Annotated in this window: 53 protein-coding genes and 1 pseudogene (1 of these 54 running past the window's edge); 10 read left to right on the top strand and 44 right to left on the bottom strand. The window is 62.1% G+C overall.

Annotation, left to right across the window (positions count from 1 at the left end):
* On the bottom strand, positions 1-1,063 hold the 5' portion of the coding sequence (locus KVQ82_RS31335; RefSeq protein WP_222019501.1) for a type II secretion system F family protein. 197 nt of this gene lie to the left of the window's left edge; 1,063 of the gene's 1,260 nt are visible here — the first part of the coding sequence; it begins with the start codon at positions 1,061-1,063; its stop codon lies off the left edge, out of view.
* 360 nt (positions 1,064-1,423) lie between these two features.
* Here KVQ82_RS31335 and KVQ82_RS31330 point away from each other — a divergent pair, with 360 nt between their 5' ends.
* The 3 genes from KVQ82_RS31330 to pilB all read left to right on the top strand — a co-directional run bounded on the left by KVQ82_RS31330 (position 1,424) and on the right by pilB (position 4,196).
* Positions 1,424-1,855, top strand: a complete 432-nt coding sequence (locus KVQ82_RS31330) for a pilin (protein WP_222019500.1) — start codon at positions 1,424-1,426, stop codon at positions 1,853-1,855.
* A gap of 109 nt (positions 1,856-1,964) precedes the next feature.
* Complete coding sequence (locus KVQ82_RS31325; RefSeq protein ID WP_222019499.1) at positions 1,965-2,384, top strand: pilin; 420 nt, start codon at positions 1,965-1,967, stop codon at positions 2,382-2,384.
* Between the two features lie 87 nt (positions 2,385-2,471).
* On the top strand, positions 2,472-4,196 hold the full coding sequence (gene pilB / locus KVQ82_RS31320) for a type IV-A pilus assembly ATPase PilB (protein WP_222019498.1): 1,725 nt from the start codon (positions 2,472-2,474) through the stop codon (positions 4,194-4,196).
* 51 nt (positions 4,197-4,247) lie between these two features.
* On the opposite strand, the gene KVQ82_RS31315 is transcribed toward pilB, so the two are convergent.
* Together KVQ82_RS31315 and KVQ82_RS31310 are read right to left on the bottom strand one after the other, a co-directional pair.
* Entirely contained in the window at positions 4,248-5,633 is a 1,386-nt protein-coding gene (locus KVQ82_RS31315; RefSeq protein WP_121039246.1) for a sigma-54 dependent transcriptional regulator, read from the bottom strand.
* A 72-nt stretch (positions 5,634-5,705) separates the two neighbouring features.
* On the bottom strand, positions 5,706-7,319 hold the full coding sequence (locus tag KVQ82_RS31310) for a PAS domain-containing sensor histidine kinase (protein WP_121039243.1): 1,614 nt from the start codon (positions 7,317-7,319) through the stop codon (positions 5,706-5,708).
* A gap of 333 nt (positions 7,320-7,652) precedes the next feature.
* On the opposite strand from KVQ82_RS31310, the gene sucC reads away from it, so the two are divergent.
* The 3 genes from sucC to KVQ82_RS31295 all read left to right on the top strand — a co-directional run bounded on the left by sucC (position 7,653) and on the right by KVQ82_RS31295 (position 11,610).
* Positions 7,653-8,822: an ADP-forming succinate--CoA ligase subunit beta gene (gene sucC / locus KVQ82_RS31305; protein ID WP_121039240.1), complete on the top strand. Its 1,170-nt coding sequence runs from the start codon at positions 7,653-7,655 to the stop codon at positions 8,820-8,822.
* Between the two features lie 21 nt (positions 8,823-8,843).
* Complete coding sequence (gene sucD, locus KVQ82_RS31300; protein WP_121039237.1) at positions 8,844-9,719, top strand: succinate--CoA ligase subunit alpha; 876 nt, start codon at positions 8,844-8,846, stop codon at positions 9,717-9,719.
* Positions 9,720-9,975: 256 nt separating this feature from the next.
* On the top strand, positions 9,976-11,610 hold the full coding sequence (locus tag KVQ82_RS31295; RefSeq protein ID WP_222019497.1) for an NAD+ synthase: 1,635 nt from the start codon (positions 9,976-9,978) through the stop codon (positions 11,608-11,610).
* Positions 11,611-11,925: 315 nt separating this feature from the next.
* Here the strand turns inward: KVQ82_RS31295 and KVQ82_RS31290 are convergent, their stop codons facing one another.
* The 13 genes from KVQ82_RS31290 to KVQ82_RS31230 are packed head-to-tail and all read right to left on the bottom strand — an operon-like array spanning position 11,926 to position 24,272.
* Positions 11,926-12,171 carry a DUF2274 domain-containing protein gene (locus KVQ82_RS31290; protein WP_124084133.1) on the bottom strand — a complete coding sequence of 82 codons (246 nt, stop codon included), beginning with the start codon at positions 12,169-12,171 and terminating at the stop codon, positions 11,926-11,928.
* Positions 12,168-13,445 (bottom strand): TrbI/VirB10 family protein, encoded by a 1,278-nt coding sequence (locus tag KVQ82_RS31285; RefSeq protein WP_198833940.1) that lies wholly within the window; start codon positions 13,443-13,445, stop codon positions 12,168-12,170. The genes KVQ82_RS31290 and KVQ82_RS31285 overlap by 4 nt, the downstream gene beginning before the upstream one ends.
* A gap of 2 nt (positions 13,446-13,447) precedes the next feature.
* Positions 13,448-14,452: a P-type conjugative transfer protein TrbG gene (gene trbG, locus KVQ82_RS31280; protein ID WP_124084135.1), complete on the bottom strand. Its 1,005-nt coding sequence runs from the start codon at positions 14,450-14,452 to the stop codon at positions 13,448-13,450.
* Positions 14,449-15,153 (bottom strand): conjugal transfer protein TrbF, encoded by a 705-nt coding sequence (trbF, locus tag KVQ82_RS31275; RefSeq protein WP_088434115.1) that lies wholly within the window; start codon positions 15,151-15,153, stop codon positions 14,449-14,451. The genes trbG and trbF overlap by 4 nt, the downstream gene beginning before the upstream one ends.
* A 17-nt stretch (positions 15,154-15,170) precedes the next feature.
* Positions 15,171-16,559, bottom strand: a complete 1,389-nt coding sequence (gene trbL, locus KVQ82_RS31270) for a P-type conjugative transfer protein TrbL (protein ID WP_124084136.1) — start codon at positions 16,557-16,559, stop codon at positions 15,171-15,173.
* Entirely contained in the window at positions 16,556-16,870 is a 315-nt protein-coding gene (locus KVQ82_RS31265) for a hypothetical protein (protein ID WP_124084137.1), read from the bottom strand. Before KVQ82_RS31265 ends, trbL begins: the two co-directional genes overlap by 4 nt.
* A 12-nt stretch (positions 16,871-16,882) precedes the next feature.
* The gene (trbJ, locus tag KVQ82_RS31260) at positions 16,883-17,626 is read right to left on the bottom strand and encodes a P-type conjugative transfer protein TrbJ (protein WP_124084138.1); all 744 of its coding nucleotides are present in this window, start codon (positions 17,624-17,626) and stop codon (positions 16,883-16,885) included.
* On the bottom strand, positions 17,623-20,073 hold the full coding sequence (trbE, locus tag KVQ82_RS31255; RefSeq protein ID WP_198833939.1) for a conjugal transfer protein TrbE: 2,451 nt from the start codon (positions 20,071-20,073) through the stop codon (positions 17,623-17,625). The genes trbJ and trbE overlap by 4 nt, the downstream gene beginning before the upstream one ends.
* A 9-nt stretch (positions 20,074-20,082) precedes the next feature.
* Positions 20,083-20,352 carry a VirB3 family type IV secretion system protein gene (locus KVQ82_RS31250; RefSeq protein WP_124084140.1) on the bottom strand — a complete coding sequence of 90 codons (270 nt, stop codon included), beginning with the start codon at positions 20,350-20,352 and terminating at the stop codon, positions 20,083-20,085.
* Positions 20,349-20,741, bottom strand: coding sequence for a TrbC/VirB2 family protein (locus KVQ82_RS31245; protein WP_124084141.1), 393 nt, complete (start codon positions 20,739-20,741; stop codon positions 20,349-20,351). Before KVQ82_RS31245 ends, KVQ82_RS31250 begins: the two co-directional genes overlap by 4 nt.
* Positions 20,738-21,808, bottom strand: coding sequence for a P-type conjugative transfer ATPase TrbB (gene trbB / locus KVQ82_RS31240; RefSeq protein ID WP_198833938.1), 1,071 nt, complete (start codon positions 21,806-21,808; stop codon positions 20,738-20,740). Before trbB ends, KVQ82_RS31245 begins: the two co-directional genes overlap by 4 nt.
* On the bottom strand, positions 21,805-22,281 hold the full coding sequence (locus KVQ82_RS31235) for a ribbon-helix-helix protein, CopG family (RefSeq protein WP_124084143.1): 477 nt from the start codon (positions 22,279-22,281) through the stop codon (positions 21,805-21,807). The genes trbB and KVQ82_RS31235 overlap by 4 nt, the downstream gene beginning before the upstream one ends.
* Positions 22,278-24,272: a conjugal transfer protein TraG gene (locus tag KVQ82_RS31230; RefSeq protein ID WP_198833937.1), complete on the bottom strand. Its 1,995-nt coding sequence runs from the start codon at positions 24,270-24,272 to the stop codon at positions 22,278-22,280. The genes KVQ82_RS31235 and KVQ82_RS31230 overlap by 4 nt, the downstream gene beginning before the upstream one ends.
* An 89-nt stretch (positions 24,273-24,361) precedes the next feature.
* On the opposite strand from KVQ82_RS31230, the gene KVQ82_RS31225 reads away from it, so the two are divergent.
* Complete coding sequence (locus tag KVQ82_RS31225) at positions 24,362-24,541, top strand: hypothetical protein (RefSeq protein WP_198833936.1); 180 nt, start codon at positions 24,362-24,364, stop codon at positions 24,539-24,541.
* On the opposite strand, the gene KVQ82_RS31220 is transcribed toward KVQ82_RS31225, so the two are convergent.
* The 14 genes from KVQ82_RS31220 to KVQ82_RS31160 all read right to left on the bottom strand — a co-directional run bounded on the left by KVQ82_RS31220 (position 24,508) and on the right by KVQ82_RS31160 (position 36,145).
* Complete coding sequence (locus KVQ82_RS31220) at positions 24,508-24,774, bottom strand: EexN family lipoprotein (RefSeq protein ID WP_198833955.1); 267 nt, start codon at positions 24,772-24,774, stop codon at positions 24,508-24,510. The genes KVQ82_RS31225 and KVQ82_RS31220 overlap by 34 nt on opposite strands.
* Before the next feature lie 2 nt (positions 24,775-24,776).
* Positions 24,777-25,721 carry a LysR family transcriptional regulator gene (locus tag KVQ82_RS31215; RefSeq protein WP_124084146.1) on the bottom strand — a complete coding sequence of 315 codons (945 nt, stop codon included), beginning with the start codon at positions 25,719-25,721 and terminating at the stop codon, positions 24,777-24,779.
* Positions 25,722-25,903: 182 nt separating this feature from the next.
* Complete coding sequence (locus KVQ82_RS31210; RefSeq protein WP_124084147.1) at positions 25,904-26,752, bottom strand: universal stress protein; 849 nt, start codon at positions 26,750-26,752, stop codon at positions 25,904-25,906.
* A gap of 89 nt (positions 26,753-26,841) precedes the next feature.
* Positions 26,842-28,329 (bottom strand): SulP family inorganic anion transporter, encoded by a 1,488-nt coding sequence (locus KVQ82_RS31205; protein WP_124084148.1) that lies wholly within the window; start codon positions 28,327-28,329, stop codon positions 26,842-26,844.
* 315 nt (positions 28,330-28,644) lie between these two features.
* Positions 28,645-30,639: a relaxase/mobilization nuclease and DUF3363 domain-containing protein gene (locus tag KVQ82_RS31200; protein WP_198833935.1), complete on the bottom strand. Its 1,995-nt coding sequence runs from the start codon at positions 30,637-30,639 to the stop codon at positions 28,645-28,647.
* A gap of 8 nt (positions 30,640-30,647) precedes the next feature.
* Positions 30,648-31,091 carry a hypothetical protein gene (locus KVQ82_RS31800; RefSeq protein WP_260688139.1) on the bottom strand — a complete coding sequence of 148 codons (444 nt, stop codon included), beginning with the start codon at positions 31,089-31,091 and terminating at the stop codon, positions 30,648-30,650.
* Positions 31,088-31,687 (bottom strand): S26 family signal peptidase, encoded by a 600-nt coding sequence (locus KVQ82_RS31195; RefSeq protein ID WP_198833934.1) that lies wholly within the window; start codon positions 31,685-31,687, stop codon positions 31,088-31,090. The genes KVQ82_RS31800 and KVQ82_RS31195 overlap by 4 nt, the downstream gene beginning before the upstream one ends.
* Complete coding sequence (locus KVQ82_RS31190) at positions 31,684-32,229, bottom strand: DUF2840 domain-containing protein (RefSeq protein WP_198833933.1); 546 nt, start codon at positions 32,227-32,229, stop codon at positions 31,684-31,686. The genes KVQ82_RS31195 and KVQ82_RS31190 overlap by 4 nt, the downstream gene beginning before the upstream one ends.
* Positions 32,226-32,513 (bottom strand): chromosome partitioning protein ParB, encoded by a 288-nt coding sequence (locus KVQ82_RS31185; protein ID WP_198833932.1) that lies wholly within the window; start codon positions 32,511-32,513, stop codon positions 32,226-32,228. The genes KVQ82_RS31190 and KVQ82_RS31185 overlap by 4 nt, the downstream gene beginning before the upstream one ends.
* Positions 32,510-33,148 (bottom strand): ParA family partition ATPase, encoded by a 639-nt coding sequence (parA, locus tag KVQ82_RS31180; protein ID WP_198833954.1) that lies wholly within the window; start codon positions 33,146-33,148, stop codon positions 32,510-32,512. The genes KVQ82_RS31185 and parA overlap by 4 nt, the downstream gene beginning before the upstream one ends.
* 289 nt (positions 33,149-33,437) lie before the next feature.
* Positions 33,438-34,298, bottom strand: a complete 861-nt coding sequence (locus tag KVQ82_RS31175) for a replication initiator protein A (protein WP_222019496.1) — start codon at positions 34,296-34,298, stop codon at positions 33,438-33,440.
* Between the two features lie 14 nt (positions 34,299-34,312).
* Positions 34,313-34,594: a helix-turn-helix domain-containing protein gene (locus KVQ82_RS31170; RefSeq protein ID WP_014995090.1), complete on the bottom strand. Its 282-nt coding sequence runs from the start codon at positions 34,592-34,594 to the stop codon at positions 34,313-34,315.
* A gap of 75 nt (positions 34,595-34,669) precedes the next feature.
* Positions 34,670-35,476 carry a DUF2285 domain-containing protein gene (locus tag KVQ82_RS31165; protein ID WP_198833930.1) on the bottom strand — a complete coding sequence of 269 codons (807 nt, stop codon included), beginning with the start codon at positions 35,474-35,476 and terminating at the stop codon, positions 34,670-34,672.
* Between the two features lie 321 nt (positions 35,477-35,797).
* Positions 35,798-36,145, bottom strand: coding sequence for a DUF2958 domain-containing protein (locus KVQ82_RS31160; RefSeq protein WP_198833929.1), 348 nt, complete (start codon positions 36,143-36,145; stop codon positions 35,798-35,800).
* 265 nt (positions 36,146-36,410) lie between these two features.
* On the opposite strand from KVQ82_RS31160, the gene KVQ82_RS31155 reads away from it, so the two are divergent.
* Positions 36,411-36,701, top strand: coding sequence for a helix-turn-helix domain-containing protein (locus KVQ82_RS31155; protein WP_034018414.1), 291 nt, complete (start codon positions 36,411-36,413; stop codon positions 36,699-36,701).
* A 52-nt stretch (positions 36,702-36,753) separates the two neighbouring features.
* Positions 36,754-38,265, top strand: coding sequence for a hypothetical protein (locus KVQ82_RS31150; protein ID WP_198833928.1), 1,512 nt, complete (start codon positions 36,754-36,756; stop codon positions 38,263-38,265).
* Between the two features lie 39 nt (positions 38,266-38,304).
* Here the strand turns inward: KVQ82_RS31150 and KVQ82_RS31145 are convergent, their stop codons facing one another.
* From KVQ82_RS31145 to KVQ82_RS31130, 4 genes are all read right to left on the bottom strand, one after another.
* The gene (locus KVQ82_RS31145; protein WP_198833927.1) at positions 38,305-38,619 is read right to left on the bottom strand and encodes a DUF736 domain-containing protein; all 315 of its coding nucleotides are present in this window, start codon (positions 38,617-38,619) and stop codon (positions 38,305-38,307) included.
* A gap of 776 nt (positions 38,620-39,395) precedes the next feature.
* Entirely contained in the window at positions 39,396-39,605 is a 210-nt protein-coding gene (locus KVQ82_RS31140) for a hypothetical protein (RefSeq protein ID WP_198833926.1), read from the bottom strand.
* Positions 39,606-39,665: 60 nt separating this feature from the next.
* Positions 39,666-41,750 carry a ParB N-terminal domain-containing protein gene (locus KVQ82_RS31135; RefSeq protein WP_198833925.1) on the bottom strand — a complete coding sequence of 695 codons (2,085 nt, stop codon included), beginning with the start codon at positions 41,748-41,750 and terminating at the stop codon, positions 39,666-39,668.
* 81 nt (positions 41,751-41,831) lie between these two features.
* Positions 41,832-42,659 carry a DUF932 domain-containing protein gene (locus KVQ82_RS31130; RefSeq protein ID WP_198833924.1) on the bottom strand — a complete coding sequence of 276 codons (828 nt, stop codon included), beginning with the start codon at positions 42,657-42,659 and terminating at the stop codon, positions 41,832-41,834.
* Positions 42,660-43,381: 722 nt separating this feature from the next.
* On the opposite strand from KVQ82_RS31130, the gene KVQ82_RS31125 reads away from it, so the two are divergent.
* The gene (locus tag KVQ82_RS31125; protein ID WP_103458173.1) at positions 43,382-44,473 is read left to right on the top strand and encodes a DUF3800 domain-containing protein; all 1,092 of its coding nucleotides are present in this window, start codon (positions 43,382-43,384) and stop codon (positions 44,471-44,473) included.
* Positions 44,474-44,512: 39 nt separating this feature from the next.
* Here the strand turns inward: KVQ82_RS31125 and KVQ82_RS31120 are convergent, their stop codons facing one another.
* The 10 genes and pseudogenes from KVQ82_RS31120 to KVQ82_RS31080 form a co-directional block, all read right to left on the bottom strand.
* Positions 44,513-46,114 carry a hypothetical protein gene (locus KVQ82_RS31120; protein WP_198833923.1) on the bottom strand — a complete coding sequence of 534 codons (1,602 nt, stop codon included), beginning with the start codon at positions 46,112-46,114 and terminating at the stop codon, positions 44,513-44,515.
* Positions 46,115-46,267: 153 nt separating this feature from the next.
* A complete protein-coding gene (locus KVQ82_RS31115) occupies positions 46,268-49,243 on the bottom strand; it encodes a TrlF family AAA-like ATPase (protein WP_198833953.1) in 2,976 nt (991 codons plus the stop codon).
* A gap of 159 nt (positions 49,244-49,402) precedes the next feature.
* Positions 49,403-49,766: pseudogene (locus KVQ82_RS31795) on the bottom strand (transposase); the annotation flags it as partial.
* A gap of 250 nt (positions 49,767-50,016) precedes the next feature.
* A protein-coding gene (locus KVQ82_RS31110) for an IS3-like element ISStma9 family transposase (protein ID WP_087944428.1) occupies positions 50,017-51,158 on the bottom strand; the annotation gives its coding sequence in 2 pieces (ribosomal slippage) (positions 50,017-50,921 and positions 50,921-51,158; 1,143 coding nt in all).
* 64 nt (positions 51,159-51,222) lie between these two features.
* Complete coding sequence (locus KVQ82_RS31105; protein WP_222019495.1) at positions 51,223-52,341, bottom strand: hypothetical protein; 1,119 nt, start codon at positions 52,339-52,341, stop codon at positions 51,223-51,225.
* A gap of 273 nt (positions 52,342-52,614) precedes the next feature.
* Positions 52,615-54,411: a DUF2326 domain-containing protein gene (locus tag KVQ82_RS31100; RefSeq protein WP_198833920.1), complete on the bottom strand. Its 1,797-nt coding sequence runs from the start codon at positions 54,409-54,411 to the stop codon at positions 52,615-52,617.
* A complete protein-coding gene (locus tag KVQ82_RS31095; protein WP_103458169.1) occupies positions 54,398-54,646 on the bottom strand; it encodes an ABC-three component system middle component 8 in 249 nt (82 codons plus the stop codon). Before KVQ82_RS31095 ends, KVQ82_RS31100 begins: the two co-directional genes overlap by 14 nt.
* Positions 54,615-55,595, bottom strand: coding sequence for an ABC-three component system protein (locus KVQ82_RS31090; RefSeq protein WP_103458168.1), 981 nt, complete (start codon positions 55,593-55,595; stop codon positions 54,615-54,617). The genes KVQ82_RS31095 and KVQ82_RS31090 overlap by 32 nt, the downstream gene beginning before the upstream one ends.
* Positions 55,596-55,629: 34 nt before the next feature.
* Positions 55,630-55,950 carry a helix-turn-helix domain-containing protein gene (locus KVQ82_RS31085; RefSeq protein WP_103458167.1) on the bottom strand — a complete coding sequence of 107 codons (321 nt, stop codon included), beginning with the start codon at positions 55,948-55,950 and terminating at the stop codon, positions 55,630-55,632.
* A 3-nt stretch (positions 55,951-55,953) separates the two neighbouring features.
* The coding region (locus tag KVQ82_RS31080) for a type II toxin-antitoxin system RelE/ParE family toxin (protein WP_222019494.1) at positions 55,954-56,243 on the bottom strand (290 nt) is incomplete at its 5' end.

The following is a 56,243-nucleotide window of genomic DNA, read 5'->3' as shown; positions in this document are numbered from 1 at the left end:
TGGCGGTCATCTGCACCACCATGTGCGGGAAGATGTTGACCTGCTTCATGGCCATGTTGACCGGGTAGCCGACCGACACGTCGTCGCGCATGCGCAGCACCTTCTCCTCGTAGACCTTGTTGCCGGTGGCGCCGGCCACGATGCCGAGCGCCTCCACCAGTGGCACGCCGGCCTTGAAGGTCACGGCGGTGGTGCGGGCAAAGCGGGCGATCGCGCTGTTGTTCATGATCTGGCCGATCACCGGCACCTTCAGGATCAGGCGATCCATCGTGTGCTGCATTTTCGGCGAACGTCTGTAGGCGTACATGAAGCCGAACACCGCTCCAAGCACTGCCCCGAGCATTACCCACCAGTACGACACCATGAATCGCGACAGGTTCACGATCATCTGGGTGAACGCAGGTAGATCCGCTCCGAACCCGCGGAAGACCTCTTCGAACTGGGGCACGACGAAGATGAGCATGATGGCGCTGACGAGCATGGCAACCACCACCACCATCGCGGGATAGAACAAGGCCTTGCGGATCTTTCCCTTGAGGCCCTCTATGTTCTCCTTGTACGTGGCAATCGTGTCCAGCACGGTCTCCAGCACACCCGCACCTTCACCCGCACGGACAAGGTTCCTGTAGAGCTCGTCGAACTGGACCGGGTGGCGGCTGATGGCTTCGTAGAGGGACGAGCCGCCTTCGATATCGATACGGATGGAGTCCACGAGCTTGCGCATCCGTGGATTCTTGTGCCCACTGCCAATGATCTCCAGCGAGCTGACGATCGGTACGCCGGATTTCATCATGATCGCCATCTGGCGACTGAAGAACGCGATGTCCTTCGCCCCTACCGCGGAGCCGGCCGAACCGAACAACGGCTTCGGTTTGGGCTTGACCACACTGGGCATGATCCCCTGCCGCCGCAGCTCGGCTCGCAGAAGATTGGCGTTCTTGGCGGGCTGTTCGCCCTTCATCTTGACGCCCCGCTTGTCGGTCCCCTCCCAGACAAACGGCTTCATCTCCATGGTGCTACGCGCCACGGGCTCTTTCTTGATCGCGCTACGGCTGACAGACATACAGGGCTCCCCAGCCGCACCTTCCCCAGGCGGGCTATCTCGGCGCATGGTAGCCGGTTCCGGAGGGTGTTGGCAGTCCTGCTGGGCGTCGGCCTTGGGCAGCAAGCCCGGACCGGGGGTGTCAAAAGGTGACGCAACAGGTCACATTGCCGGATGCGTCGCAAATTGTTGTGCGGGGGGTTCCAATCCTGAAGATTGGTGCCATGATTGCGCCGGGGAATGCTGGGGAGCATTGCTGGCACTGTTGGCACGCAACCTGCTTCGATCCACCCGCACGGGCGCCCGCCTAGCTCACCCGGTCCGCCGGTCAGGCAACGGCCCAGTGCCCTACTTATTTATCTACCTCTAGGGGATGTACTCATGAAGAAGCAGCAGGGCTTTACCCTGATCGAACTGATGATCGTTGTGGCGATCATCGCCATTCTGGCTGCCATCGCGATCCCGCAGTACAACGATTACACCGCGCGTGCGCAGATGTCCGAAGCGTACACGCTTGCCAGTGGTCTGAAGACCCCGATTGCTGAGGCATTTGCGCAGGATGACAGTGCGGCTGTTTCTTGCGTTGTTCCGGCGAATTCGGTGACGTCCGGTAAGTACGTCGCTTCGGTCGCCGCCAATGCCGCAACTCCTTGTGTAATCACCGCAACCATGGCATCCGCTGGTGTCAACGCTAAGGCCAAGGGCAAAAAAGTGAATCTGTCGTTTGCACCGGCGACCGGCGCATGGACCTGCTCGACCGACGCCGATCCGGAAGTTCAGCCGAAGGCCTGCACCACGGTTGCCGCTAAGTAAGCGCGCCGAAAGTTTATGAAAGCCCCGGTGTAGCCGGGGCTTTTTTTTGACATGAAGCCGGGTTTGTCTTCCGCTTCATTACTCCACTCGCGCGTTGGGGAGCGCCGATATGAAGAAGCAAAGTGGCTTTACTCTGATCGAGTTGATGATTGTCATTGCGATCATTGCGATCCTCGCAGCAATTGCGATTCCGCAGTACAACGATTACACGGCTCGGGCGCAGCTGTCTGAGGCAGTGAGCCTGCTCGGCGGCCTGAAGCCAGCTATCGGTGAGCAGTTTGCCAACGATGCTTCGGCAACATCATGCAGTATTCCCGCGACAGCGCTGAGTAGCGGCAAATACGTGGACGCCATATCCGCGCCGGCCGCGAGCCCGTGTGTGATCACCGCCACAATGAACGCTACGGGCGTCAATGCCAAAGTGGCGTCTGCGACCGTCACAATTACGTACGCTGCGGCTACCGGGATCTGGGACTGCAAAACCAGCGCGCCCGAGGAAGTTGCACCCAAATCCTGCCCGCACGGCTGAGCCTGTGGAAAGGTGCTGTCTCAAGGAAGAAGTAGTTCTCCAAGGATGAGGCTTGGGATAGGCTGCTGAGCAGCGTAGGAGCAATTTATGAACGTAGCACTTGGCCCCAATCTGGTTGGCATTACCGGTCTGGCCCGTCGCCTGGTCCAGGATGGTGCGCTGGAGGAGGTCGTCGCGCGAGAAGCCATGGCCCAGGCGGCTGCCGCAAAGATGCCGCTTCCGCAGTGGTTTGCCCAGAAGAGGTTGGTCACCAGTGCCCAGTTGGCTGCGGCCAACGCGCTGGAGTTCGGCATGCCCCTACTGGATGTCTCGGTGTTCGACAACAACCAGAACGCCATGGGCCTGGTCAGCGAGGAACTGCTGCGCAAGCACCACGTGCTGCCGCTGTTCAAGCGCGGCGGCAAACTCTTCATCGGCACCAGCAACCCGACGCACTCGCTCGATGAGATCAAGTTCCACACCAATCTGGTGGTGGAGCCGATCCTGGTCGATGAGGACCAGATCCGTCGTACGTTGGAGCAGTGGCAGTCCAAGCAGGACACGCTGGGCTCGGCGCTTGGCGGCGACGACGAGATGGGCGACTTGGATGTCTCCGCAGGTGACGAAGAGGGTGGCTCCATCGACTCCGGCGTCGACGCCAAAGGCGACGACACTCCTGTCGTAAAGTTCGTCAACAAGGTCCTCGTGGATGCCATCCGCAAAGGTGCCTCGGACATCCATTTCGAACCCTACGAGGACGACTATCGCGTGCGCCTGCGCATCGATGGTCTGCTCAAGAACGTGGCCAAGGCCCCGGTCAAGCTCAACCAGCGTATCGCCGCGCGCCTGAAGGTGATGGCGCAGCTGGATATCGCCGAGAAGCGCGTGCCGCAGGATGGGCGCATCAAGCTCAATCTCTCCAAGACCCGCCAGATCGATTTCCGCGTCAGCACGCTGCCGACCCTGTTCGGCGAGAAGGTGGTGCTGCGTATCCTGGATGGCAGCGCCGCCAAGCTGGGCATCGACAAGCTCGGTTACGAGCCGGCCCAGCAGAACCTGTTCCTGGATGCGATCCACAAGCCGTACGGCATGGTGCTGGTTACCGGTCCAACCGGTTCGGGTAAGACGGTCTCGCTGTATACCGCGCTGGGCATCCTCAACGATGAAACGCGCAACATCTCCACCGCCGAAGACCCGGTGGAAATCCGCTTGCCCGGCGTCAACCAGGTGCAGCAGAACGTCAAGCGCGGCATGACCTTCGCCGCGGCGCTGCGCTCGTTCCTGCGCCAGGATCCGGACATCATCATGGTCGGCGAAATCCGCGACCTGGAAACGGCGGAGATCGCGATCAAGGCGGCGCAGACGGGCCACATGGTGCTCTCCACGCTGCATACCAACGATGCGCCGCAGACCATCGCGCGCCTGATGAACATGGGCATCGCGCCGTACAACATCACCAGCTCGGTGACGTTGGTGATCGCCCAGCGCCTCGCTCGCCGGCTGTGCAACAACTGCAAGCGTCCGGTGGAACTGCCGGCCAATGCGCTGCTGGCCGAGGGTTTCACCCAGGCGCAGCTGGATGCCGGGATCAAGCTGTTCGAGCCGGTCGGCTGCGATGAGTGCACCGAGGGCTACAAGGGCCGTACCGGTCTGTACCAGGTGATGCCGATGACCGATGAGATCTCGACCATCGTGCTGGCCGGTGGCAATGCGCTGCAGATCGCCGAGGCCGCGCAGCTGGCGGGGGTGAATGACCTGCGCCAATCGGCGCTGATCAAGGCCGCGGCCGGGGTGACCGGTCTGGCGGAGATCAATCGTGTGACCAAGGATTGAGCGGCGTCCGCAGATGAGAAAAGGCCCGCGCAAGCGGGCCTTTTTGTCTCTCTACTCCATGCCGAGCTTTTTCAGCTTGTACCGCAACGCCCGGAAGGTGATGCCCAGCTGTGCGGCGGTACGCGTCTTGTTCCAGCGGTTTTCTTCCAGCGCCTTCTGGATGGCGGTGCGCTCCATCTGTTCGATGTAGGAGGGCAGGGCGCCATTGCCGGCCGGCAGATCGACCACGGCTTCTTCCTGGGTGGGCGGCGCATTGCCGGCGCCGAAGCGTGGGGCGTGCTGGGGCAGGCGCAGGTCGCTGGCACCGATCCGGTCTTCTTCGGCCAGGGCGAGGGCGCGCTCGAGGATGTTCTCCAGTTCGCGCACGTTGCCGGGGAAGTGGTACTGGGCCAGGGCTTCCAGCGCCGAGGGCGCCAGCAGCGGGGTCGGGCGGCCGTGGGTGCGGGCCAGCCGGGCCAGGATCGAGGCGGCCAGCGCTGGCAGGTCGCTGCGGCGTTCGCGCAGGGGCGGCACGCGCAGTTCGATCACGTTGATGCGGTAATACAGATCGTGGCGGAAGCGGCCGTCTTCGACCAGTTCGCCCAGGTCCTTGTGCGTGGCCGAAAGGATGCGCACGTCCACCGGCACTTCGGTGGCGGCACCGACCGGGCGGATCGATTTCTCCTGGATCGCGCGCAGCAGCTTGACCTGCATCTGCAGGGGCAGCTCGGCCACTTCATCCAGGAACAGGGTGCCGCCATGCGCGGCCTGGAACAGGCCGGGCTTGTCCGCATGCGCGCCGCTGAAGCTGCCCTTCTTGTGCCCGAAGAATTCGCTTTCCATCAGTTCGGACGGGATCGCGCCGCAGTTGACCGGCACGAAGGCGCCGGGCGCGCGCGCGCTCTGCGCGTGGATGGTGCGTGCGACCAGTTCCTTGCCGACGCCGGATTCGCCGAGGATGTAGACCGGTGCCTGGCTCCGCGCGACCTTGCCGATGGTGGCACGCAGCACATCCATCGAGGGCGAATCGCCGAGCAGGCGTGCGGCCTGCTCCGGGGCGAGTGGTGCGGGCGCGGCGCGCTCGGTGTTGTTGAGTTCCAGCGCGTGCTTGACCAGGCCGCGCAGCACCGAGATGTCCACCGGCTTGCTGACGAAATCGAAGGCGCCGGCCTTCAGGGCTTCCACCGCCAGATCCATGCTGCCGAACGCGGTGATCATCGCCACCGGCGTGCGCGGGTAGTGCTGTGCGATCTCGGTGACCAGCTCGATGCCGTTGCCATCGGGCAGGCGCATATCGGTGATGCACAGGTCGTACGGATTGCTGGCCAGCAGCTCACGGGCTTCGGCGAGGTTGGCTGCGGTGCTGATGCGCAGGCCCATGCGGCCCAGGGTCAGTACCAGCAGTTCGCGGATGTCACGTTCGTCGTCGACGACGAGGGCGCTGCGGGTGTCATTCATAAGGAAGGAAGATAGCCGAGGGCGGTCGTTGGCGACAAATGTTTGACGGTGGCGTCCGGGTGTGCGCGCGGCTCATCCGGCCATCATCGTGTGGGGGCCGGCCAGTACGAGCCGGAAACAGGCACCGCCGGCGGGCACCGAGACGTATTCCAGCCGTGCCTGGTTGGCACGGCACAGTTCGCGGGCGATATACAGGCCCAGCCCGGTGCCGTGCTCGGAGGTGGTGAAGAACGGGCGGAACAGCTGGCTGGCAACCGTCTCGGGAATGCCCGGGCCGCGGTCCATCACATCGATGATGGCGGTGCGGTCCTGACGCGCCACGCGCAGCCGCACGCGCGCCGGCTCTTCGGCCACGCGGCCGTACTTGAGCGCGTTGTGCACCAGCACGGTAAGGATCTGGTGCAGGTGGCGCGGATCGACCAGGGCGTGCACCGAGGTCTCGCTGATGATCGGCTCCACGCTGTCGGTTTCCAGCGACAGGCCCTGTTTGTACTCCAGCACGAAGCGGCGCACGAACGAGGCCAGATCCACGTTCTCCGGATTGGCACGCTCGCGCCGCGCCAGCCCGAGCACGCTTTCGACGATGCCGTTGGTGCGCTGGCATTGCTGGTTGATGATCTGCAGCAGGCGGCGGTCGGTGTCGCCGATATCGGTGGATTCTTCCAGCAGCTGGGCGGCGTAGTTGATCGCCGCCAGCGGGTTGCGGATCTCATGGGCGAGGCTGGCCGAGAAGCGCCCCATCGCCGAGAGCGTCAAGGACTCGGCACGCCGCGAGACCACGGTGGAGTCATCCAGGAACACGAGGGTGAGGTCGCTGCCGGCCAGCAGGCGGGCAAAGCGTGGCTGCACCTCAGGCTGGTCCGGCGAGAGCTGCAGCGGCATTTCTTCGTTGGTCCAGCCGTTGCGCCAGCGCAGCAGCCGGCGGCTCAGCTCGGGTGAGGCACTGCCCAGTTCCAGCCGGCCGCTGCCACTGTTGCCATCGGCATCGCCGAGCAGGGTGGAGGCAGCTTCGTTGGCCAGGGTGATGCGGTTGGCGCCGTCCACCACGATCACGCCGGTGCGCATGCGGCGGATGATCAGCTCGTTGATCTGGAACAGGTTGGCCACTTCATCGCCGCGCTGGTTGGCCAGCTGCTGGTTCATGCGGGCACGGTTGCCGACCTGGTAGCTGATGAAGGCAATGGCCAGATAGCTGGTGACGAACATGGCCAGCTCGGCCAGGGTACGGGTCGGGTCGCCGCCTTCGAGCTGCTTCCAGATGTACTCGCCGGCGGTGGCGGCGCTGGCGGCAGCGGCCAGGCCCAGCCCCATGCTAAGCGGCAGCAGGGTCGCAGCGGCGGCGATGTTGAACAGCAGCGACATCGAGATGCCTGCGCTGGCCCCGGGCAGGGCATGGGCGAGCAGGGTGGCGGCGATGATGTCGGCGGCCACGCTCCACACCACGATGGTGCGCAGCCAGCGCTCGTTGCGCCCGAACAGCAGCACCAGCACGGCCACCACCAGGTAGCCGCTGGCCACGATGGTCGCCAGCCTGGGGTGGTCAGCGGTGCCGACCAGGCCGCTCAGCGGGCTGAACAGCAGCGCGCCGATGACGGTGGCCATCAGCAAGCGGTACAGCGCGAAGAAATACAGCTCGCGCCGCGGTATCGATTCGATGCGGTCGATCAATGAAGCACTGGGTGACACGCCGGAACTCCCCTTCTGGCATGGGGGCAGTGTAGGGGGTCCGGCCGGGTTTGGGGGCAGGCGGCCGGGGCCGGGCGTGTGAAGGCCGGGCGGTATGCAGGCGCCGGCCAGCTGCGCGGCCATGCCACAGGGGGGCCGGGTGGCGGTTCCCGGCAGCTGCCGCAACTGTCTGAAATTGCGCCGGAAACGGCTCCCTGTGCGTGTCTTGGGACTGACTTCTTTGCGCCCACGCGCCGGGTCGTCCACAATAGTGGGCCCGCCGCGGTCCTTACCGGCGCCCCCGTGAGGGAGCCTTGGAGATGCGTGCGGTCGTTCCTATTCCCACGGTGACGCATGAATTTCCACGAATACCAGTCAAAACAGCTGCTTGCCGAGTACGGCATTCCCGTTCCGGCCGGCAAGGTCGCGGCTACCCCGGACGAAGCGGTTGAAGCTGCCAACGCCCTGGGCCAGGGCCCCTGGATGGTCAAGGCGCAGATCCACGCTGGCGGCCGCGGCAAGGCTGGCGGCGTCAAGTTCTGCAAGACCACCGACGACGTGAAGGCCGCTGCGGCCAAGATGCTCGGCACCAAGATGGCCACCTACCAGACCGCAGGCGTTGAACTGCCGGTCAACCTGGTGCTGGTGACCACCGCCGGTGAGATCGTCAAGGAACTGTACCTGTCGGTGCTGGTTGACCGTGGCACCAAGACCATCACCTACATCGCTTCTTCGGAAGGCGGCGTGGAGATCGAGCAGGTCGCCGCTGAAACCCCCGAGCTGATCCACTCGCTCAACGTCGATTTCGTTGAAGGCGTGCAGGGTTACCACGGCCGTGATTTCGGCTTCAAGCTGGGCCTGACCGCCAAGCAGGCCGGCCAGTTCGCCAACATCATGGTGAACCTGTACCGCCTGTTCAACGAAAAGGACCTGGCCCTGGTTGAAATCAACCCGCTGGCCATCCTGGACGACGGCAACCTGTACGCGCTGGACGGCAAGTTCGACAGCGACGACAACGCCGCGTTCCGTCAGAAGGCTCTGGTTGCCATGCGCGACAAGACCCAGGAAGACGAAACCGAAGTGACCGCTTCGGAGCTGGACATCAACTACGTCACCATGGACGGCAACATCGGCTGCATGGTCAACGGCGCCGGCCTGGCCATGGCCACCATGGACGTCATCAAGCTCAACGGCGGCGAGCCGGCGAACTTCCTGGACGTGGGCGGCGGTGCGAACAAGCAGCGCGTCATCGAAGCGTTCAAGCTGATCCTGTCCTCGGACAAGGTTGAAGGCATCTTCGTCAACATCTTCGGCGGCATCGTCCGCTGCGACATGATTGCCGAAGGCATCATCGCCGCGGTCAAGGAAGTGGGCGTCAAGGTTCCGGTCGTGGTGCGCCTGGAAGGCACCAACGTGGAAGAAGGCAAGCAGCTGCTGCGTGACAGCGGCATGGCCATCATCCCGGCCGACAACATCAACGACGGTGCCAAGAAGGTCGTCGCTGCTGTCAAAGCCGCCGCCTGATCCGACACCGAAGGAAATCCAATGTCAGTTTTGATCAATAAGAACACCAAGGTGATCGTGCAGGGCTTCACCGGCCAGCAGGGCACCTTCCACGCCACTCAGATGATCGAGTACGGCACCCAGGTTGTTGGCGGCGTGACCCCCGGCAAGGGCGGCACCACCCACATCGATCTGCCGGTCTTCAACACCGTTGCCGACGCCGTGCAGAGCACCGGCGCCAACGCCTCGGTCATCTACGTGCCGCCGCCGTACGCGGCTGACGCGATCCTGGAAGCGGCTGCTGCCGGCATCCAGGTCATCGTGTGCATCACCGAAGGCATCCCGGTGCTGGACATGCTGCGCGTCAAGAACGTGCTGACCCGCTCGCATCCGGACACCGTGCTGGTCGGTCCGAACTGCCCCGGCGTGATCACCCCGGGCGAGTGCAAGATCGGCATCATGCCGGGCCACATCCACATGCCGGGCAAGATCGGCATCGTGTCGCGTTCGGGCACCCTGACCTATGAAGCGGTCAAGCAGACCACCGAAGTCGGCCTGGGCCAGTCCACCTGCATCGGCATCGGTGGTGACCCGATCAACGGCCTGAACTTCGTCGACTGCCTGAAGCTGTTCAACGAAGATCCGCAGACCCTGGGCATCATCATGGTCGGCGAAATCGGCGGCGACGCTGAAGAAGCCGGTGCCGAGTACATCAAGAACCACGTGAAGAAGCCGGTCGTCGGTTTCATCGCGGGCGCCTCGGCTCCGGCCGGCAAGCGCATGGGCCACGCCGGTGCGATCGCATCGGGCGGCAAGGGCACCGCCGAAGGCAAGTTCGCCGCCATGGAAGCTGCCGGTGTTGTCACCGTCCGCTCGCCGGGCGACCTGGGCGCTGCCATCGCCAAGCTGGTGAAATAAGCCGCCCGCCGCGCAAGCGGCGGACGTGCGGTAGAGCCGAGCCATGCTCGGCTGCTCCAAACAGAAAGGCCGCCTCCGGGCGGCCTTTCTGCGTTTCAGGCGATACCCGAAGCGGTAGGTCCCGGCCGCTGGAAGGCAAGCACGCCACGTAGTGCCGGCCGCTGGCCGGCTCCTCATCGTGCTGCCGCCGAATGCGTGGTTGCCGGCCAGCGGCCGGCACTACAATGCGTGTATTGCAACTACAGGCTGGACCCCCATGACGTCGCTCCGCATTGCCCTGGCGCAGTTTGATTTCCCGGTTGGCGCAGTGGCGCAGAACACCGACACCATCATCACGATGATCGCCGAGGCGCGCGATGAGTACGGTGCCGAGCTGGTGGTGTTCCCCGAGCTGGCGATCAGCGGCTATCCGCCGGAGGACCTGCTGTTGCGGCCGGGCTTCCTGTACGACTGCCAGCAGGCGCTGGAGCGCATCGCGGCGGCGACCACCGGCATCGCGGCGGTGGTCGGTTGGCCACAGGCCGCTGGTGCGGTGGTCTACAACGCGGCCAGCGTGCTGCGCGATGGCAAGGTCGAGCACACCTACCGCAAGCGCGAGCTGCCCAATTACGCGGTGTTCGATGAGCGCCGTTACTTCGATGTCGATCCGGACGGCGGCAGCTGCGTGTTCGAGCTGAAGGGCGTGCCGGTGGGCGTGCTGGTCTGTGAAGACCTGTGGTTCGCCGAACCGCTGGCCGATACCGTCCGTGCCGGCGCGCAGCTGGTGGTGGTGCCCAATGCCTCCCCCTACGAGCGTGGCAAGCATGCCCAGCGCGATGCGCTGCTGGCCGAGCGCACCCGCGAGAGCGGGGCGGCGATCGCCTACCTCAACGTGGTGGGCGGCCAGGACGCGCTGGTGTTCGATGGCGCGTCAGTCGTCGCTGACGGCGATGGCACCGTGCATCCGGCCGCTGCGGCCTTCACCGACCAGTGGCTGGTGGTGGATTACGACGCCGGCACCCGCCGCTTCCTGCCACGCGAGTGGATCGACGACGGCGACGAGAGCATGGATGCACTGGCCTGGCGCGCGGTGACCCGCGGGATCCAGGATTACTGCCGCAAGAACGGCTTCAAGAAGGTCTGGCTGGGCCTGTCCGGCGGCATCGATTCGGCCCTGGTGCTGGCGATGGCGGTGGACGCGCTGGGCGCGGCCAATGTCACCGCGGTGCGGCTGCCCTCGCGCTACACAGCGGACATGTCCAACGACCTGGCGGCCGAGCAGTGCCGCGCGCTGGGCGTGACGCTGGAAGCGGTCTCGATCGAGCCGGTGTTCGAGGGGCTGATGGCCGCGCTCGGCCCGATGTTCGAAGGGCAGGCGGCGGATGTGACGGAAGAGAACCTGCAGTCGCGCAGCCGCGGCGTGATCCTGATGGCGCTCTCCAACAAGTTTGGCGGGCTGCTGCTGACCACCGGCAACAAGAGCGAGTATGCGGTGGGCTACGCGACCATCTACGGCGACATGTGTGGCGGCTACGCCCCGCTCAAGGACCTGTACAAGACGGAGGTGTTCGGGCTCTCCAAGTGGCGCAATACCGTGGGCGGCGCCCCGGTGATCCCGCCGGCGGTGATTTCCCGCCCACCCTCGGCCGAGCTGCGCGCCAACCAGACCGACCAGGATTCGCTGCCGGCCTACGACGTGCTGGACGGCATCCTGTACCGCTATGTGGACCAGGAGCAGTCGCGCGAGGAGATCGTGGCCGCCGGCTACGCCGCCGAGGTGGTGGACCGTGTGCTGCGCCTGGTGCGCACCAGCGAGTGGAAGCGCCATCAGGCGGCCCCGGGGCCGAAGGTCTCGCGCCGGGCGTTCGGGCGTGAGCGGCGGTACCCGATCAGCAATGGGTACAAGGGGTAGGCGTCGAGCGATACCGTAATAAAAAATGGCCAGCGTCAAGTCTTTCGCGCAAACCACGCGAGGCTTGAAACCATATACGGGGCAATAAGTTAGCTCTGTTTCGTGCCGCTTGCAGGGGATGCGGCGTTGTGGGCTGGGAGCCACATGAGAGCCTAGAGAAAGCAAGCCGAGTCGCGTTGTAGCGATGGAGATTGCCAAGAACTGGCAGGCCTGTTCAGTCATTTTAGCCCATTCCCTCGCAGCCCATCCAGAACGAAGAACGCGCAGCGTTGGGCTGCGCGTTCGAGGGATGCTCAGTCTGGTTCCAGTGCATTTTCAGCTTGGCTTCGGCGGCAAGGCCTTGCTGGCGCTTCCTTTCTTGAACCCCCGATCACCGGCCATGAACGCCTCCAGCATATGCGGGATCAGCGTCACGGCATCGACCGCCTCGCCATACGCCTGCGCGTGCAGCGCGGCGTAGCGGTCGAGGTCGGCTTTCAAGCTGGCCGGGCAGGCAAAGGTTAGCTTCATGCTCTCGGTCTTGGGCAGCGGCCCCAGCCGCAGTTTCCTGGTCGTACTCATCGTGAAGTCCCCTTGTTGAAGAACAGTGGCTGGTAAGGCCGCAGTACCAGATCGCGGTTGACGATGATGCGCACCGGCAAGCCAGGGCGGCTGGTCAGCGTGGGTTGGATGTTGAGGTTGCGCCGGGTCACTTCTTGGCCGACCTGGTTCACGGTGTCCTGCAGGCTGTCGCGTCCAGCGATAATCACGCGATCACCGTCCTGGCGGTTCTCGGGTGCGGCCAGTTCGGCTCCCACACCCAGCAGCGTCGTCAGCACTGCACCGGCGAAGATCCGATCCCAATGCCAGTCCACATCGTCTTCCAGGCCGGCATAGCCTGCGGGGTCGGTGCCGACGAGGTTGTCGAGCGTGAGCGAAGACGTATCCGGCAGGATGATGCGGTTCCACACCACCTGCACGCGGCTCTGGCCGTAGCTGACCTGGCTGTTGTATTTGCCCAAGATGCGCGAACCCTGCGGGATCAGCAGGAACTTGCCAGTGGCCGTGTCGTAGATCGGTTCCGTCACCGTGGCGATCACGTCGCCTGGCAGGTCGGACTTGATGCCAGTGGCCAGCGCACTGGCGATCACCGTACCCGCCATCACCTGATACGGCGAGGTGGGCATTTGCAGATTGCCGGAATTGCGGGTTTCCGTAGACCCGCCTGTCAGGAACGCCTCTTTCTGGTCTTGCCGGTTCTGCACGGCCGTCGGATCAACAGGCTGGGCCGCCGTCGAGGCGGGGCCAGCAGCCAGCGGATCGAAAGCGGCATTGGCAGCGAAGCCAGGCGCGGCAGCGACCTGCGACTGCGCCACGGGCGCCGCCTGCGGGGAACCCGTGCGGAAGAACACCGATGAAGCTGCCGCTGCTTCTTCTTCCTTGCGTAGCGCATCGTTGGGGTCGTAGCCGGGCGCGGCATAGGTAGCGGCAACTGGCTGCTGCGAATTGACGATGGCTGGCCCCAGATCACCCGGCAGCGGTGGCCCCAGCTCCGGCACATCGGGCGGCAGCGCTGGCAACTTGGAATAGTCGGCAGGAAGTTGGTCGAGGCCTTCCGAGCGCGACACACGATCCACGTTGTACAGCTCCATGGATTCGCCTGCGCCGCGTTGTTGCGGTTGCAGCGACCAGATCAGTGCGCCCATCACGCCAACCGACAAGCCGCCGGCGAGGATGGCCAGCGTGCGCCGGTTCAGGCGCGTGACCGGACGCGGTTGGGCGCGCAGCGCCACCGCCTCGGGTGCCACTTTGTCCACCTGAGGCGTGGCAAGGTCGGGGGTATCGTCCTGGCTCATGCTCAGTTCCTCCCGGCAATGCCATCCGTGCGCTCGATGCGCACCACGTCGCCCTTGTCGGCCCCCAGGCGCAGTTCTGCTGCACCGAACAGGCGATCCACGATGTAGTACGGCGAGCGGAAGCGATAGTTCACCAGTTGCCCGTCGCCCTGCGCGCCGATGACGAACAGCGGCGGCAGCTCGCCCTGGGCGATGCCTGTCGGGAACTGGATATAAACCTTCTCGCCATCATCGAAGGCGCGCAGCGGCTTCCACGGCGGATTGCTGCCGCTGATTGCATAGCGAAAGCGGATGTTCTCCAGCGACAAGCCTGCATCGACCGGCGCGGCAGCGTTGGCGGCTTGGGCCTGGCGCTGCAAGGCCAGCATCCGATCCTTGGGATAGTCCCAGGACACCGACGCCATCCACGCCTTGTCGGTCGAAGTCAGTTCCAGCAGGTACGTCCTGCGGCTGGTGGTGATGACCAGATTGGTCTTCAAGCTGGAACGGATAGGCTTGACCAGCACATTGACGCGCAGATCAGCACCGCTGCCGCTGGAGGTGTCACCGACGATCCAGCGCACGGTATCGCCCGCAGCGACCGTCACCAGTTCCTCGCCGGGCTGGAGCGCGATCACCGTCACGCGGCCCACGGACGCATAGACCTGGTACAGCGCGCCATCGGTGAACGGCCAGACCTGGATCGCATTGACGTAGCCCTCTCGGGTCGGCGCAATGCGCGCCTCGGCATTGGCGCGGGAGACGCGCACCTTCTCGTCGGCAGGCTCCGGTGCCGCCGGGGCCACATCGACGTCCGGCAGCGGCTTCAACTGCGCTGGCAGCGCCAAGGGTTCGGGCACTGCCACCACTTCGATGGGCTTGGGCGGCTCGGGCAATGGCTGAGCCTGCACCGGCTCATCGAGCGAGATCATCGGCGGCGGTTTGCCCTGCGTGGCACAGCCCGCAAACAGGACAGTCGATGCCAGCAGGATCACCAGTAATGCGGTTTTACGGAAATGTGTATTCATGGTTTGGCTCCTTCAGAAGAATCCAGTTCACGGCTCCACGACAGGCCATTGACGTAGATACCCAGCGGGTTGCGGCGCAGGCGTTCTTCGGTGCGCGGGGTCTGCTGCACGATGGACACCACCGCCGTCCATCGCTCCAGCCCGGCCGCCGCGCCATTGACGTAGCGGCGTTCCGTCCAGCGCACGTTGAACGACGCATCGCTGGCGCGAACCACGCTGGTGATCTGCACCGTCACCGACTCCTTGCCGATGCGGGCGAACGGGTCGTTGGTGCGGGCGTAGTCGTTGAGCACGGCCGCGCCCCGATCGGTGGTGTAGTCGTAGGCATCGAGCCAGTTCTGGCGCACGACGATGGGGTCGATGGACAGCGAGCGCACCAGACCAATGAAGCGCGCGATATGGTGCGCCGTCTGCGCATCGGTGGGACGGTACGGCGTGGCCGCTTCGCCCACGGTGCGCACCTGGCCGGACTGATCGACCTCGATGACGTAGGGCGTGACGATGGACTGGGCCGATCGCCACACCAGGCCGCCGGCCATCAGCAGCGCGAGCACGAGGCAGCCGAAAGCCATCAGCCGCCAGTTCTTGGCCTGCACACGGGCCGAGCCGATGCGCTCGTCCCAAACCTGGGCTGCGGATTGATAGGGCGTGGCAGGCTGCGGCGTATCGGCATAGCGCACCTGCGGTCGTTTGAATCGCATGGAGTTCTCCTTGAAAGTCAGCTATCGGAATCCCGCAGGCTCGGGCCTTGGCCCGAACCGCCGCCGTCGCCACCGCGCAGCGTGTGCGCGGCAGTGGTGGTGGCCTGGGTGAGTTGTTGGCGGCGTTGCAGGCGCTTGGCCCAGCCGGGTTGTTCCTGCTTCTGCGCGTTGGCCGTGTTGCCAGTGGCACCGCCTGTGGCGGCTGGCCCGGCAGTGCCTCCGCCTGAGCCGTCATCTGCGCCAGAGCCTTGCCAGCCTGCTTTGAATGGCGCGGCTGCCTTGGCCGCCGCTGCCTTGATGCCAGCACCAGCGCGTTGGCGTGCCGCCTGTGCGCCGCCCTTGGCGACACTGCCCAGCCCTGCCATCGCGCCTTTGGTTCCGCCGCCCGCAGCGGCGGAACCAGCCTGGAATGCCGACTTCGCGCTACCCGCTGCCGAGGTCGCGGCCCGTGCGCCAGCCCCGGCGAGCTTGGCGGCAGCCGGTGCCATGCGCGCCCCGGCCATCACCGCACCGCCCACGCCGGTTGCCGCAGCACCTACGGCAACCGCTGCACCTGCGGCACCCACGGCGGCACCTGCCATCGCGCCGGCACCAAGCTGCGGTGCGCCGGATACCAGCCCGGTGGCAATACCAGGGCCGAAGATCCCCAACGCCAGCAGCGTCAATGAGGCCAGCATGATGACCACTGCATGGTCGATGGACGGCTCGGCTGGATGCACCTGGAACTCGGCGAACAGGCCCGATCCAATGCCGACGATGACGGCCAGCACCAGCACCTTGATGCCTGAGGACACTACGTTGCCCAGCACCTTTTCGGCGAGAAAGCTGGTCTTGTTCCACAGTGCGAAAGGCACCAGTACGAAGCCCGCGAGCGTGGTCAGCTTGAACTCGATCAGCGTGATGAAAAGCTGGATCGCCAGCACGAAGAAGCACAGGATCACCACCGCCCAAGCCAGGAACATGACCACGATAGGCGTCATGTTGACGAACACTTCGGGAAAGCCCGCCATGTCGTTTATCTGCTCAAGGATCGGCGCTGCTGCGTCGATGCCGGTCTTCGCCAGTCGCCCCGGTTGCAGGAAGTCGCCCATGCTCATCGTCGAGCCGCTGGCCGTCAGGCCCAGGCCTGCAAAGGAGCGGAAGACGATTCCGGCCAGCCAGTTAAAGTTGTTGATGATGTAGGCGAAGGCCCCAACGTAGAGCACCTTGCGCAGCAGCTTGGCAATCACGTCATCGCCCTGGCCGGTGGCGTGGCTCATCGCCCAGTACAAGCCAGCGATGGTCATGTCGATGACGATCAACGTGGCGGTGAGGAACGCGACTTCGCCCTGCAGCAGCCCAAAGCCCGAGTCGATGTACCGCGAGAAGGTGGCAAGAAAGCGGTCGATCACTGTCACGTCGTTCATGGCTCTCCCTCCTCGGAAGGCATGGCGTCCTGGTCACTGGCTGGCGTGTCGAAGCTCGGCGGGATCGGCGGCAGATCGGCCAGCGTGCAGAACTCGTCAGGCCCGGTTTCACCGGCGAAGAAGCGCCGCCGGAAGGCTTCAGCCGCTGCCAGGCAAGCGTCTTCGCCTGCCGTAGCCCTGTCGGCTGCACACTGCGCACGCAAAGCCTTGAGTCGCACGGGATCGGCGGCCAAGGCAGCGGCCAGGTCTTCGGTCGGCTGCTGGCTGCAAGCGATCAGCAGCATGGGCAGCAGCAAGTAAACGCATCGCATGGCCGTCTCCCGTCAGTTGCCGTAAAAATCCACGCGCTGCGGCGTGTATGGTGTGCCCTCACCCAGAAAGCGGCGCGTCACTTCACGGCCACGTTCGACAGCCGCTGCTTGGCGCGCCAGTTCCAGCGCGGCGGCGCGTTCCTGCGTGATCTGGAGTTGCTGTGCCTGGATGGACTGCTTGGCCTGCAAGGCCAGAAGCTGGTTGGTCGCCTGCATGGCTTGCAGCGCGCCGGTGGCGGACTGACTCTGGCTGACCAGATCGGACAGCGCGCTTTCGTCTTGCGCCAGGTTCTGCGACACCTGCGCCTGCATCCGCATCGCGGTGTGCAGGCCGTTCAGCGTGTTCTTCCAGCGCTCCTGCGCGTCGCGCAGCATCTGGTCGCCGCTGACGGTCGCGGCATACTGCTCCGGGTACAGCCGGGCGAAAGTGGCATCCATGCTCTGCACGTCATAGGCCAGGCCGCGTGCCTCGGCGATCAGGCGCTCGGTCGTGGCGAGCGTCGAGCGCAGGCGATTGACGATGTTGAAATCCAGATTCGCCAGATTGCGCGCCTGGTTCATCAGCATTTGTGCTTCGTTCTGAAGCTGGTTGATCTGGTTGTTGATCTGCTCCAGCGTGCGCACGGCGGTCAGCGTGTTCTGCACAAAGTTGGACGGATCGAATACCGTCAACGCGGATGCGGGCTGAACGGCCAGCAGCGATGCCGACAGCACGGCGGCGAGCGAGACAGACAGCAAAAGGGGTTGGCTCTTCATGGTGAAACCTCCAGGGGTTGAGAAGCGAGGAAGGACGCTGCCGCCGGTGCGGACGGCAACAGGTCGGCAGCCCAATCGAGGCTGCGATGACGCAACCAGGCACCGGCGAAGCCCGGTGTGCCTGCGTCCAACAGCACACGATCCATGTCGCGTTGGTCTTGCGGGGTGGAAGCCCCGGCAAAGGCCAGCGTGGCTGGCCCCAGGTCGAGGTCGAACAGGCGATTGCCCAGGCGCGATTGGTAGTAGTAGTCACGCTTGGGCTGCGCGGTCGCCACGATCTCGATCTGGCGACTGTTGAGGCCGAAGCCCTCGTAGATCGTGCGAATCTGCGGCTCGGTGGCCTGTGGGTTAGGGAGAAAAATCCGACTGGCGCAGCTTTCGATCACCGCCGGGGCAATGCTTGAATCCTTGATGTCGGCCAGCGACTGAGTGGCGAAGATGACGCTGACGTTCTTCTTCCGCAGCGTCTTGAGCCACTGGCGGATGCGGGCGGCGAACACCGGATCATCGAGGAACAACCAGGCTTCATCGAGGATCAGCAGCGTGGGCGCGCCGTCGAAGCGTTCATCGAAGCGGGCGAACAGGTAGCCCAGCACAGCCAGCACCGCCGCCTTGCTGTGCATCAGTTCTTCCATCTCAAAGCCCTGCACGCTACCGGAACCCAGCCGATCGGCATCTGCGTCCAGCAGCTTTCCGTGCGCTCCACCCAGCACATAAGGAGCGAGCGCCTGGCGCAGTGCGTTCGATTGCAGCAGCACCGACAGGCCCGTCAGCGTGCGCTGCTCCACCGGCGCGCCGGCGAGGCTGCCGAGTGCCGACCAGATCGCGGCCTTCTCGTCCGGGCCAATGGAGACACCTTCATGCAGCAGGCGGCCTTCCACCCATTCGGCGGCCCAGGTGCGATAGCCCTCGTGGTCGATGCGGGCGAGAGGCTGGAACGCAATCGCCCCGTCGTTGCCCAGGTCGTAATGCTCACCGCCCAGCCCTAGGATGGTGGCGCGCATGGAGCGGCCCATATCGAAGGCAAAGATGCGCGAGCCGGGATAGCGGCGGAACTGCATCGCCAGCGTGGCCAGCAGCACCGACTTGCCCATGCCGGTCGGCCCGGCGACCAGCGTGTGGCCCACGTCGCCGATGTGCGTCACCAGCCGGAACGGCGTCGCGCCATCGGTGCGGGTGACGATCAGTGGCGGGCCGTCAAGGTGCGCGTTCTTCTCCGGCCCGGCCCACACGGCGGATACCGGCATCATGTGCGCCAGGTTCAGCGTCGAGACGATGGGCTGACGCACATTCGCGTAGGCGTTACCGGGAATGGACGACAGCCAGGCATCCACCGCGTTCAAGGTTTCAGGGATGGTGACGAAGCCCCGGCCCTGAATGACGCGCTCCACCATGCGCAGCTTCTCGTCGGCCACGGCTGGGTCTATGTCGAGCACCGTCACGGTGGCTGTCAGGTAGCCGAAGGCGACTTGATCGCTGCCCAGTTCTTGCAAGGCGGCGTCTGCATCGGCGGCCTTGTTGTTGGCGTCGGTATCGACCAGCGGGCTTTCCTGCTGGAAGATGGTTTCGCGCAGCAGCGCGACGACGCTCTTCCGTTTGGCAAACCACTGGCGGCGCAGGCGGCCCAGCTCTCTTTCCGCCTCGGCTTTGTCTAGGCACAGAAAGCGCGTGCTCCAGCGATAGCCAAAGCCCAGGCGGTTGAGATCGTCCAGAATCCCCGGCCAGGTCGAGGTCGGAAAGCCCCGCACCGATACCACGCGCAGGTTCTGGTCGCCCAGCATGGGTGCCAGGCCGCCAACCAGTGCGGAGTCGGCCAACATTGCGTCGATATGGAACGGCACGTCGGGCACACCGACGCGATAGCGCCGCGTGGACACCGTGGTGTGCAGGTAAGTCAGTGTCTGGCTGTCATCCAGCCAGGCAATTTCCGGCATCACGCCGTCGAGCAGGTCGAACACGCGATCGGTTTCCGCCACGAAGGCTTCCAGACGCCCCTGCCAATCCACGCCGTCGCCCGGCGCGTTTTCATAGAGCATCTTGGCGGCACGGGCGCGGGATTCTTCCGGTGGCAGGTAGGCCAGCGTCAGGTGGTAGGCGCTTTCATAGTGATGGCCCGATTCCTCGAAGGCCGCGCGACGTTCTTCTTCCACCAACCAAGACAGCGGTTCGGGAAACTCGGAACGTGGGTGGCCTGCTGCGGGGCGGCGCTCGGCCTCAATGAACAAGGCCCAGCCTGAACCCAGGCGGCGCAGTGCGTTGTTGAGCCGCGCCGACGTGGCGATCAGCTCGCCTTGCGTGGCGCTGTCCAGATCCGGCCCGCGAAAACGTGCCGTGCGTTGGAACGAGCCATCCTTGTTCAGCACCACGCCCGGCGCGATCAGCCCAGCCCAGGGCAACCAGTCGGCCAGCAACGCGGGCCGCTGACGGTATTCGGCAAGGTTCAGCATGGCATCCCCCTATGCGTCCAGCAGTGGCTTGTGGTTGATGTGCCGGGCGAAGACCTGCATGAACTGCGGATCGACACGCGCACCCCAGACCGCCAGCGAATGGCCGACGATCCACAGCACCACGCCGGGAATCCACAGTTGCAGGCCCAGCCCGACGGCGGCGGCCAGCGTGCCATTGGCAATCGCCACGGTGCGCGGCGCGCCGCCCAGCAGGATCGGTTCGGTCAGCGAGCGGTGCAGCGGCACCTCAAAGCCCGGAAGATCGGTGGCCGTGCTCATACAACGGCCCCGCCGGAGAAGCTGAAGAACGACAGGAAGAAGCTGGAAGCCGCAAAGGCAATGGACAGACCGAAGACGATCTGGATCAGCTTGCGGAAACCGCCACTGGTATCGCCAAAGGCCAGCGCCAGACCCGTCGCAATAATGATGATGACCGCGACGATGCGGGCCACCGGCCCCTGGATGGATTCGAGGATGGATTGCAGCGGGCCTTCCCACGGCATCGAGGAACCGGCGGCCTGCGCGGTTCCGGCCAGGAACAGCAGCAGCGCGGCCAGCAGCAGCCCTTGCCCTGCAGGGCGGGCCAGGCTGCGCAGTCGTGCCAGGCTGGACAGGCGGAGAAGCGGATTTACAGAAAAGCGGAAAGCAGGAACGTGCATCTGCGTCATGGCAGTTCTCCAGGTTGGTCAAGGGACGGGGAAGTCGCAGCGGCATCGGCTGCAAGAGGAACCGGCGTCAGCTCGGGAAACGGCGTTTCCAGCGCATCCGCCAGGCGGTAGCCCACGCCGTCGAAACCGACGACGCGGGAAATGGTTTCGACGTGGCGCTTGCGACCGCGGCCTGCGATGTGGATCACGACATTGACCGCCTCGGCGATCAGGGCGCGGGGCGGATTCACCGCCACTTCGAGGATCAGTTGCTCCAGGCGCAGCAGTGCGCCCAACGCGGAGCCGGCATGAATGGTGGCGATGCCACCGGGGTGCCCGGTGCCCCAGACCTTCACAAGATCCAGCGCTTCGCCGCCGCGCACTTCGCCCACGATCACGCGATCCGGGCGCAGCCGCATCGTGGTGCGCACCAACTCCTGCATCGACACCACGCCCGCACGGGTGCGCAGCGGCACATGGTCACGGGCTGCGCATTGCAGTTCGATGGTGTCTTCGAGCACCAGCACGCGGTCGCCGGTGACGGCGATCTCGGCCAGCAAGGCATTGGCCAGCGTGGTCTTGCCTGTACTGGTGCCTCCGGCGATCAGGATGTTGTGCCGCTCGCGCACGGCATGACGCAGAAACTCGGCCTGCCCAGCGGTCAGGATGCCATCGGCCACATAGCGATCCAGACCGATGATGCTCACGGCACGCTTGCGTAGCGCAAAGGCTGGGCCGGGTGCGACGGGCGGCAAGATGCCCTCAAAGCGCTCGCCGGTTTCTGGCAGTTCGGCAGTCAAGAGCGGCTGGCCGCAATGCACCTCCGCTCCAACATGGGCAGCGACCAGGCGGATGATGCGTTCGCCATCAGCCTCAGGTAGTTCGACGCCCAGCGGCGCACGGCCAGACGACAGCCGATCCACCCACAATGTCCGGTCGGGGTTGAGCATCACTTCCACCACGTCCGGGTCTTCCAGCGCAGCAGCGATCACCGGCCCCATCGCCGTGCGCAGCATCTGGATGCGGCGATCCTGGGACGCCGCAGCGGATGAGCGCGGTTCGGGCGGGAGCTGTGGAACGGCACTCATGAGGCACGCTCCGCAGTGCGTTCATGGGCGGCAGCCATCGCCGCCGCGTCATCCATGCGCATGGGGTCAGAATGCAGTTCTTCCACCACATCGCGTACCAGGCTGCGGCCCCGCAGCAGGTGGCGGCCCAACTGTTCGACGAACTGCTCGAAACGCGCCTTGCCCTGGGCACGGGCAGCGTCTTGATGCACCTCGGGTACTGGCGTGCTGACGGTAAGGAAGTAGCGGATGAACAGCGCGAGTGTTTCGATCTGGATGTTATGGTCACGCTCCAAACGCTCGGCCTGCCGTGATAGGCGATCCAGTCGTTTGGCGATGGCTGCCTCGCGCTGGTCGCCCGCGTCCGGTGACAGCCATGACGCCAGCGCCGCTGCGACGATGGACGATTTGGATACGCCTTTCTTGGCGGCCAGTTCGTCGAGGCGCTTGGCATGCTCGCGCTGAATGAACAGATTGAGTCGGTATTGGCTCATAGGTCGATTCCGTCGTTGCGGTCGAGGGATGCCAGTCGCGCCGTGCGTTGCATGGCGGGGTCGAGCTGGCTAGGAAGCGGCAACGGGTCGTCGTCATCGAGCAGCGACAGGTCGCTGGCCGTGTATTCCGGCCCGGGGTCATAGGCGACGGTTTCCGACAGTTCGGGCTGACGGCGTGGGCCGCCGTCATCGGTCTGACCCAAGTTCTCCAGGTCATCAGCGGATGCCGTAGCGGGTACGGGCGGAATCGCCAGCCCGCTCCAGTCGTCAGGGCGCGCAGGCGGCACATCCGCAGAGCGGCCTGCCGTCACCGCAGGCGGAGGCAATACCCGTTGCTTGAAATTGGCGTCGGCGAAATAGCGCAGCTTCTTCGCCTTGATCGGCGCGACGCTGGACACCATCACCACGGCCTCATCGGGCGGAAGCTGCATCACTTCGCCCGGCGTCAGCAGCGGCCGCGCCGTCTCCTGCCGCGACACCATCAGATGCCCCAGCCACGGTGCAAGACGGTGGCCTGCGTAGTTGCGCTGGGCGCGCAGCTCGGTGGCAGTGCCGAGGGTTTCAGAGATGCGTTTGGCGGTGCGCTCGTCGTTCGTGGCGAACGTCACGCGCACATGGCAGTTGTCGAGGATGGAATGGTTCTGCCCATACGCCTTGTCGATCTGGTTGAGCGACTGTGCGATGAGGAAACTGCGGATGCCGTAGCCCGCCATGAAGGCCAGCGCCGTCTCGAAGAAGTCCAGGCGGCCCAGCGCCGGGAACTCATCGAGCATCAGCAGCAGCTTGTGGCGGCGTTGGATGCCGTCACTGCCATCCAGCGATTCGGTGAGCCGTCGGCCGATCTGGTTGAGGATCAGCCGGATCAGCGGTTTGGTACGGCTGATGTCGGACGGCGGCACCACCAGATAGAGCGATACGGGGTGCTCGGCGGAAATCAGGTCGGCGATGCGCCAGTCGCAGCGCGAGGTGACTTCGGCCACCGTGGGGTCGCGGTACAGCCCCAGGAATGACATGGCGGTGGAGAGCACGCCCGACCGCTCGTTGTCCGACTTGTTGAGCACTTCGCGGGCAGCGGATGCAACGACGGGATGCTGCGTATCGCCAAGGTGCTTGGTCGTCATCATCCAGTGCAAGGTCAGCTCGAACGGGCTGGCCGGATCGGACAGGAAGTTGGCGACGCCACGCAGCGTCTTGTCTTCCCCCGCGTAAAGCACATGCAGGATGGCGCCGACCAGTAGCGCGTGACTGGTTTTCTCCCAATGGTTGCGCTTCTCCAGTGCGCCTTCGGGATCGACCAGGATGTCGGCGATGTTTTGCACGTCGCGTACTTCGTGCGCGCCACGCCTCACTTCCAGCAGCGGGTTGTAGGCTGCCGAACTGGCATCGGTCGGGTTGAACAGTAGGCAGTGCGAGAAACGCGAGCGCCAGCCTGCGGTGATCTGCCAGTTCTCGCCTTTGATGTCGTGGATGACGGCGGACGCGGGCCAGGAAAGCAGCGTCGGCACCACCATGCCCACGCCCTTGCCGGAGCGCGTCGGCGCAAAGGTCAGGACGTGTTCCGGCCCTTCGTGCCGCAGGTATTGGCCATCATGTTGGCCGAGAAAGACCCCAGCGGGCTGCGTCAGCCCGGCCTTGCGAATGTCGGCAGCATCGGCCCAGCGGGCAGACCCGTAGGTCGTCACCTTGCTCGCCTGGCGCGAGCGCCACACCGACATAGCGATGGCGACCGCCACGGCTAGCAAGCCGCTGCTTGCCGCGATCATGCCGCCGGTATCGAACACCTGCGGCGCGTAGGCATCGAAGAAGAACCACCACTCGAACAACTTCCAAGGGTAATAGACCGGCGTGCCGTGGAAGTCGAACCAGGGCGAGCCAAGGCGTAGCTGGTAGCCCAATGCAGCGGCTGTCCACTGCGTGCCACCCCACACACCGGCGATCACGATGCCGAAGACGGCGGCGATCTGCCCGAACAACACGCCCTGAGCCTGCATACCCTGACCTCCGATTTTTCCTGCGCTGCTTCCCCGTGGAAAACGCGGCACAAAGGCGTGCCACAGGCGTCAGGATCGGTGCCGGTTCAGTGCCGGTCAAAGACCGTTATCGGCAGCAAGGTGATGCAAAAAGCATGGTTTCATGCAGAGACGAAACCAGTAAAAACGTCGCAGGCGTGGGCGCGCTGCAGCGTATTGAGAAAGAAAACGAGGATTTTTGGCAAACCGCCAACGATCAGAACTTGGGCGGCATTTCCGGTGGTGTGTAAGGCACCTTGCCATCGCCGAAGAACCTCTTGTTCATCGCCTCTGCCACCCGGTTACACAGCACGTCACCCATCGTCGGGCGCTCGGTCTTGCACTGGCGGCGCAGTTCCTTCAAGCGTGCGGGGTCAGCGGCCAAACTTTGCACGGTCGGGACGTTCGCCCCCTGCCCCTGCGGCTCGGACGGGCCGCAAGCCGTGAGCGCAGCAACCAACAGGAATGGAGCAATCAGCCTCATGGTCATGGTTCGGTTTCCTCCTGGGGATCGGGTTCCAGGGCGCACGTGGTTCTACTGCCCTCCGGTGATTCGATGACCTGTACACGTCCGATGAAGCGCGTCAGGACGTCCGAGGATTTACCCTCCCTATGGAGCACATAGGTCGTCAGCAAGGCGGCGCGGCCCGCTAAGGGCCGCGCAACCACGCCCGGCTCACGACAACCCAGGATGTGCGGCGCTCCGGCCAGCCCCAGCGCAAAGCCTGCTGCGACCAGTACCATCATCAGATCAAACGATGCCACACGTTCAGCAATCAGTGGCTCCATGTCAGCACGTCGCAGGACGCGCTCGACCTGGCGCGCGTGGCCTTCGCACACCTGTGGATCGCATAACACCAGCGGATAGCGCAGCAGTTCTTCTAGTGGGATGCGCTTGTGCCTGAGCAGTGGGTGACGTGCAGGCACCGCCACCATCAACGCATTGCTCCAGACCTCCTTGGCCACGATGCCATCACCGACTTCGTCAGACTGAGCAAAACCTACGTCGTACAGATCATCATGCAGCCCCTTGACCTGCTGCGCTAGGGGAACCTCGAACAGGCGGATCTCGACTTCGGGCTCCTCCTGCCGGCACATCGCCAACAAGGTTGGCAGGCGTGAGGGCGTGATGCCATCTGACAATGCGATGCGCAACTGCGCTCGGAAGCCGTTAGCTGCCGCCTTGACACTATCGCGCGCCTGCTGCAAGGAGGTAAAGATGCGCGGCACGTGTTCCAGGAATAGCTTGCCCGCCCGCGTTAGTCGCGTGCTGCGACTGGTGCGTACGAATAACTGTTCGCCTAGCTCTTCTTCCAGCTCCTTGATGGTGCGCGACAGCGGTGATTGCTCAATGTGCAACCGCTCGGCAGCCCGAGCGAAATGAAGCTCTTCAGCAACTGCCAGAAAACATCGGAGGTGACGTAATTCCATCAAAAAATTCCCTTTTACTGCGACTCAATCCTTCAGGAATACATAGTGAGAGGTCGGTACTGACCTGACCACCACGGGACCCTAGGTTGAGCCGCAGTGCGTGAACAATCAGCGGGCCGCGCGCCTTGTTTGGCGCTCCCAACAAGGTCCATATCGCGTTTGCGAAAAGTGTCTGTCCGGTATCAGTGGAGCAGCAGCAGAGGAAGTTTGGCCCAGCGCAGCATGCTGGTCGTCGTGCTACCAACCAGAAACTGGCGAATCCGTGAGTGGCCATATGCCCCCATTGCGAGAAGGCTAATCGCGTGTTCCTGGCAGTAGGCTTTCAGCACATCCTCGACATCGCCCTGGCTGATTGTTGCGTGGGTCGTGTAGCCAGCCCGCTGCAACTCGTCAGCCGCCCATTCAAGTTGCGCCTGATGGTCCACTGATGACTCGACAACCATCAGAAGATGGCAGTGGAGACCGTTGAGTAGTGGGCTCCGTACTAGGTGCTCAACCACACGACGGCCGTTAGCGCTACCGTCGAAAGCAACCAGAAAGCGTTGCGGTTTTACGAACTCTGCGGGTATTACAAGCACCGGACACTGCAGAGTGCGTATAACGCTCTCGACATTGCCGCCGATGTGATGGAGATTACTTTGGCCATGCTCGCCCTGGCGGCCGATGACCAGCAGACGGATATCGTCCTCCATTGCCTTGAGGGTATCGATCAAGTTGCCATGGCGTTGCAGCAAATTAGGATTTACAACCCCAAGTTGGCCTAAGCAGCGAGTAGCCGCTTCAAGCAGGCGTTGGCCGTGTTCGCGCGCCAAACGGCCGCGTTTCTCGTCCAATTCCGCTAGTTCTTGAAGTAGATTTTCGCGACTGTCGAGCCCTATGTTGCCAGTTAAATCGGAGGACACCTGGGACGCTTGTTCTAGAACATGCAGTAAGGTCAGGGGAGCAGCAAGGCGCAAGCTGGCCCAAGCGGAGTAGTCGCATATCGCAATTGTCGAACGCGAACCGTCGATGCAAGAAACGATTGTTTTCATAAGAGTTCCTCTTAGCCTCCATATGGCACGGAGCGCATGGGTGGTAGGGGCCACTTCATACGGAGCAGCCCATCAAAAGTCGGCAGGGTTTAATGCGCCATCAACTTGTCTAGGGCATCGGGCTTATCGTGCACGCCGAAGCGGTCGACGATGGTGGCGCTGGCCTCGTTCAATCCAAGTACTTCGACCTCGGTACCTTCTCGACGGAATTTGATGACCACTTTGTCCAGTGCAGCGACGGCCGTGATATCCCAAAAGTGCGCATGCGTTAGATCAATCGTGACCCTCTCAAGCGCCTCCTTGAAATCAAACGCTGCCATGAACTTGTCTGCCGAGCTGAAGAACACCTGGCCGGAGACTTTATAGCTGCGGAGTTTGCCGGCTGCATCCAGCGAAGAACGGATGCTCATGTAATGGCTGACCTTATTGGCAAAGAACATACCGGCCAGCAGCACGCCAGCCAGCACACCGAAGGCTAGGTTGTGAGTAGCTACGACAACCACAACAGTGACAACCATGACGATATTCGTCGACAACGGGTGCTTCTTGAGGTGGCGCAGCGAATCCCAACTGAATGTGCCGATAGACACCATGATCATGACTGCCACCAGCGCTGCCATCGGAATTTGCTTCAACCAGTCACCTAGGAAGACAACCATCAGCAATAGGAATACGCCCGCGGCCAGAGACGACAAACGGGAGCGACCGCCTGATTTCACGTTGATGATCGATTGACCAATCATTGCGCAGCCAGCCATGCCGCCAAGCAGGCCTGAGGCGATATTCGCAATTCCTTGTCCCTTGCACTCACGGTTCTTGTCGCTGGGAGTGTCGGTCAAATCATCGACAATGGTCGCCGTCATCATCGACTCCAGCAGACCGACCACGGCCAGCGCCGCCGAATAGGGGAATATGATCGCCAACGTTTCGAAAGTCAGTGGCACGTCAGGCCATAGGAAGACTGGCAGCGTATCCGGCAGTTGCCCCATATCACCGACCGTGCGGATATCCAACCCAACCGATATAGCAACCACGGTCAGCACAGTGATGCACACCAGCGGCGATGGAATCAGCTTGCCGATCTTGGGGACATAGGGAAACAGGTAGATGATGCCGAGACCTGCAGCTGTCATGGCATAGACGTGCCAAGTTACATTGGTCAGTTCGGGAAGCTGAGCCATGAAAATCAGGATTGCCAACGCGTTTACGAAGCCGGTCACCACCGAGCGCGAGACGAAACGCATAAGTGCGCCCAGCTTGAGCCAGCCCGCGCATATTTGAATGAGGCCAGTGAGAACTGTCGCGGCCAGCAGATACTGAAGACCGTGTTCTTTAACCAGCGTCACCATCAGCAATGCCATAGCGCCCGTGGCGGCCGAAATCATGCCAGGGCGCCCACCTGCAAAGGCGATTACGAAGGAGATGCAGAACGAACCGTAGAGCCCTACTTTAGGGTCTACGCCTGCAATGATTGAAAAGGCAATTGCCTCAGGGATGAGTGCCAACGCGACAACAACGCCAGCGAGTAAGTCTTGCCGGACGTTGTACAGCCAATTCTGGCGCAAAATTTTTATCATTAGTCTATTCCAGGGCGTGCTCAAGCACAGGCTGAAATAGACATAGAGGCGAAACTTATTTCGCTCACGAAATAAGTAACTCAACCCCAGAGAAGGGTTGACGAATCACGACCAGTCGAATAGGCAGCCTCGTGCGAGCGAAGATTGATTTAAGAAAAGGCTCGCTTCGAGACTGATAACTACACTGGTAAAAACTCCGGGTTGACTGGACGTGGGTCAATTTTTTGCTTAGAGATTGTAACCAACTTCCTGCATAGACGCAAGCTGCTACATATATACGAAATGAGCTCCAACAGAGCGGTGCCCTGTGTCAGTCTAGATAAGATGACCACGCTGCCTCTCAATCTCCCACGACACTCCACCACCTCTCATCGTCGCGGCAAGTTGCTGTCCCTGGCGCTGTCCGATCACTGGCCGCCACGGCACCAGACTGAATCCCATACCGTCTTCGAGCATCGCATACCGCCCGCTGACGAGCATGACCGAGCGCCGATAAATGCCCGCGACACGCTGCCCGTCCGTGACAGGGCGATGCTCCAGGCCGGTTTCGACAGCAATGTCACTGGCGGCCTGAGCAAGTTCCCGATTGCGTAGCGTGCCCAGCAAGTTGCGCGCCAAGATCACACGATGCCCGCGTCGCCGAGCCAACCCCTGTTCTTCGAGGAAATCGGCACGCTGTTGTAAGGCTTGTTTTGCTTCGCCCCCAAACCCTAGGTCGCCCAGCTCGCGGCCGCCGCTGATCAACTGCTGATCCAGCCAAGTCGCCCCGATCACGCGGGCCTGGCGCTCGATGGGTAGGTGCGATTTCAACTCCACAGCCACGCCGCCCAGCCGTTGCGCGTCGTGCTGGCGGCCACGCTCGGCTAGGTCGTCCGGCACCATCCATAAGCCATCGGCCACGCGCTCCACGATGCCGGCCCGGCGCAGGGCTTCCAGCCGGCGAACATGGACCGCAACGACTTCCAGCGGGTTGCGGCCGGACTTGGCACGGCCTTGCTCGATCGCCAAGTGATGATCGGCGCGGTACCGGCCGTCGCTCGCCAGCGCGGCGATGTTTTTGTCAGCCGTCCGCATCTCGGCGGAACCACGCACCTCCACCACCGCACCTGTAGGGTAGTTCGTCAGCTCGTCCCGGGCGCTCAAGGTGAGGTAGTGGGCCTTGCCGTCCGCGCCGTCGATGACCAAATAGCCATGGCCGTGCAGTTCGTCGACGAGCCCCTTGGCAGCGACGCGACCGACGATGGTGCGGCCATCCTCGGCCTGCTCGAACACCGCCAGCTCGCGCGGCTGTCCGCTCATTGCCCGCTGCATCGTTCGGATAATGTCGCCACGCTCGCCTAGAGCACGCAGGGTCTTTTTCGCGTCGGCATGGATGGCCCAGGTGCCGGGCTGCACCTCGTCGGCCAGGCCCAGGCGCTGCAAGCGCTGCAACCGGCCGATCAGCAGCAGGCGCTGGCGTTGCAGCCGGGGTTCGTTGAAGCGTTCAATCTGCACTCGGCGATCCTCGCCGGCCTCACGCTGCAACGTGCGATCCAGGCTCGTCCACCGCTCTTGCTCCACTTCGCGCTGCAAGGTCTGCTGGATCTCCAGTTCAGTGCGCGGCCCCAGCCATTCCGTCGCCAACTCGGCTGCCCTGTGGCGGAAGCCGTGGGCGATGTAGTCGCCGGCGATGATGAGGTCTTTGCCGGCATCGTCGCGTCCGCGCACGATCAGGTGGGTGTGCGGGTTATCGGTGTTCCAGTGATCAACGGCCACCCAGTCCAATCGAGTGCCCAGATCAGCCTCCATGCGGTTCATCAGGTGTCGGGTATAGGTGCGCAGGTCGTCCAGTTCGGCCCCGTCTTCCGGGGAAACGATAAAGCGGAAATGGTGCCGGTTGTCGGTCGCCCGCTCCTTGAAGGCGTCGAGGTCAGCCTCGTCGGTCTGCGGCCCGTAGGCCCGGCCCGGCTTGCCATCCCGGCCCGCGCCGTCGCGCTCGATGTAGCGCAGGTGCTTGGCGAGCGACTGCGAGCTGGCCCGTTGCTGATTTACCAGCAGCGTCTTGATGGTCACGCGCCGCGACAGGGGCGTCAGCTTCGCCCCGGCGAAGCGCGCTGCCGTATGGCCGCGCCCCAGGCGCGAACCAGGCCGCTGGCCGGCGTGCTGGCCGTTGCCACCAGTGGTACCAGGACGGCGCATCGCCGACTTGCCGCCGCTGGCCTTGCCAGCCTGCTTGAGCACCTTGGTAACGAAACTCTGGCTCTGGCCCTTACCCCGGTTCTTTGGGGCGCTCGGACGCACCCGGAAATCATCGTCGCGGCGGTCGGTCATAGCTGCGCTCACTGCAAGCTCTGGCGTGTCCAGGCGTGCGGAGCACGCAGACATGCCTGCATTGGCGCGGGCCTCGCGCCCCACGCAGCACGGCGGCGAAGCCGCTCCGTGCTGCGCCACCCCCACGTGCAGACTTGCTTTCGACGCGGCCCGGTGCCGCGTCCTTTTGTCTTGCCTTCCGCCTTTGCCCCTCGCTGTCGCTCAGGGCATCGGCGGCCCGGCGGTGCTGCACTGCTTGCAGCCCGCCCGCCGGCGAACGCGCCGATGGCCGCAGGCCAGGCACGTTCGAGGCAAGACGCCTGCACGCTGGACGGCTGCGCCGGATGTTGCGCGTCGTGCGGTGCGGATGCGCTCGCACGACACGCGCGACGACACGGCGACGGCCTGCAAGATGACATGCCCGATGGCACGATGAGATGCACGGTAACGTGCAGCGAATCGGAGGCCATCATGGGCGTGTCTCCAGCCAGACCGGATGCGCAATGCCGATCACGGCGGTCGCGCTGACCGGGCCGAAATACCGGCTGTCGAACGATGCAGGATTCGTCACGCTCAGCAGGAACAGCTCGCCTGGTTCTAGACGGCGGCAAAGCTGCCAGGATGGCAACGGTCGGCCAAGCCGATCGGCGGGCAGCACGGCGGCCATCGGCACGCCGTCGATGAGTACCTGACCGGCGACGATGCAAATGTGTTGTGGTGCGACAGCGCCCACACGTTTGAGCAGAGGAATGTGGGCTGGCAGGTAGCCACGCTGCGCAGCGAGTGTGGCAGCTTCAGCAGGCAATCGGGTCAGGACGATGCTGTCCACGGACAAGGGACGTGGCAGCGAGCCGGTGTCGTGGCGCAGCGGATCGACGCGATACCAGCCGACCGGAACACTGTCGGACGGGTTGTAGATCAGGCGCGGCAGCGGCTGCACGAAAGCCGCCCAGGCCAGCGCAGCGAGGCCGACGACGGCGAAGCCCGCCAGCAGGATGCGAGCGCGCAGGCGCGAGCGAGGATGCGGCGCGGCTTCGGGCGTGCGCGCGGCGGTGGAATGAGCGGTCATGGCAGCGCCCTCCCGGCCAGCCAGGCGGCGTGCCGCTCGGCGGTGTATTCGGGCAGCGGCAAATGCGCGGCGAGCCTGTTGGCGAGCGTGCGCCAGTACGCGGGCGACACGTCGATGGCAGCGATACCCAGCGCCTCGATGCCGTCGATGCGTTCCAGCACGGCGCGCACACTGGCGTCACCTTCGGCATGCAGCAGCAGGCACGCGCCTGGCTGCACGCCGGGGATGCGCTGCACGGCATCAAGCGGTGTAGCAGCCTGCATCACCATGAGCTGCCAGCGGATCGTGCCGTAGTCGTTGGCCTGCCAACGAACGCGGCAGAGGATTGCACCCGGCAAGAACATGGCACAGCGCCGCCAGCGATCGAGCTGGAGCGTGCGCGCTGGTTCGCCGAAGCGCAGGTAGAGCTTGAAACGCGGTTCGATGTAGGCGAGCGATACGCGCATCAACGGCGCGCTGCTAGGCTGGCTGGACGGTGCAGCGTGCACAGCCGTGATCGCGATGGCGGGCGGTGCGGTAGCAGACAATGCGGATGTGGTCATGGCGTGTTCTCCCTGCGGTGTTCTGGAAACTCGCGCTCCAGCAAACCGCGCAGCAGGTCGGCCACGGTCACGCCTTGCGTGAAGGCCGACACCTTGATACGTGCCCGCATGGCAGGCGTGATGTCGAGGGTCAGGCGCGCGGTGTAGAGGTCGCACTTGTTGAGCGCATCGGCGTCGCCTTGGCGAATCCACGCCTCGGCGTGCGGATTGGCGGGCGGACGCGCGCCGATGCCGACCCGCTTGGCCGGGCGTTTGCCGTTGGGTGGGTTGCTGTTGTCGCTCATGACGGCCACCGCAGCAGCTCATCGACCAGCGCGGTGATTTCCTGCGCTGCAGCGCTATCGGGAGCCGTCTCCCGCACCAATCGCCCCGCAGTCACGCTATCGGCAAAGACGATGCGCTGACGCACCTCGCTGCGCAGCGCTGGCAACGGCTGTTCGGCCAAGGCTTGCCGTGCTTCGCGCCCGATCACCGTGGTACTGACGCGCCGGTTGATGACGAAGGCCGCGCGCAGCGCAGGCCGGAACACCTGCGCCTCGCGGATCAACGCCACCATCTCGGCACTGGCCCACAGGTCGTAGGGGCTGGGCTGCACCGGGATCAGCACCCGTTCGGCCGCCAGCAGCGCGGAGCGCGCCAAGGCGGCAATCCTGGGCGGCCCGTCGATGATGACGTGATCGGCGCGGCGGGCCAGCTCTGGTGCTTCCTGGTGCAGCGTCTCGCGTGCAAGGCCCACGGCGCTGAACAGCCGGGGTAAGCCTTGCTGGCTTCTGCGCTGCGTCCAGTCCAGCGAGGAACCCTGCGGGTCGGCGTCCAGCAGCACGACGTGCTGACCACGCATCGCCAGCTCGCCCGCGATGTGGGTGGCGAGCGTGGTCTTGCCGACACCGCCTTTCTGGTTGAGCAAGGCGACGATCATGGCGCGGCCCTCCAGCTTGGAAGGCCGGACTGTTTTTGCCGTGCCGAACGGGGTGGTTTGTGCGGCTTTTCCTGGCTGGTTTTTCGGCCTGCGGTAGTTGTCCACCGCAATGCTGCTTCTCTACCAATAGTTAGAGAATTTAAGTTAGTAATGTTAGAGGGATCGCAAACCCGCGCCGTTACTGGCTTTCCGGCGTTTTCGTACTCCTGATAGCACGATAGGCGTACTCCTGATAGCACGACACCTCTTACTCCTGATAGCACGACCCCATCCACAGCTTGTCCCGCTGTTATCCCCGTGCCGTCTGCGGCACGGGCCGAAAGGTCAGCAATTCCATGTCGTCCTCGGGAATCCGCACGATGCCCAGCTCGTATCCCGGCAGCGATTGCCGGGTGACCAGCGCCCGCAGGTCGTAGGCGAAATCCGAAAACCGAGTGCTGCTGCCCGACTTGCGGTGCAGATGCCGGAAGTCGAACTGCCAGCCATATTCCTGCCTGCCGCCATGCTTGCGCACCAGGCGGTACAGCCAGCGCTCGATGCCGCCCGTGAGTCGGAAGTACGTCGGGTCGATGGTCAGCACCAGGGCGGCGTCCAGCACGCCCGCATAGAACCAGTCCGGCAGGATCAGCTCGATGCCCAACGGCGTGCCGTTGGCATCGGCCAGCTCCTTCCACTCGTTGATCCACGAAAAGCGGTGCAAGCGCCTTCCCGTCGTTTCGCGGATGGACGTGGCTACCGTGGTCGATTGCAGTCGGTCGAGCGCGGCCTTGAGACGCTGGTAGTCGCGCAGCGACTTGCCGCGCCCGATGAAGCGCAGGATCTCGTAGGGCGTGGCCTGCATCCGCCGGGACGGCTGGATGCCCGCGTCCTTGGCTTCGACGATCTGGCTGGCCGCCCAGATCAGGATGTCGGCATCCCAGATGGTGGCAATACCATGCTCCTGCGTGCCTTCCACGCGGATGGTGATGTTGCCGCTGCGGAAGTCGATCGGCGCGGTGCGCCGCGACTTCGCCAGCGAGAAGAACGGATAGGCCATCAAGTCCTGGGCATCGCGCGGTGCCATGTCCTCGCCCGGCAGTGCTCGGAACAGGTCGAGCTGTTCGCGCTGCTGCAAGGCGTGCCCTGGTGGGCGGGACATGGCGATGGACACCGGCGATGCGCCGATCAGCGCGCACGACTGTCAGCCGAGTGGTGCTCGGCATATTCAGGATCGGAAGTGGTCTCGAAGCTGCGCGTTTCCGCCCAGGCATCGAGGTCGGCCACGGCGTACATGACGCGGCGACCGAACTTTCGAAACTTCGGGCCACCACCGATGACGCGCTGTTTCTCCAGCGTGCGCGGTGACAGGCGCAGGTAATCGGCGGCCTCATCGTTGGTGAGATAGCGTTGGGGTTGTGCGGGTGTGGCAACGGGAGCGGCGGCAGGCCGCAAGGGAGCAGGTCGCATGGGATGGTCCTCCATCAAGCCCGGCCACACAGCGCAGCCGGATAGAGGCAGTCTCAAGAAACTTGGGACTCTTGCTCAGGGACGTTCTGCAGGGGATGCGAAACGTCCCCCCTCATGCGAAGTGACAGCCGGAAGCTGTGCCAGACGGCGATAGCCGCCGCGCATCAGCCTATCGCCTCGGCGTACCAGTCGCCGCACGCGGGCGCGCAAAGCACTGTCGGCGTGCCAGTCGGCGGTAACGGCACCCACACCAAACAGCCCTTCGGCGACTTCGCGCAAGGACGCGCCCGCCAGGGTCGCGTCCAGCGCCTGAAGCGTGTGCAGTTCCAGCAATGCGGACAGCGGCGGACGCGGCCGGACGGTCGCCGCAGGTACGGCGCCGGCGGCCACGGCGATCTTGTTCAATTCGCTCGCCAGGGCCGCATAGCGTTCGCAAGGCGCGGCGCAGGCCCGGATGGCATAGACGTAAGCCATGCCATCGGCCAAGTCTGGCGCGAGCACGAAACGCAGGCAGCAGCCGGGCCAGCGCGCCACCAGCACCAGGCGCTTGCCGTCATGGATCAGATGTTTGTGGCCCGGCAGCTTCCAGAACTCAAAACACAGCGCATCGGGCGGCGGATCTGCATCCGGGTAGAGCTGCACCACGGCATCGTGATCGGGAAACCAGGCCGGGTGCGCGTCCCGCGCATCCAAGGCGTGATCTTCCAGCAAGCGCAGCCCCCAGCTCTTGGCAGCATCCGGTTGGCGACGACGGCGCAGCCAGTCGCGCCGGTAGTCAGGATGGCGGCGCAGGTACTCCCAGGCCAGCGCCGGGCCATCGAGGTGCAGAACGTAGAGATATGCCGCCGTGGCATACCACGGCTCGGCACTGCGATCAGCCATAAGGCAACCTCCCTGTGCTGGGGATGCGTCGCCACAGCGAAACGGCGTGCTACGAGGCCATCGTCAAAACGTCATGGGTGAAGCGTAAACTGGCAGTGTCAAGACCGATGAACTCCGATGCGCTGCTGAAATCGTCCGAGTGCGACGGCGGCAATGCACTCCAATGGCATGCCGCGTCGGTCAGCTTGCCGCAGCCCGCGCCAGGCATCATGACCGTTTCGATCTGGCACGCACCGCTACGGTGCAACACTGCCGATTCAGACCGAACGGGTCACAGACCAGACCGAAATAGACACAATGCGCCTCGCTTCGCGGTGGCATTCAATCGTTTATCGAGCCGTTGTCTTCGGCCAGTCGCAGGTATTCCGACAGCCGCCGCACTGGCTGGAAATAGCGATCCCGTATCACGGGCTGCTGACGCGGCCCGACGATGGCGGCTAGGTCGGCCAGCTTCACCGTTCCCAGCGCAGGCATGCCAATCCCCAAGTCGATCAGGCCGTGGGCAGTATCGCCATTGGCTGGGTCGAGCGAGGCTAGCAGCCAGGTAGCGTGAGCATCTGGCGTGAACAGGCGCACCACGGGCAGGGGGTCGGTGTCCTGCCCGGCAGCGCGGGCCTGGCCGTTGGACAGCAGGCGCGTGCGCTCGTCGGCGGTGATGAGCGGAGTCATGGCTGTACGTCCACAGACTCGCAGAGCAGCAGAGGCACTTTCACGCCTTCCAACGAAAGCACCAAGGCGCAACCCCACGTATCCGCAGAGACGTAGAAGCACGAAGGCACATGCACGGAAGTCAGGAAAGACACGGATCAGGCTCTCCGCTTTTGAAGAAAGCCGCAAATGCGGATTTCAGTAAAGGCACAAAAACAGGTGAGATTGGATGAATGAGTTAAATATAACGTGGTTTTAATTGTGCTGCGAATCGACGCTTCTGTCTATGCAGAAGCGAACCGTCCAGCGCGGCCGACCGGCCGGCTCCACCACCTTCGACGCCGAGCTGGCCCAGGCCTTCGGCGCGGCGGTGCGCGCACTGCGGGTCGAGCAAGGCGTGGCGCAGGAAACCTTGGCACATCAAGCCGGTATCGAGCGTTCTCACATGGGCAAGATTGAGCGCGGCGAACACATGCCCACGCTGGCGATTATTTTCAAGATCGCGCGTGCGCTGGGGCTCAGCGTCGCCCACTTGATGGGGGCCGTTGAAGAAGTCCTGGGCGAAGTGCCTAATTGACTCTGCATCGCATAGCTTCGCTTGGCGTGGTGCAACTTTGGAAAGGAACTCAATGGCGAAGACATGCATCGTGTGCGGACAGGCCGCAGGCTCTGGGGAGCACGTTTTTCCGGCGTCTCTTGGAGGCCGGCGGGTCAACTCTGGCATCTATTGCCCCAAGCACGACAACAGCTATTCGGGTCTCGTCAATGAGATTGCCGAGCAGCTCGACTTCCTCAATGCATACTTGGGCGTTCGGCCGGATCACTCCAAGCACCCCAAAACTGCCTATGGCGAGCACACGCTGACGGGAGAGACCGTTTCGATCTCTGCCAAGGAGATCAAATTCACGAAGCCCCGCGTCATCTCCCGCACCGCAGTTGGCGAAGGTGAAGAGTTGCATCTGGCATTTCCCAACCAGCAGTCCGTCAAACAGTTCGCAAAAAAGATGGAGGACGATGGACATGAATGGATGCCCTTGTCGAAGCCGTCCACTCGACCGTACATCACGGGTTCCATTCACCATAAGCGCAAATTTGGCGGTGCCTGTGGTCTGGGTGCCATCGCGTACATGACGCAGACATTCTTTGCTCAGGAGTTTCCGGAGGTCGCTCGATCAGGGGCGCTTTCTAACTTCATCGACTACACGCAAGCTATCGCCAAGGTCGCAGCGCTGGGCGGCTGCGAGCAGCGGCCGGAAGAACGCGAGGAACTGATCAAGGCACGCGCAGCAGTGACGGCTGCGCTGGAGCTCTTCGGAGGCATGGCGCCGACCTGGTGGGATTTCAGCCCGCCCGCCGGAGCATGCGCCAACAAGTTTGAATTTGGGCATCGAGTGACGGTTGGTATTGATGGCTTCGACGGCCAAATCTACGGCCGTGTCGCGCTGTTCTCCACTTTAACCTTTGCCGTACACCTGGGCACGGCACCGCAGGGTTCCGCCACGCGAGAAGTGACCGTGGACATTGATCCTCTCGCGGAGCATCCGCCACACGATATCGGCAAACATCAGGTGCTCTCAGCGCTAGGCCGCGTTCAAGTGCCGGAACACTCTACCGAAGGGCTTGCGAATGCGCTCGCCGACGGCACGCAACAGCGTGCATTCGCAAACCTGCTGGAACGCTTGGAAGAACATCAACTCCTCAAACTGGCTCGCACCATGAGTATGGCGCTCGCGCCATGTTCCACCTTGTCGCCATTTGAAGCGCGAACACTGATCGAAAAGGAACTTGACCAACAACCACAGCAAATTTGGCGCTTGGTCACTTTTGTCGTTGAAGGCTTACGGGCGAAAATGGTCAAAGACGGCATGGAAAGCATTACCCCAGTGCTCGATAACCTGATTGCGTATGACGCTCAATCAGCAAGCGGTCTATCGCAGCAGGCCGAGGCCACGTTGGCCCTGGCCAAAGCCGCATTAGTTGCACAGATGGAGCAAGACTGCGCAGCAGGCGGACTCCATGAGGAACGCATTGCGGAACTCATGGGCAGAGGCCCTGGCCTTTATGCCGTGGGGCAGTTGGTGCTGGCCCCTGTCTTGCAGGTGTTTAGTGAATCCGCTCACCCCAATGAAGTGAGCAGGTAAGCCAAGCGCCTCGCCATAGTGGTCGAGGCGCTGAGGTGGTTACGCCGCCTTGGGCTTGCTGCGCGACCAGATCAGGTCGTGTGCGCCGTCCTCGCCTTCGATCAGGCGGGCATAAACCGTTGCAGGGAACGAAGGATCGTCCAGGGTCACGGACACATAAGGGCGTCCGGCCTCGCTGGTCTTTTTCCACGCTGCGCCGATGTCGTGGCTGGCTGCTTGCAGGCGGTAGTCGGGAGCGTTCTCGTTGTCGCCCTTGTCGTTGGGAACCAGCTTGACCTTGACGTTGAGCGTCAGGGTGCGAAGCGAGCCGGTGAAGCCGTCTTTCTCTGCGGTGAAGGTGCCGATATTAGCCATGATGATTTCTCCTTTCGGGTTGAACAAGGTCGCGCCAGTGCGTCCTTGTTGTGATCCGTCCGGTGGGGGATGGGCTGGCCGCACTGCAGATCGGTCTCAACAACGTGGAGAACCTGGAGGCGAAAAGAATTTGTCCCGCGAGGAATGCGCGCAGCGCAGGGGAAATTGTTTTCGCTGCAAGGTTGCGGCCATGAAGCCCAAGGCGCAGCCGCGCCACCCCCAGGATTCACGACAAGACAAGGACGCACGGGCCGCCCGCTCCCGAATGGAAACATGGCCGACTCGGCATCCTCGCATGACAACTTCACCGGCTTGTTCCCTGACGCGGCCAGGTCAATGCCCCAGCAACAAGGTACGAGCGCTCCTGCCACAACTTGCGGCCACATGCTTGATGCGTGGCGTGGAAGCTCCAAATCGAGGCCAGGTGGCGTGTCGGTGAACCGTCCTTCGTGACGTACAGGCAACGAACCGCCAGCGTCGAGCACGGCACGCTTTCGTGCAACCTGCCGCAACAAGCCGGGGCGTAGCGCCACAAGCGCCGCCCATTGCGGCGAGGTGCTGTCGGAATGTCGGCGGCGCGTGCGCCGCTGCACTTGCATGGCTTCAATGGCTTTTGCGCACAAGGCGACTTGTGCGCGGTCCCTTTGCCGCCTGACCGAAGGCGGTAAAGGGGCGTTTTGGCTTTGAGCCTTGAAACCGGGCGCGGCCACCGCCGCGCCCGGATTTTTGGTATTCCCCGCGCCCAAGACGGAACGGCTTGGGCGCGGGGCTGCTCCCTATTCTTTGGTTTCGATGATCCACCACACGGCACGCGGCAGGGCGCGGCCCGTGACGGGGTGCCGGTCGGTCAGGTCGGCGCGGGCTGTCCAGCCGCGAGGCGGGCGGTAGCCGCGCACGTCGCCATCGCCATGCCGACGGCGAGCGCGTACCGTGCCGGGGGCGTAGGTCGCGGCCATGCGTGGGCGGCTCGTGGTGTTGTGGCTCATGGGGGAATCCTCGGCATGAAAGCGCCCCGGCCGGAACCGGGGCGCTATCTGTGTGCGGGGTCAAGCGGCCAGTGCCTCCGCCTGCGTCTGCTCATCCGCCACGGCGGCGACTTCCTCCGGTGCTTCGGCTGCCTCGTCCGTCACCACCTCCTGCACGGTCTGCTGCGTGGCTTCGGCGGCGAAGATGGCAGGCATCCAGCCGGTGCCATCGGCCAGCCGTTCGGCTTCGCTGGCAATGTCGCCTTTTTTCAACTTCGCCAGCCGGGTGACATGCTGCGGTGCGAATTCGCCCACGGCTTCCAGAATCGCGACCTTCGGCACATGCTGGAAATAGCCGTCTGCGGTCGGTTGCCACCATGCCGCCATGTCCAGCGCCACGGCGTGCGCCAGTTCGGCGCCCGGCTGGTGCTGCGTGGCGCGGGGCGTCACCACATCGACCGTCGATGCCACGCATACGGCCAGCAGGCGCACCAGTTCATCCTGCGGCTTCGCCAGCAGTGCGGCGAACAGTTCGGCGCTGTCCTGCGGCAAGGCTTCACCCGCTACTTGTTGCAGTTCGCGCAGTGCCACGGCGGCGGGCGATTCCGGCCAATCCGGGGCCATGCCTTCCAGCCGATCTTGCTGGGTCAGCTTCACACCCAGCGGCAGATCGTGGCCGTAGTGGCTGCCTTGCAAGACAGCCTGCACCATGCCATGCACCAGTGCGGCCAGCGCCACCTGCGGATGCCGGGCCACTTCGATTTGCAGCGCGGCGGTACGGTGGGCGCTCACGCGTTGCGCCAGCCGGGCGGACATGGCGGCGGGCTTAGGGGCGTCGTCGGTTTCCTCGCCGGTGTCGTCGTTCCTGGCTTCGCCCTCGCTGCCGAAACCTTGCCGCAGCCGTTCAAGCGTGCGCAGTGCCTTGGCCTCGGCTTCGCGCAGCAGGCCACGATGAATCACGGCCTCGCCGTTGCGGTCGATGGTGACGATGGCACCGGCGGCAGCTTTGACGGCTTCCCCGTAGTCCTGCAAGCCATCTTCCAGCGCCTGCAACTGTTCGCCCAGGCATTCGCCTTCTTCCTGCAAGGCGTCGGCCTTTTCTTCATCGTCGGCGTCCAGGGCTGCATCCACGGCCTCGGCCAGCGCCTGCATCTTGGTTTGCAGCTTCTCGATGCGTTGGGCTTCACGCTTGTTCGGGCTGCGGCGCTGTCTCGGGGCGCGCTGGAAGGCTTGCAGGTCGGCATGGGTCGTGCCGGGGGTGGCATCCACCCATGCCCAGCCTTCGGCCTTCACCTTGGCGGCAAGGCTGGCCAGCTTGTCCTGCGCCAGTCGTTCCAGCAGCGTGGCATCGGTCAGATACACGCCGCTATCGGCTTCCGCGAACAGATCGCGGCGGGTGCCACCGCCTGCAGCCTCGTAGGTGTCCAGCCCAACGAAGCGCACCAGCGGGTGCCGGTGGGCGTCAATCTCGCGCTCGGTCAGGCGGTCGCGCAGGTTATGTGGGCTGCGCTGCCATGTCGGCGCATCGTAGAACGCGGTTTCCTGCGCGGTGTGATCGTCGGTGATGGCAAGAGCCATCAACTGGTCAAGGCTCACGGCCTCGGCCCGGTAGTCGGCAAGCAGGCGCGGCGACACGTTGGCGAGTTTCAGGCGGCGCTGCACCACCAGCGGCGTGACGCTGAAATCTGCGGCAATGTCCTCGATGGGACGGCCTTCGGCCACCAGCGCGGCAAATGCCTCGAACTGGTCGGCGGGGTGCATGGCTTCACGCTGCACGTTCTCGGTCAGGCTGGCGGTGCGGGCGGTGCCATCGGCCACCAGCAGGCAAGGCACATCCCATTCTTTGCTGATGCGGCGCTTCTTCGCCAGCAGCTTGAGGGCGGCAAGGCGACGGCCTCCGGCCACGACTTCGTAACGCTCACCGTCAGCGGTCGCGGTCACGATCAGGTTTTGCAGCAGGCCGACACGCTGGATGCTGGCGGCGAGTTTGGGAATCGACATGCGCAGGGTCTTGCGCACGTTGCAGCCCGTGGGGCGCGATACCAGCCGCGACAGCGGCACAAGAATCAGATTCTTGCTCGGGTCGGCGGCTTCCAGTAGCACGGCAGGCGAGGCGCTGGCTGCGGCGTGGATGGCTTGGGCTTCGGTGTGGTTGATGGCGTTCATAGTGAAAACTCCTTGCGATGATGGAATGCAGCAGCGAATAACGCGGCAAGGGTTGCTGCCTGCCCCTGCCGCGCAGGGGAATCAGGCTTTCAACTGGCGCAGGCCATCGGCCAGCAGCCACAGGGCGCGATTGAGGCGGATATCAGAATCAATGCCCTGCACCGGGCGGGTCTGCTGGCGGCGTCCGTTGGCGCTGCGCCCATGCAATCCGCCTTTGGTCAGGTTCTCTTGGGTGCGGTTGAACACGCTCCACAAGTCCGGGCGGCGATCGTCGAAACGGCGCGGCATCAGGATTTGCGATTCGGTGATGGGTGTGGGCTTGTCCGGGTCGTCGTACTTGAGCGACAGCGCGGCGCGGGCGAACACTTCGGCCTCGCCTTCGTCCAGTGTGATGGCCTGCATGGATTCGCGGGATTCCAGCGCACGGTCAAAACCGTGCAGTACCTGATAGGCACCTTCGATCACTTGGCCGGCCACGTCGCCCTTATGCGGCACGCGCACATCGGCCACGGTGTCGCCGCAAACAAGGCCATTGCTGCACACGAAACGGAACATCCCGGCCAGCATCTGGTAGCTGCTGGTGCCATCGTGCGAGTTCAGCAGGATGATTTCGTTGGCCTCGCCTCGGGCGTTGATCTGGCTGGCATGGCGCAGCCGAATCATGTGCTTGGTGTAGTCGCGGCGGTCTTCGTGGCGGGTGCGGGTCTGCGTCACCATGAAAGGCTGAAACCCTTCCTTGCGCAGTTCGGTCAGCACCGTGGCGGTGGGGATATAGGCGTAACGCTGGGAACGGCTTTCGTGGGGCGCTTCCGCAAAAATGGACGGGGCCACGCGGTGAATCTGGTCATCGGTCAGCGGGTAATCGCTGCGCAGCGAAGGGGAACGGGAAGCGAAACGGGATGCAAGCATGGTCTTTCTCCTGACGAAAAGGGTTTGCTGTTCAAACCGCACACCGGATTCCTAGATTCGGAGCCCAGCCTTTCGGCTGTTCGGTGCGGTTGGCACGAGGAACCCGGTTGGCCCTGTTGCCACCGTCTTTCCTGAGTTCATCGCCCGCGACGGTCAGGAGCCCACGGACGTGGGCCGTCAAGGAGGAAAGCGTCAGGGTGGTGCGGCCCGCAGGCGCAGCCGAGGACACGGCCTGACGCGCCTTGATGGCACGCGGCCACGGGCTACAGTCGCGAGCAAGGTGATGGAGTCAGGAGAGACGGCTGGACATGGCAACGGCCGCCGCGATGTGCAGACCGCACGCAAGCGCAAGCGCGCAGGCCCGAAGCTGGAAGCCGGGCCGAAGGCGTCAGCCGAGCGAAGCGAGGGAACGATGGAAGCCCGAAGGGGCGAGACGCCGCAGGCGGCTCGATGCGCAGCACGACAGCGCGACCGGCCATGCTTCTGGGCCGGGGACGCCCATGAATCAACGGATCAGCAGGCTTTTTGGCACACTGTGATCAAAGAGTCGTTCTTGCAACTTCAACGGGACATTGACGTTCAGCAGAGGTGGCAGGAAGACACCAATGGCCGCCAGCCCCAGGAAAGGCGCAAACGCGCCCGCCCCTTAACACTAGGTCGAGCGCGCGTTCTAAATGCGCTATACATCCGAAGACGAATCACTCCAGGGACAGCATCGAAACATGACCACCGTCTATATTGATGAAAGCGGCCACAGCGGGGACATGGTCAACAGCGGCAGTGCTTACGACTTCAAGGGCCAGCCCTACTTTGCCCTAGCCGGCATTGGTCTTGAGAACGGTCATGACTGGGAAGATCGCATTAATGAGCTGCGAAGCCGTCACCGCATTCCTGCTGGCGAACTCAAGTCCAAGTCGCTGACAGCCAAGCCAAGATTCTCGGCCGAAGTCATCCATGGATTGCTCGATCAACGCGCTCCGCTTTTCATCGAGGTGGTCGACAAGCGCTTCTTTATCTGCACCAGCATCACCTCGTTCCACCTCTTGCCAGCATGCCTCGGCTATACCGAGTCGGTGAAGCTTCACTTCATCAAGAACACGGTGGCAGACTTCCTGTACTTTCACGCGTCCGAAGGCGTCCTCGATACATTCGTCGCCTCGTGCCTGGCGCCGGGTGACGGGACGCTCCGCGCCTCATTCGCCGTGCTGCGCGACATGGCCACAGATCTGGGCTATACCGGCTCGGCCGTGCAAATCGCGGAAGGCATTGCCCACATGGTGCAGGAGGCTGAAGCCGAATACGACGAGCAACGTGTTAGCGGTGGCGAGGCTTGGTCGCGGTTTCTTCCGCCCCCCGACCTTAACAAACATGCGAAACAGGTCTGGATGTTGCCGAACCTGACGTCATTCACGAGCATCTACGCCAGGATGAATCGCTATTACAGCAGGCGCTTGGCCGGCATCCGCTTGGTACACGACCAGCAATTGGAGGTGGAGAACATTCTGCGCCAGGGAAAAATGACGGCCGAAAACCTGAGCCACTCGGTCGATCTGCCCTACACCCCGCAGTCTGACTACCGGTTCGAGGAGGAAGCCAGCATCGAGTTTGCGCAGTCGCATGAGGCCATCGGCGTGCAGCTGGCCGACATCGTCGCGGGTACTGTGATGCGCTACTTTCGCGACACGGACGCCGGCGCACCCGTGTCGAGCGAACTGCGCGAAGCCATGATGCGGCTCATTGACGAGGGCGATGAACGAAGGGGCTACGGCCTTAATCAAGTCGTAGCCACTGCCAACGTCCGGCATGCCGAATAAGTGAATCAGCCGCGGTGACCGCCCCCGTACAGCGAAACGTCAAGGCAGCGAGGCGTCCAGCGCAGCTTTGAAGGTGGACGCGTTGTCCCGCAGAACGTGATCCAGATTTCCGAATACATTACGAAGCTCCTGCCGGTAAGCGTCCTTTGTAGGCAAATCCGATCCGACGATCACGGCCTTCAGGAATGACGCTGCGACATCAGCCATCCTCGGATCGCTCTGGAGCCTTACATAACTGCGAATAGCGATTTCCAGCAGATGCGTCTTGAATGACGCCGATAGCTTCTCACTCGGAATGATGTGTTGCAGCATCGCCCCCATTACCTTGGTGGCTTGCTTGGAGATATAGTGGCGATCGAAATCAACGGCACAACGGGTTGCCTGTGGGATTTCGGAGTCATCTATGCGCGCGCACTGCTCAGCCCAATCCGTAGAGACGCCAACCATGCGGCCGAGAAGGTAGTGAAATGGCGTTGGCCACTCCAGATAGGCCTCCTCGTCGGATACGCCAGACATTTGCTTGAGGATCTTTTCGGCGAAGTCGTCAAAATAGTGCAGCCACATATGGTCTTGCAATCCTTGGTGGATGCCTTCATGGACCATGATCTCAAAGAGCGTTATGCCTGAATTGATCGGGCAACGAAAACGCCCGACCTCTTGGTAGGAGCCCAATGGTTCGTTTAGCGTTTCGGCCAATTGCTTGTCTTCGTCCAATCGGCGGCGTACAGAATCACCTATCGCAGCCTCCACGTCGTTTTTTACCGCCATCGCTGCATCGGCGAAGAAGAAGCGAAGTAGCCGATTGCTTTCAGGCAAGTACAGACGGCTCCCGCCATTGAGATTGCGGTTGTTCTTCAGCTCAACGTAGAGGCGGCTCCCCTTTGCATCCAACAGCGCGTCGACGTAATGCGCAATGAAGTCGGAGCGTATCGCTTCGTCCGCCTCCAGCAGCTTGAGGCAGAAGTGTGGGTGCGCCTGCGCCAAGTGAATGGTTAACTCAGGTGAGGTGACCAGATTCAGGAGGGTCTCCCGGGCTTGTAAGCTAGCTTGGTCTCGCTCTGCACATCTGGATTTCAATGTGTGCAGAGAACGGCGCCACTGCTGGCGCCATGCTGAAGGAGTTTTGGGGGGCTCCCCGCGCAAGAGTGCCGCCAGTTCATCCTTGGAATTACCCCCGTTGTCGATCCAGCACACCAGCCAAGACTGTTGCCGGGTTAGGGAAATAAGAGTGGGCAGTTGGGGTTCGACCAGCAATACCAGTTCGTCATAGCGCTTGGTGAGGTGCAAGTTTTCGATCAATTCACGAAAGACGTGCACCCGCCCCCGGGCCAGCGTCGGAAAGCGTGTTCGCCAAAAGAAGTACAGTGCCACCGAGAGCAGCAGCAGATACACCGCACTTGAACTGTCGAGCCCCCATTTCCAAGGTCCCAAGCTGTAGTACAGCCCAAGTTGCTCCAAGACCGGGGCGTACATCAGGTAGTGGACAAGAAAAAACACCGATCCACCCACGACCCAATCCACCCATGTAGTGCAGAAGCGAAGCCGGAGCCGGTTAGTGGGAGAGATGAGCGCCCACACAGCGGCGATGACTCCCAATATGGTGAGCAGGCCAGTAGTGTCTATAGGAGCGGAGGCCGTCATCGGAGCTATTGCATCCTTCCGTTGGTCGATGGAATCGCACCTAAGTGCAATTTGCGTCCATACCGGCGCAAGGCATCTAGGTGATAAAAACCGATGTTCGTTCCCAAACATCGGGCAATCAATCTAAGCATTGAGCGTTCAATGCTGCCGCAGTTAGCGATCCAGCCTAACCCTCAATCGACGTGCGCGTTCGCGGAAGGCCTCTTCCCCGCCCTCCAGAATGTCGCAAACCGCCTTGCGAATAGCAGTGTTCTCAAGGCCGCCAGATGTGTATTTGAGTGGGGGCAACCCACCAGCAGGATGAGGGCCAGCGTCGGCGACAATGATCTGGTCCGCATCAGTGTTGATGACGAGATTGGCATTGTGCGTGACCATGATTACCTGGCGTTTGGCCTTAGCCGCGATAAACAGGGCGACCAACTCCTCGAACACAGATTTGGGGTCCAAGTTCTCCTCTGGCTGATCAATGATAAGTGGCCGATCGTCAGCATCGTCCAGTGCCAAGTAGAGAAGAAGAAGTACGATACCCCGTGTTCCAGGCGACAGCTTTCGGATATCCATTCCGTCATAGACTATTTCGTATCGCACCGAGATGTGATCGGTGGCGAAAAGCCAGTGAGCGAACTGCTTCAACCAGCCACGAAACTCTGCTTGTTGATTCTGGCCAAAGGGAGCCTGGCTCAGAAGGTCGCGCATGTATTGCGAAATAAAATTCGTCATCGCTGCCTGCACGTCGGCAGCCGAACCTATTTCCCATGCTGATCGTAGGGTTTTGTCCGCCAGAGCGATTAACGCGCCGCGGCCTTGGAATGGCCCTGCCTTCCGTCGGTCGAGAAGGTCTTCTTCAGCTACAGCTCCCCAGGCAGCAACGTCAACGACGCGGCGAACCGAGAAACCGAGCTTGCGAAGGGTGCCGGTGGACGCATTTAAGCGCGCCATCAGGGGGCCATAAAGATCGGCGAGCGAATTCTGCTCGTTGATGATCGCCTGAAATACTCGGCCATAAGCCGCTTCCCGCTCACTCTGGAGTTCCTTACGACGCGCGCCAGCGCCTTGAGCGTCGGTTAGGCGTGTTTGAAGGCTAATGAGCGCGGCGTTCTCTTGGGCGATGCGCTTTGACAGGGTGGAGTACTGACCGCGAACGACATTGTCGGCGCTTACCAGTACCTCCAGCCGGGCCATTTCAGCCAACAGCGTATTAAGGGTTAATTTAGAGATGTCAGAAGTGTCTGGGAAGAGCGGTGTGTTCGGGTCGTTGGCCGAAATGGCCGGACCTGTGAGTGCTGCGATTTGCTGATCGGACCATGTGACATAGCTGGTCAAACTCGTATCGACATCGCCTTTATAGATCAGCAGGAACTCATCCCATTGCTGCTGATTGAGACCGCTGTGAACATGTCGCTCCTTGGCTTGGCGCAGCAGCTCGGGGGCCTTGGTATTGCGAGTGCTTACCACCTCATCCTGCAGCGCAACGAATGTCCGGCGCTGATTGCCGTAGGCTTGGATCGTTCCGCGCAGCGTCTGCACGGCCTGTCCAAGCTGGGTGTGGCGATTGGCCTGAGCCTCAGTTCCCTTCACGACAAGCTTGGCGAGATCTTCGTTGTAGCTTTTGATCTGGCCGGTCTTTTGCGTGACTTGCAGCGCTAGGCCTGTGGCTGCAGCTTCCTTTTCAATCTCCGTGGCAATGCGCTCGGATAAATCGGCGATTGCCTCAGCCTCCCGTTCTCGGGCCTGCTGAAAACGGGCGGTGCGGAAATCCCTCAATTCAGCAAAGTCGATAGCGCCGTCAAGATCATCCTGTGGATGGGCATCAAAGATCACACGCTCTATCTCCGCGATGAGTCCATCGGAGACGCCAGCAGAGGAGCAAAGCTCCTCTACAAATTGCTGAGATAAGTAGCGCGCTCGGGGAAAGGCAAGATGACCGTTTGCATCGCGCCCGTCGAGGAAGCGTGTGACTGAAGCACCTCCACCCCATGTCAGCGTTGCAGTCGCCTGGCCAAGCAACTGGCGTGCACGGACGAGAAATGACGGGCTGATGTTTGCGCTCGCATTCCAAGCGGCTGGAGTGATTGCGTCACAGCCGGCGGCAATCATGTCAGCAAGTGCGGTCTTGCCTGAGCCGCGCGCGCCGATGATCGCGACAAGCCCAGGATTAAGTGGCATGTCCGGAGTTGATGCCCAACTGGCATCTCCGATAGCTATGTTCGAGATTACTTGGGAAGGCATGGCCGTGGACGGCGATTCGCTTCCGACATAAGCACGACCTTCGGGGTCGATACAAGCCTGGCGCAGGGCGTCGAACTCTAGACCACCCTTGATCCACGAATAACGCTCTTCAACCGGCTCGCCTACGGTTTTCTGGTCGTGGGCATCGCTGCCGTGGAGACAGGGCTTGCAGCCGCCATAACGCTCCTTGAGTTGGTCGAGCGGCACACCCTTGCGACCAGACCAGAATTCGCGCTGTGCCGTACTGCTTGAGAAGATGATGTGGGCGAACTTTTCGATCTCCTGACGCATGGTTGCGTCTGCGGCTTGGCGTAACCCCGAAGTTCCGTCGCCCGTCGCGCCTGCAACCGCGATGAGGATGTTGGTCTTCGCCCAATCGCTCTCTCGCATAACCCGGCGGAGCTGGTCAAAATTCACTTTGAACTGCGTGGCGCCGTGCGAAAGCGCAGCGCGGTCGTCGATGATGCTAGTGTCGGCTTTTCTGCCGAGGGACATCAGATCCAGGCGGGTGCAGTTGAAGGTATCGCCATGCGCCTGGAACTGAAGGCGCTGAAGGATGCGGTGCAGTTCTGCGACGTGGTTCGGATCTTCAGGACTGACTAGGAGATGCACGTTGACAAAGCCAGACTTTGCAGCGACATCTAAACGCAATTCGACGTTGGGAAAAATGAGTTGTATATCTTTTAAACGGCCAGCCGCCTTTTGCCTTAGCACCTCTTCGTACGTGTCAGTAAGGTAATAGTCAGTCACCGCCAACGCCTCAATTTTCGGCGTGACTGTCTCAAGCTTTTTGAGATAGGCATCCCAAGGGGAGTCGCTGCCAAACTGATTATTTAGAACGGTTCCTGGCGCATGGATGTGCGGTTCCCAGCGACGCCATTCAGACCCACGACCAATCATTTGCTCATCCTTTGCGGCCATAGACCGTCCTTGTGACCATCTTGGAAGACTTGCTCGGCGTGACCGAAGCAAGCATGTTTGTAACACTTTATAAGATTTCTGAAGGGATGAGCACTCAACTACATAAAGTGATGCCGGCTCAACAGGAGCTAGAGCCTGTTATGAACCACTGGCAGAAGCCAGCAGTCGCGCGGCATTGGGCAGCATGAACACGGAAAAGACGAGGAAGTGCAGTCCGCTGAGCACTTCGGGCAGCCGTTCATAGTTCCGAGACAGTCGTCGAAAGCGCGCCTGCCAACCAAAGCTACGCTAGACCACCCAGCGCCTGGGCAGCAGTACGAAGCCTTTCTTCGCTTTAGGCAGCTTCACGATCTGCAGTGTGATGTCATGTTCCTTTTCGGCCTCTCGCGCTTTCTCTCCGGTTAGCTCCGGTCGGCCCATGCCAGCTCGACTGTGTGGCCCGCGGCCGCTGCACTGCGGCGCAGATATGGTCGACCTGGGCACGCTCGCGTTCTTCGGCCGGCGTAAGGTGCACTGCCAGCAGGTGATAGCCAGCGAAGCCATTCTTCGCCGCTGACGTCCGTCGGGTAGGGCTTGCGGCGCAACACCGCACTCTAGCCTCACTGCTATTGCGGCGCTTAAAGTTCAGAAAACGCTCTAAGTGGCTGATTGTTTCGAACGCTTTAAGCATCGGAAAAGCCGCCAGCGCGAACCGTGGCGGCGTGGTACAACGCTTTGGAGATCTGAATCGCCCAGGATTTTGTAGACAGTCGTCAGCCGTTTAGTGCGTACTGCTTCTCGAACTCTACCGGGGACAGCCCGTCGTTGGAACTGTGCCGCCGTTTTGGGTTGTAGAACATCTCGATGTACTGGAAGACGTCGGCCCGTGCCTCGTCGTGATTGCTGTAGATCCTCCGCTTAATACGCTCCCGCTTCAGTAGCTGGAAGAAGCTCTCCATCGCTGCGTTGTCATGGCAGTTTCCTCGTCGACTCATGCTGCACACGATGTCGTGCTCGCGCAGGAAGCTCTGCCAGTCTTCGCTGGTGAACTGGGTTCCCTGGTCGGAGTGAAGCAGAAGCCCGGGGCTTGGCTTGCGCCGCCACACTGCGGCCAATAGCGCCTGCAAAACCAGGTCCGTATGTTGAGTTGGTCGGGTTGCCCATCCAACGACCTGACGCGAAAACAGATCAAGCACTACCGCCAAGTACAGGAAGCCGTCGTACGTGCGGATGTAGGTGATGTCCGTGACCCACGCGCGATTTGGCTCACTGACTTTGAAGCCGCGAGCCAGAACGTTCTTGGCGACTGATCCAACAGGGCCGCTCAATGGGCGTGGTCGCCGACCGTAGCCGACCATTGCCCGCAGCCCCTCGCTCTTCATCAAGCGTGCCACGCGATGACGACTACACGTCTCGCCAAGCTCGCGCAGATCTGTGGTCACTTTGCGGTGGCCATACACAGAGCCGCTTTCCAGCCAGCTGTGCTTGATTAGGCCGAGCAACCGCTGATCGTCCTTGTCGCGAGCGCTTGCCGGCTCTTTTAGCCAGGCGTAGTAGCCACTGCGATGGACGCCAAGCATCCGACACATCGCCGCGAGGCCGAACTCATCTGCGTGTTGCTTCATGAAGGCGTACTTTGCTCTTACCCCTTTGCAAAGTACGCGGCGGCTTTTTTTAGGATGTCTCGCTCTTCAGTGACTCTGCGTAGCTCAGCCTTGAGGCGGCGCACTTCCGCGTTCTGGTCCTGCTCGACACGCCGGCCAACATCGCCTTTGCCTTGTTGCCGCTTCCAGCCGTAAAGACTATGGATCGACACGCCCAGTCGCTCGGCAACCTCCGCTACCGGACGGCCGTACTCAACGATCTGTCGGACCGCCTCGATCTTGAACTCATCGGTGTACCGCTTCGTGCTCATAACCACCTCCGCCTAAGCCATAGTTTATGGCTGCGAGGTGTCTACGGAACCCTGGGCGATTCAATCAGGCTATTCGTGCGTAGGTTTTTCCATCCAAGACTCGTTTCACTTGGTCCACGTCTTTCGCCCCGATGCGCACGTAAATTTCCTCGGGCGTGTGGTTTTTGGCGAGCTCGCGTATCGCCTTGACTTGGACCACCGATAAGCGCCCGTCCCGCCCGCAAATCTGCGCTATCGCCCAGTCGTTGTCCTTCCACTTTTCGGCGACCCATGGCGCCGGTAACCCCAAGCGGGGATGGTCATTCAACCACTTGTGCAGAATCTTGTCGCGGTCATCGGGCAGAGGAACGACGCCTTTCAAAAGCAATCCGTTTTCGCGCAGGTAGTGTAGGCCGCTCTTTCCGCCCGGCACCATGTTGAGCCGGCGTTCGTCATCCCAATGCCCTTCCACCAGGAACTCTTCCGCCTCGTAGAGCTGCTCCACATCGTCGGTGATAGCCATCACCTTGTGGTGCACGTACGTGAGACGCCCACCCTCTTGCTCTTCTCGAAATCGGCGATGGAAAAGCAATGGACTGCCCGTCTCAATCGCGCGACGGTGCTCGGACCAGCGCTTTTGCCAGCTACGGGTGGACACACCCACATAAAAGGACCCGTCGTCGGGGTATGACGCACCAGCGCCGAAGATGTGCTGGTAGAGGACATATGCGCGTTCGGGGTAGTGCTTGGGCGATAGCAGGAAGTGCGCGGGCACCGAAAATACAAGGCTAGGGCTCCTGATGGTGCTTTCGTTAATCTGCGTAGCTCCGCGCATGGCCGCAGCCAAGTACGCGGGGTCAGTAACGACTTCCACCGAAATCGTAGGCTGGATAGCTAACTCGCCTTCACCTAGGGCGCCGAGACCGCACTCTGGCTTGCGGTCCACCGTTCTGTGCCCATCCATGAGCTTCCGGAACGGAGAGATGAACCCCGGACGGTCGCCCATGAAAATCATGCGCACCACGGGTATCACTTGGCCTGGCTTGAGCCTAAACACGCCGTGGGGATTCGCAGCCACGCGCGCCCATTCCCGCCCGTATTCGGAGGACCGCACGAAGTCTTCAAGCAGCTGCTCAACCTCGCGCCGCCTTCCGATCATCGACTTCGGCGCAAGATGCTCCCACCAAGCCTTGTTTAGCTTCATCGCGTCACCGCTTATCCTTCAAAATCCGGCCGGCCAATCCCATCGTTGGCGTGCCGTTTGAGAGCCAAGCTTGCACGTGTGTGGCTCCTACTTCCAAACCAGCGCCCAACGCGGCATCGCCTTGCGGGGCATCGCCTTGCGGGGCATCACAGCACCCCAGCCTCATTACTATTGCGGCGCTCAAAGTTCAGAACACGCTCTAACGCGCACAAGCCATCACTTTGAATGCCAGGAGCATGCCCTGAATAACTACGTGAACCAATGAGGATTGAATTACCATCCTCTCATTTTGAAGATTCGGCCGTGATCCCCCTCATCATGTAGCGTGACGACGATTTCACCCGCTGTAAAAACAGGGGCATCATCTTCTGCTCGTACTGGCAAATCGGAGTCAATCAGCGTGATGACCGGCTGCAACCCTAAATCTGCATAACGACGCACAACTGTCATCAAGTTCTCTTTCTTTCGGTCGTCCAGCGATTCCAGCACACCGTCGTGATACACAAAGCTCGGGAACTTCTCACTCAGGTGCGCACGAAGCACAGCCATATCAAAAGCAACACACAGCAGCTTTCGGTAAGTGTGTCCCAAGTCAGCGCTCGTGGCGTTGCCAGAGCCATCGAGAATTTCCGCCTTGAAATCCAGATGACCTGCCTGATTGAGCGCCACGCTCAATAGCGCCTTGCGATCAATGACTTCCTCAACAATCTCGCTGAAGAAAACGCGAATCGTGGAGAACAGGCTTGCCTGATCAGAGTTCTGCTTATCCACGTCGGCTTCGATCCGCGCCTGCAAATGGTCGCGCTCTTCCGTCAAGGCTCTAATCTCTGTACGCAACTCCTGAAGACGATGCAGATGGCCTTTCTGGTGTTCCAGCGATGTGATGTCCGCACGCAGCGTCACCATCTCATCCGAAAGTAACTTGTATTTGGTGAAAACATCCGTTCCGCTTAGGAAGGAGAGCATCTCTGAACGTTTTTTTCCCAAGGAGTTCAGTTCTGCGTTCACTCGCTTCAGTTCCCCCTCGATCTCCGCAAATTCCTCTTGGAGATAGCCGCGCCGCTCATCTGTGATAGCTCGGTTGAAGGCGATCAATTGCTGGAAATCTTTCTTGATCTGTCCCTGGAACAGCACGCCAGCTTCGCCAAACAACCTCTGGGCTTCATCAGGGCTAAACAGAATCTGATCCTCCTGCAATGATGCCTGCACCTTCTTCCTGTTTTGACTCAAAGAATAGCGTTCCGAGTTCAGCGCAGCGATGCGCTCATCAACTTCTTCCACCACCTTTTTGGTGCGATCCTTGTCTAGAGCGCGAAAATCGAAAGCATCCAGCAGCACTTGCTTCTTCTCCGCATCTTTTTGCTTGAGCAGAAGAATGCCCTCAATCTTGCTGATGTCCTCGATCGACCCCCCCAATTCATTCTTGATGGCTTGCGCCGTCTCCTGCTTTTTGGCGAGCTCATGCTCTTTTGCATAGTGCTCGGCAATAAGCTTGGCATCAAAGCCAAGAAGGTGTGCAAGGAATGGCTTCCAATCAGCATGTTTGGAAGCGAACTTGCGAAGTTGGAAAACTTCGCGGAAATCCTCTTGTGACCGCAACAGATAGCCAAGCGCTTTGCGGTACGACCACGGCTTGAGAGCACGCCAGTCGAGCAGGCCATCAAGCAGTTCTCGTGCACGTTCAAAAGGAACGTCCCGATGACCCCATTCCGCGAGCGCCAACGCCGACAAGTCCTGATGGCCTGCCTCATGCTGCTTAAAGGCGATTTTGGTCGCGTCTTCTACGCTGCGTCGGATCGTGATGAAGGAGCCGTCCTCCAGTTCAATTTCAAGGAAAAAGACGAAATCCTTGAACAATTCAAAATGCTTGAAGAGGAAGAACTTAGGGTCTTTTCCTGCCAAGAATCCGAAGTCCAAAAGACGCCCCAGCGTGGTCTTCCCAAGATTGTGTGTGTCCTTGTTCCGATTCTCCGGCAGACGGATTTCCGCCATGACGACATTCAGCCCAAGAGCAAAGTCCACGGGCTCAAACACATCCGGCTTATTGGAATAGAGTTTAGATAGCTTCATTTGGCCCTACGTATTCGACTGCGTCCGTCTTAGGACGATATTCAATCAGGCCCATCAGATAGAGAAAATTGAGTGCAGGCAGGAAAAGCACGTCGCCGCCGACAACGTGCTTCTTTGCAAATTTGCGCAGCACATCGTATTCATCGACGCGACGATCTTTCAGCCGCGAAAGGAGCAGAAGAGAAACATTAATTACTGTGCGATCAGGATGTGAGTGCTTGGTTGGCCGCAGCATCATCCACCTCCCCGATGTCACAGTTCCAATACATGTAGAAAAGAATGGCTCTCGTCAGTCGCTTGTGGGCGTGTTGCCGAAGAACAGGGTCGCGACTGAACAACAGATCCACCAGATATTCCATGACTTCGTCGAAGGTCTGATAGTCCTTGCGCTTCGCAAGGATCTTGAGCTGAAACTCATCGACCACAGATTCGTACATGCGCAGCAATTCGATATTCTCTGGCGCAGCCAGAAAAGTGCGAATTTGCGCCGTTTCCTTCAGGTATTTACGCCGCTGCTCCTTTGCATATGCTGCCGTCATATTGTTGAGCGCGTTCTTCTCCTCATACGTCACGCGCACGGTGGGCGGGTCGTCGAGTAACGCTGTCAGGTCATCCTTTTGGCGCGCAAGCGCCTGAACAACCTCGGCAAGATCATCTGGACTGACAATCAGAGGCGAGTCCACCGCATCCAAATTCGCCTCCAGGGCCACTTCTGGAAAGCGTTTCAGCCAAAGTTCTAGTTGTTCCAGGCCGCAAAGATAGATAGACGAAGCAGGGACGCCGCATTCGGCGGCGATGTGGTCACGGATTTCTGTCTCGGAATTTCCGGTCAGGCGGCGATTCGCAAACAGCATGTAGTGGTCGAGTTGCTTGGCCTCGCGCAGCTTCTTGATGCGTGGCACTTCTTTGCCGACCACCGTGTTGCTGCTAGATGTACTGTAGAAATCCAGTTCCGAAAAGCTGCGGTTGTACCCGTTGGTATGCTTGGCCTGAACAATGACCGTGCCCACCCACGGGGCGGCCTTACTGGGGTGCAGTTCCGCCGTGCCGACAAATTTTGCGTCGCGCCCGCCATCCGGCCCTTTTGCGAATCCCTGAACGGCGATACCGAGCAAGCGTTGGCACAAGAGCACGATCAGTACCTCGAACTGATCGTCGCTCAAATCTTCATAGGCAAACTTCATTCTCCCCATCTCCCTCTATACAGACGCCACAGACTCATGCGGCAACCGTAATGCACGCCGAATGTGCATGCCGCGCAGGCTGCACCACAATCTCTACGCGCTGGTCCAGTGAAACCAGTGCCTGCATCAGCCGTTCCAGTGAAATGTTCTGGAGCTTGTAGCGGCGGACTTGAGACACTTTCGGTTGAGTCATGCCCGTGATCGCAGCAATCTCCGTCTGGCTCAGGCCGCGATGGTCAATCAATTCATTAAGCTTGAGCGCGAGCGCTGCCTTTGCCGAAAGCTCTTCAGCATCGTCAAAGCCCAAATCTCGCAGCACGTTGTCAGTGCCTTGCGGATGGTCACTACGCTTCATCGTTTATCTCCCGCTCGTCTTATGACGGGCCACCATGGCCTTCAACCGCTTCTCGATCAGTTCCACGTCCGGCTGCGGCGTGGCGATGCCGGACTTGGACTTCTTCTGGAACGCATGTAGTACATGTACCGCATCGCCCATCTTCACTGTATAGACTGCCCGGAAGGTGTCGCTTCGGTGGTCTTCCACCAATTCGTACACACCGGAGCCCAACCCTTTCCAGAGCTTGGCCGAAGGCGGCGTGCTGCCCAACTGGACGATGAACAACGCGACACCCATGTCCTTCTGTACGT

The organism is Pseudomonas sp. AO-1 (assembly GCF_019775695.1).
GTDB classification, from domain to species: domain Bacteria; phylum Pseudomonadota; class Gammaproteobacteria; order Pseudomonadales; family Pseudomonadaceae; genus Aquipseudomonas; species Aquipseudomonas parakoreensis.
Note: the sequence above shows the minus strand (reverse complement) of the source record. Positions and strands in the feature narration are given on the sequence as shown.

What these genes read in the sequence shown, in the direction of transcription:
- KVQ82_RS31330 (WP_222019500.1), top strand. Translation starts at nt 1,424, where the DNA reads ATGAAGAAGCAGCAGGGCTTTACCCTGATCGAACTGATGATCGTTGTG.
- KVQ82_RS31325 (WP_222019499.1), top strand. Translation starts at nt 1,965, where the DNA reads ATGAAGAAGCAAAGTGGCTTTACTCTGATCGAGTTGATGATTGTCATT.
- pilB (WP_222019498.1), top strand. Translation starts at nt 2,472, where the DNA reads ATGAACGTAGCACTTGGCCCCAATCTGGTTGGCATTACCGGTCTGGCC.
- KVQ82_RS31315 (WP_121039246.1), bottom strand. Translation starts at nt 5,633, where the DNA reads ATGAATGACACCCGCAGCGCCCTCGTCGTCGACGACGAACGTGACATC.
- sucC (WP_121039240.1), top strand. Translation starts at nt 7,653, where the DNA reads ATGAATTTCCACGAATACCAGTCAAAACAGCTGCTTGCCGAGTACGGC.
- sucD (WP_121039237.1), top strand. Translation starts at nt 8,844, where the DNA reads ATGTCAGTTTTGATCAATAAGAACACCAAGGTGATCGTGCAGGGCTTC.
- KVQ82_RS31295 (WP_222019497.1), top strand. Translation starts at nt 9,976, where the DNA reads ATGACGTCGCTCCGCATTGCCCTGGCGCAGTTTGATTTCCCGGTTGGC.
- KVQ82_RS31290 (WP_124084133.1), bottom strand. Translation starts at nt 12,171, where the DNA reads ATGAGTACGACCAGGAAACTGCGGCTGGGGCCGCTGCCCAAGACCGAG.
- KVQ82_RS31285 (WP_198833940.1), bottom strand. Translation starts at nt 13,445, where the DNA reads ATGAGCCAGGACGATACCCCCGACCTTGCCACGCCTCAGGTGGACAAA.
- trbG (WP_124084135.1), bottom strand. Translation starts at nt 14,452, where the DNA reads ATGAATACACATTTCCGTAAAACCGCATTACTGGTGATCCTGCTGGCA.
- trbF (WP_088434115.1), bottom strand. Translation starts at nt 15,153, where the DNA reads ATGCGATTCAAACGACCGCAGGTGCGCTATGCCGATACGCCGCAGCCT.
- trbL (WP_124084136.1), bottom strand. Translation starts at nt 16,559, where the DNA reads ATGAACGACGTGACAGTGATCGACCGCTTTCTTGCCACCTTCTCGCGG.
- KVQ82_RS31265 (WP_124084137.1), bottom strand. Translation starts at nt 16,870, where the DNA reads ATGCGATGCGTTTACTTGCTGCTGCCCATGCTGCTGATCGCTTGCAGC.
- trbJ (WP_124084138.1), bottom strand. Translation starts at nt 17,626, where the DNA reads ATGAAGAGCCAACCCCTTTTGCTGTCTGTCTCGCTCGCCGCCGTGCTG.
- trbE (WP_198833939.1), bottom strand. Translation starts at nt 20,073, where the DNA reads ATGCTGAACCTTGCCGAATACCGTCAGCGGCCCGCGTTGCTGGCCGAC.
- KVQ82_RS31250 (WP_124084140.1), bottom strand. Translation starts at nt 20,352, where the DNA reads ATGAGCACGGCCACCGATCTTCCGGGCTTTGAGGTGCCGCTGCACCGC.
- KVQ82_RS31245 (WP_124084141.1), bottom strand. Translation starts at nt 20,741, where the DNA reads ATGACGCAGATGCACGTTCCTGCTTTCCGCTTTTCTGTAAATCCGCTT.
- trbB (WP_198833938.1), bottom strand. Translation starts at nt 21,808, where the DNA reads ATGAGTGCCGTTCCACAGCTCCCGCCCGAACCGCGCTCATCCGCTGCG.
- KVQ82_RS31235 (WP_124084143.1), bottom strand. Translation starts at nt 22,281, where the DNA reads ATGAGCCAATACCGACTCAATCTGTTCATTCAGCGCGAGCATGCCAAG.
- KVQ82_RS31230 (WP_198833937.1), bottom strand. Translation starts at nt 24,272, where the DNA reads ATGCAGGCTCAGGGCGTGTTGTTCGGGCAGATCGCCGCCGTCTTCGGC.
- KVQ82_RS31220 (WP_198833955.1), bottom strand. Translation starts at nt 24,774, where the DNA reads ATGAGGCTGATTGCTCCATTCCTGTTGGTTGCTGCGCTCACGGCTTGC.
- KVQ82_RS31215 (WP_124084146.1), bottom strand. Translation starts at nt 25,721, where the DNA reads ATGGAATTACGTCACCTCCGATGTTTTCTGGCAGTTGCTGAAGAGCTT.
- KVQ82_RS31210 (WP_124084147.1), bottom strand. Translation starts at nt 26,752, where the DNA reads ATGAAAACAATCGTTTCTTGCATCGACGGTTCGCGTTCGACAATTGCG.
- KVQ82_RS31205 (WP_124084148.1), bottom strand. Translation starts at nt 28,329, where the DNA reads ATGATAAAAATTTTGCGCCAGAATTGGCTGTACAACGTCCGGCAAGAC.
- KVQ82_RS31200 (WP_198833935.1), bottom strand. Translation starts at nt 30,639, where the DNA reads ATGACCGACCGCCGCGACGATGATTTCCGGGTGCGTCCGAGCGCCCCA.
- KVQ82_RS31800 (WP_260688139.1), bottom strand. Translation starts at nt 31,091, where the DNA reads ATGATGGCCTCCGATTCGCTGCACGTTACCGTGCATCTCATCGTGCCA.
- KVQ82_RS31195 (WP_198833934.1), bottom strand. Translation starts at nt 31,687, where the DNA reads ATGACCGCTCATTCCACCGCCGCGCGCACGCCCGAAGCCGCGCCGCAT.
- KVQ82_RS31190 (WP_198833933.1), bottom strand. Translation starts at nt 32,229, where the DNA reads ATGACCACATCCGCATTGTCTGCTACCGCACCGCCCGCCATCGCGATC.
- KVQ82_RS31185 (WP_198833932.1), bottom strand. Translation starts at nt 32,513, where the DNA reads ATGAGCGACAACAGCAACCCACCCAACGGCAAACGCCCGGCCAAGCGG.
- parA (WP_198833954.1), bottom strand. Translation starts at nt 33,148, where the DNA reads ATGATCGTCGCCTTGCTCAACCAGAAAGGCGGTGTCGGCAAGACCACG.
- KVQ82_RS31170 (WP_014995090.1), bottom strand. Translation starts at nt 34,594, where the DNA reads ATGCGACCTGCTCCCTTGCGGCCTGCCGCCGCTCCCGTTGCCACACCC.
- KVQ82_RS31165 (WP_198833930.1), bottom strand. Translation starts at nt 35,476, where the DNA reads ATGGCTGATCGCAGTGCCGAGCCGTGGTATGCCACGGCGGCATATCTC.
- KVQ82_RS31160 (WP_198833929.1), bottom strand. Translation starts at nt 36,145, where the DNA reads ATGACTCCGCTCATCACCGCCGACGAGCGCACGCGCCTGCTGTCCAAC.
- KVQ82_RS31155 (WP_034018414.1), top strand. Translation starts at nt 36,411, where the DNA reads ATGCAGAAGCGAACCGTCCAGCGCGGCCGACCGGCCGGCTCCACCACC.
- KVQ82_RS31150 (WP_198833928.1), top strand. Translation starts at nt 36,754, where the DNA reads ATGGCGAAGACATGCATCGTGTGCGGACAGGCCGCAGGCTCTGGGGAG.
- KVQ82_RS31145 (WP_198833927.1), bottom strand. Translation starts at nt 38,619, where the DNA reads ATGGCTAATATCGGCACCTTCACCGCAGAGAAAGACGGCTTCACCGGC.
- KVQ82_RS31140 (WP_198833926.1), bottom strand. Translation starts at nt 39,605, where the DNA reads ATGAGCCACAACACCACGAGCCGCCCACGCATGGCCGCGACCTACGCC.
- KVQ82_RS31135 (WP_198833925.1), bottom strand. Translation starts at nt 41,750, where the DNA reads ATGAACGCCATCAACCACACCGAAGCCCAAGCCATCCACGCCGCAGCC.
- KVQ82_RS31130 (WP_198833924.1), bottom strand. Translation starts at nt 42,659, where the DNA reads ATGCTTGCATCCCGTTTCGCTTCCCGTTCCCCTTCGCTGCGCAGCGAT.
- KVQ82_RS31125 (WP_103458173.1), top strand. Translation starts at nt 43,382, where the DNA reads ATGACCACCGTCTATATTGATGAAAGCGGCCACAGCGGGGACATGGTC.
- KVQ82_RS31120 (WP_198833923.1), bottom strand. Translation starts at nt 46,114, where the DNA reads ATGACGGCCTCCGCTCCTATAGACACTACTGGCCTGCTCACCATATTG.
- KVQ82_RS31115 (WP_198833953.1), bottom strand. Translation starts at nt 49,243, where the DNA reads ATGATTGGTCGTGGGTCTGAATGGCGTCGCTGGGAACCGCACATCCAT.
- KVQ82_RS31105 (WP_222019495.1), bottom strand. Translation starts at nt 52,341, where the DNA reads ATGAAGCTAAACAAGGCTTGGTGGGAGCATCTTGCGCCGAAGTCGATG.
- KVQ82_RS31100 (WP_198833920.1), bottom strand. Translation starts at nt 54,411, where the DNA reads ATGAAGCTATCTAAACTCTATTCCAATAAGCCGGATGTGTTTGAGCCC.
- KVQ82_RS31095 (WP_103458169.1), bottom strand. Translation starts at nt 54,646, where the DNA reads ATGCTGCGGCCAACCAAGCACTCACATCCTGATCGCACAGTAATTAAT.
- KVQ82_RS31090 (WP_103458168.1), bottom strand. Translation starts at nt 55,595, where the DNA reads ATGAAGTTTGCCTATGAAGATTTGAGCGACGATCAGTTCGAGGTACTG.
- KVQ82_RS31085 (WP_103458167.1), bottom strand. Translation starts at nt 55,950, where the DNA reads ATGAAGCGTAGTGACCATCCGCAAGGCACTGACAACGTGCTGCGAGAT.